The sequence below is a fragment of the Lentilactobacillus raoultii genome, from assembly GCF_900411375.1.
GTDB classification, from domain to species: domain Bacteria; phylum Bacillota; class Bacilli; order Lactobacillales; family Lactobacillaceae; genus Lentilactobacillus; species Lentilactobacillus raoultii.
The window spans coordinates 57,672-115,342 of record NZ_LS423000.1 but is presented as its reverse complement, the minus strand read 5'-3'; the positions used below and the strand labels follow the sequence as shown (position 1 = coordinate 115,342).

Annotated in this window: 63 protein-coding genes and 1 tRNA gene (2 of these 64 cut by a window edge); 58 read left to right on the top strand and 6 right to left on the bottom strand. The window is 39.2% G+C overall.

Annotated features, from left to right (window positions below; genetic code table 11):
• Both mgfK and whiA read left to right on the top strand, forming a co-directional pair.
• Window positions 1-430: the 3' portion of a gluconeogenesis morphogenetic factor MgfK gene (mgfK, locus tag ED605_RS12455; protein WP_121979214.1), read on the top strand. The gene continues 572 nt to the left of window position 1, outside the view; only the last 430 of its 1,002 coding nucleotides appear in the window; its start codon lies off the left edge, out of view; the stop codon is at window positions 428-430.
• 17 nt (window positions 431-447) lie between these two features.
• On the top strand, window positions 448-1,386 hold the full coding sequence (gene whiA / locus ED605_RS12450) for a DNA-binding protein WhiA (RefSeq protein ID WP_121979213.1): 939 nt from the start codon (window positions 448-450) through the stop codon (window positions 1,384-1,386).
• A gap of 70 nt (window positions 1,387-1,456) precedes the next feature.
• On the opposite strand, the gene ED605_RS12445 is transcribed toward whiA, so the two are convergent.
• Together ED605_RS12445 and ED605_RS12440 are read right to left on the bottom strand one after the other, a co-directional pair.
• The gene (locus ED605_RS12445; RefSeq protein ID WP_121979212.1) at window positions 1,457-2,533 is read right to left on the bottom strand and encodes a zinc-dependent alcohol dehydrogenase family protein; all 1,077 of its coding nucleotides are present in this window, start codon (window positions 2,531-2,533) and stop codon (window positions 1,457-1,459) included.
• 248 nt (window positions 2,534-2,781) lie between these two features.
• Window positions 2,782-3,426 carry an ATP-dependent Clp protease proteolytic subunit gene (locus tag ED605_RS12440; RefSeq protein ID WP_121979211.1) on the bottom strand — a complete coding sequence of 215 codons (645 nt, stop codon included), beginning with the start codon at window positions 3,424-3,426 and terminating at the stop codon, window positions 2,782-2,784.
• Window positions 3,427-3,601: 175 nt separating this feature from the next.
• On the opposite strand from ED605_RS12440, the gene ED605_RS12435 reads away from it, so the two are divergent.
• Window positions 3,602-4,513 carry a VOC family protein gene (locus ED605_RS12435; protein WP_121979210.1) on the top strand — a complete coding sequence of 304 codons (912 nt, stop codon included), beginning with the start codon at window positions 3,602-3,604 and terminating at the stop codon, window positions 4,511-4,513.
• Window positions 4,514-4,628: 115 nt separating this feature from the next.
• Here the strand turns inward: ED605_RS12435 and ED605_RS12430 are convergent.
• Window positions 4,629-4,700, bottom strand: a tRNA-Arg gene (locus ED605_RS12430).
• Between the two features lie 419 nt (window positions 4,701-5,119).
• On the opposite strand from ED605_RS12430, the gene gap reads away from it, so the two are divergent.
• The 10 genes from gap (at window position 5,120) to smpB (ending at window position 17,347) form a co-directional block, all read left to right on the top strand.
• Entirely contained in the window at window positions 5,120-6,133 is a 1,014-nt protein-coding gene (gap, locus tag ED605_RS12425; protein ID WP_121979209.1) for a type I glyceraldehyde-3-phosphate dehydrogenase, read from the top strand.
• 106 nt (window positions 6,134-6,239) lie between these two features.
• A complete protein-coding gene (locus tag ED605_RS12420) occupies window positions 6,240-7,454 on the top strand; it encodes a phosphoglycerate kinase (RefSeq protein ID WP_121979208.1) in 1,215 nt (404 codons plus the stop codon).
• Between the two features lie 128 nt (window positions 7,455-7,582).
• Window positions 7,583-8,341 carry a triose-phosphate isomerase gene (gene tpiA / locus ED605_RS12415; RefSeq protein WP_121979207.1) on the top strand — a complete coding sequence of 253 codons (759 nt, stop codon included), beginning with the start codon at window positions 7,583-7,585 and terminating at the stop codon, window positions 8,339-8,341.
• A 101-nt stretch (window positions 8,342-8,442) separates the two neighbouring features.
• Window positions 8,443-9,762, top strand: coding sequence for a phosphopyruvate hydratase (gene eno / locus ED605_RS12410; RefSeq protein ID WP_121979206.1), 1,320 nt, complete (start codon window positions 8,443-8,445; stop codon window positions 9,760-9,762).
• 109 nt (window positions 9,763-9,871) lie between these two features.
• Window positions 9,872-11,680, top strand: coding sequence for a MucBP domain-containing protein (locus ED605_RS12405; RefSeq protein WP_121979205.1), 1,809 nt, complete (start codon window positions 9,872-9,874; stop codon window positions 11,678-11,680).
• 74 nt (window positions 11,681-11,754) lie between these two features.
• Window positions 11,755-13,263 (top strand): ClC family H(+)/Cl(-) exchange transporter, encoded by a 1,509-nt coding sequence (locus tag ED605_RS12400; protein ID WP_121979295.1) that lies wholly within the window; start codon window positions 11,755-11,757, stop codon window positions 13,261-13,263.
• A gap of 83 nt (window positions 13,264-13,346) precedes the next feature.
• On the top strand, window positions 13,347-13,583 hold the full coding sequence (gene secG / locus ED605_RS12395; protein ID WP_121979204.1) for a preprotein translocase subunit SecG: 237 nt from the start codon (window positions 13,347-13,349) through the stop codon (window positions 13,581-13,583).
• Window positions 13,584-13,745: 162 nt separating this feature from the next.
• Window positions 13,746-14,492 (top strand): alpha/beta hydrolase, encoded by a 747-nt coding sequence (locus ED605_RS12390; protein WP_121979203.1) that lies wholly within the window; start codon window positions 13,746-13,748, stop codon window positions 14,490-14,492.
• A 15-nt stretch (window positions 14,493-14,507) separates the two neighbouring features.
• Window positions 14,508-16,844: a ribonuclease R gene (gene rnr, locus ED605_RS12385; RefSeq protein WP_121979202.1), complete on the top strand. Its 2,337-nt coding sequence runs from the start codon at window positions 14,508-14,510 to the stop codon at window positions 16,842-16,844.
• Window positions 16,845-16,873: 29 nt separating this feature from the next.
• Complete coding sequence (gene smpB / locus ED605_RS12380) at window positions 16,874-17,347, top strand: SsrA-binding protein SmpB (RefSeq protein ID WP_121979201.1); 474 nt, start codon at window positions 16,874-16,876, stop codon at window positions 17,345-17,347.
• Window positions 17,348-17,467: 120 nt separating this feature from the next.
• On the opposite strand, the gene ED605_RS12375 is transcribed toward smpB, so the two are convergent.
• Window positions 17,468-18,028, bottom strand: coding sequence for an LURP-one-related/scramblase family protein (locus tag ED605_RS12375; RefSeq protein WP_121979200.1), 561 nt, complete (start codon window positions 18,026-18,028; stop codon window positions 17,468-17,470).
• Window positions 18,029-18,137: 109 nt separating this feature from the next.
• On the opposite strand from ED605_RS12375, the gene ED605_RS12370 reads away from it, so the two are divergent.
• The 3 genes from ED605_RS12370 (at window position 18,138) to ED605_RS12360 (ending at window position 20,859) form a co-directional block, all read left to right on the top strand.
• A complete protein-coding gene (locus ED605_RS12370; RefSeq protein ID WP_121979199.1) occupies window positions 18,138-18,830 on the top strand; it encodes a uracil-DNA glycosylase in 693 nt (230 codons plus the stop codon).
• 35 nt (window positions 18,831-18,865) lie between these two features.
• Window positions 18,866-19,840 (top strand): phosphate acetyltransferase, encoded by a 975-nt coding sequence (gene pta, locus ED605_RS12365; RefSeq protein ID WP_121979198.1) that lies wholly within the window; start codon window positions 18,866-18,868, stop codon window positions 19,838-19,840.
• Window positions 19,841-20,154: 314 nt separating this feature from the next.
• A complete protein-coding gene (locus ED605_RS12360) occupies window positions 20,155-20,859 on the top strand; it encodes an MIP/aquaporin family protein (RefSeq protein WP_121979197.1) in 705 nt (234 codons plus the stop codon).
• Window positions 20,860-20,978: 119 nt separating this feature from the next.
• Here the strand turns inward: ED605_RS12360 and ED605_RS12355 are convergent, their stop codons facing one another.
• The gene (locus ED605_RS12355; RefSeq protein WP_121979196.1) at window positions 20,979-22,055 is read right to left on the bottom strand and encodes a helix-turn-helix domain-containing protein; all 1,077 of its coding nucleotides are present in this window, start codon (window positions 22,053-22,055) and stop codon (window positions 20,979-20,981) included.
• Between the two features lie 291 nt (window positions 22,056-22,346).
• On the opposite strand from ED605_RS12355, the gene ED605_RS12350 reads away from it, so the two are divergent.
• The 22 genes from ED605_RS12350 (at window position 22,347) to ED605_RS12245 (ending at window position 40,237) form a co-directional block, all read left to right on the top strand.
• Complete coding sequence (locus ED605_RS12350; RefSeq protein ID WP_121979195.1) at window positions 22,347-22,640, top strand: BMC domain-containing protein; 294 nt, start codon at window positions 22,347-22,349, stop codon at window positions 22,638-22,640.
• Between the two features lie 17 nt (window positions 22,641-22,657).
• Window positions 22,658-23,485, top strand: coding sequence for a propanediol utilization microcompartment protein PduB (gene pduB, locus ED605_RS12345; protein ID WP_121979194.1), 828 nt, complete (start codon window positions 22,658-22,660; stop codon window positions 23,483-23,485).
• Window positions 23,486-23,503: 18 nt separating this feature from the next.
• Complete coding sequence (locus ED605_RS12340; protein ID WP_121979193.1) at window positions 23,504-25,180, top strand: propanediol/glycerol family dehydratase large subunit; 1,677 nt, start codon at window positions 23,504-23,506, stop codon at window positions 25,178-25,180.
• 21 nt (window positions 25,181-25,201) lie between these two features.
• Window positions 25,202-25,897: a propanediol/glycerol family dehydratase medium subunit gene (locus ED605_RS12335; RefSeq protein WP_121979192.1), complete on the top strand. Its 696-nt coding sequence runs from the start codon at window positions 25,202-25,204 to the stop codon at window positions 25,895-25,897.
• A gap of 24 nt (window positions 25,898-25,921) precedes the next feature.
• The gene (locus ED605_RS12330) at window positions 25,922-26,449 is read left to right on the top strand and encodes a diol dehydratase small subunit (RefSeq protein ID WP_121979191.1); all 528 of its coding nucleotides are present in this window, start codon (window positions 25,922-25,924) and stop codon (window positions 26,447-26,449) included.
• A gap of 18 nt (window positions 26,450-26,467) precedes the next feature.
• Complete coding sequence (locus ED605_RS12325) at window positions 26,468-28,309, top strand: diol dehydratase reactivase subunit alpha (RefSeq protein WP_121979190.1); 1,842 nt, start codon at window positions 26,468-26,470, stop codon at window positions 28,307-28,309.
• Entirely contained in the window at window positions 28,299-28,646 is a 348-nt protein-coding gene (locus ED605_RS12320; protein ID WP_121979189.1) for a glycerol dehydratase reactivase beta/small subunit family protein, read from the top strand. The genes ED605_RS12325 and ED605_RS12320 overlap by 11 nt, the downstream gene beginning before the upstream one ends.
• Window positions 28,647-28,661: 15 nt before the next feature.
• Complete coding sequence (locus tag ED605_RS12315; protein WP_121979188.1) at window positions 28,662-29,195, top strand: BMC domain-containing protein; 534 nt, start codon at window positions 28,662-28,664, stop codon at window positions 29,193-29,195.
• Window positions 29,196-29,208: 13 nt separating this feature from the next.
• On the top strand, window positions 29,209-29,487 hold the full coding sequence (locus ED605_RS12310) for a BMC domain-containing protein (RefSeq protein ID WP_306419376.1): 279 nt from the start codon (window positions 29,209-29,211) through the stop codon (window positions 29,485-29,487).
• A 26-nt stretch (window positions 29,488-29,513) separates the two neighbouring features.
• The gene (gene pduL, locus ED605_RS12305) at window positions 29,514-30,173 is read left to right on the top strand and encodes a phosphate propanoyltransferase (protein WP_121979186.1); all 660 of its coding nucleotides are present in this window, start codon (window positions 29,514-29,516) and stop codon (window positions 30,171-30,173) included.
• Window positions 30,174-30,195: 22 nt separating this feature from the next.
• A complete protein-coding gene (gene pduM / locus ED605_RS12300; RefSeq protein ID WP_121979185.1) occupies window positions 30,196-30,699 on the top strand; it encodes a PduM family microcompartment protein in 504 nt (167 codons plus the stop codon).
• Complete coding sequence (locus ED605_RS12295) at window positions 30,681-30,950, top strand: EutN/CcmL family microcompartment protein (RefSeq protein WP_121979184.1); 270 nt, start codon at window positions 30,681-30,683, stop codon at window positions 30,948-30,950. The genes pduM and ED605_RS12295 overlap by 19 nt, the downstream gene beginning before the upstream one ends.
• 18 nt (window positions 30,951-30,968) lie before the next feature.
• Entirely contained in the window at window positions 30,969-31,559 is a 591-nt protein-coding gene (locus ED605_RS12290; protein ID WP_121979183.1) for a cob(I)yrinic acid a,c-diamide adenosyltransferase, read from the top strand.
• Entirely contained in the window at window positions 31,549-32,022 is a 474-nt protein-coding gene (locus ED605_RS12285) for a GlcG/HbpS family heme-binding protein (protein WP_121979182.1), read from the top strand. The genes ED605_RS12290 and ED605_RS12285 overlap by 11 nt, the downstream gene beginning before the upstream one ends.
• Before the next feature lie 3 nt (window positions 32,023-32,025).
• Window positions 32,026-33,468, top strand: coding sequence for an aldehyde dehydrogenase family protein (locus tag ED605_RS12280; protein WP_121979181.1), 1,443 nt, complete (start codon window positions 32,026-32,028; stop codon window positions 33,466-33,468).
• Window positions 33,469-33,470: 2 nt separating this feature from the next.
• Entirely contained in the window at window positions 33,471-34,592 is a 1,122-nt protein-coding gene (locus ED605_RS12275) for a 1-propanol dehydrogenase PduQ (RefSeq protein ID WP_121979180.1), read from the top strand.
• 29 nt (window positions 34,593-34,621) lie between these two features.
• Entirely contained in the window at window positions 34,622-35,800 is a 1,179-nt protein-coding gene (locus ED605_RS12270; RefSeq protein ID WP_121979179.1) for an acetate/propionate family kinase, read from the top strand.
• Window positions 35,801-35,820: 20 nt separating this feature from the next.
• Window positions 35,821-36,165, top strand: coding sequence for a BMC domain-containing protein (locus ED605_RS12265; RefSeq protein WP_121979178.1), 345 nt, complete (start codon window positions 35,821-35,823; stop codon window positions 36,163-36,165).
• A gap of 28 nt (window positions 36,166-36,193) precedes the next feature.
• Window positions 36,194-36,985: a tyrosine-protein phosphatase gene (locus ED605_RS12260; protein ID WP_121979177.1), complete on the top strand. Its 792-nt coding sequence runs from the start codon at window positions 36,194-36,196 to the stop codon at window positions 36,983-36,985.
• Window positions 36,986-37,063: 78 nt separating this feature from the next.
• Entirely contained in the window at window positions 37,064-37,906 is an 843-nt protein-coding gene (locus tag ED605_RS12255; protein ID WP_121979176.1) for a GNAT family N-acetyltransferase, read from the top strand.
• Between the two features lie 51 nt (window positions 37,907-37,957).
• Window positions 37,958-38,806: an ethanolamine utilization protein EutJ gene (gene eutJ, locus ED605_RS12250; RefSeq protein ID WP_121979175.1), complete on the top strand. Its 849-nt coding sequence runs from the start codon at window positions 37,958-37,960 to the stop codon at window positions 38,804-38,806.
• A 384-nt stretch (window positions 38,807-39,190) separates the two neighbouring features.
• Window positions 39,191-40,237 (top strand): HoxN/HupN/NixA family nickel/cobalt transporter, encoded by a 1,047-nt coding sequence (locus tag ED605_RS12245; protein ID WP_121979294.1) that lies wholly within the window; start codon window positions 39,191-39,193, stop codon window positions 40,235-40,237.
• Window positions 40,238-40,357: 120 nt separating this feature from the next.
• Here ED605_RS12245 and ED605_RS12240 read toward each other — a convergent pair whose 3' ends face one another.
• On the bottom strand, window positions 40,358-40,921 hold the full coding sequence (locus tag ED605_RS12240; protein WP_121979174.1) for a cob(I)yrinic acid a,c-diamide adenosyltransferase: 564 nt from the start codon (window positions 40,919-40,921) through the stop codon (window positions 40,358-40,360).
• A gap of 424 nt (window positions 40,922-41,345) precedes the next feature.
• On the opposite strand from ED605_RS12240, the gene ED605_RS12235 reads away from it, so the two are divergent.
• The 20 genes in view from ED605_RS12235 to ED605_RS12140 are tightly spaced (at most 25 nt apart) and all read left to right on the top strand, a layout consistent with a single transcriptional unit that may run on beyond the window.
• The gene (locus ED605_RS12235) at window positions 41,346-41,855 is read left to right on the top strand and encodes an ECF transporter S component (RefSeq protein WP_370825136.1); all 510 of its coding nucleotides are present in this window, start codon (window positions 41,346-41,348) and stop codon (window positions 41,853-41,855) included.
• A gap of 2 nt (window positions 41,856-41,857) precedes the next feature.
• Window positions 41,858-42,955 (top strand): threonine-phosphate decarboxylase CobD, encoded by a 1,098-nt coding sequence (gene cobD / locus ED605_RS12230; protein WP_121979173.1) that lies wholly within the window; start codon window positions 41,858-41,860, stop codon window positions 42,953-42,955.
• Between the two features lies 1 nt (window position 42,956).
• Window positions 42,957-44,330, top strand: a complete 1,374-nt coding sequence (locus tag ED605_RS12225) for a cobyrinic acid a,c-diamide synthase CobB (RefSeq protein WP_121979172.1) — start codon at window positions 42,957-42,959, stop codon at window positions 44,328-44,330.
• Window positions 44,317-45,291, top strand: coding sequence for an adenosylcobinamide-phosphate synthase CbiB (gene cbiB, locus ED605_RS12220; protein WP_121979171.1), 975 nt, complete (start codon window positions 44,317-44,319; stop codon window positions 45,289-45,291). The genes ED605_RS12225 and cbiB overlap by 14 nt, the downstream gene beginning before the upstream one ends.
• The gene (locus ED605_RS12215; RefSeq protein WP_121979170.1) at window positions 45,285-45,935 is read left to right on the top strand and encodes a cobalt-precorrin-8 methylmutase; all 651 of its coding nucleotides are present in this window, start codon (window positions 45,285-45,287) and stop codon (window positions 45,933-45,935) included. Before cbiB ends, ED605_RS12215 begins: the two co-directional genes overlap by 7 nt.
• Before the next feature lie 9 nt (window positions 45,936-45,944).
• Window positions 45,945-47,072, top strand: a complete 1,128-nt coding sequence (gene cbiD, locus ED605_RS12210) for a cobalt-precorrin-5B (C(1))-methyltransferase CbiD (protein WP_121979169.1) — start codon at window positions 45,945-45,947, stop codon at window positions 47,070-47,072.
• Window positions 47,069-47,668, top strand: a complete 600-nt coding sequence (locus tag ED605_RS12205) for a cobalt-precorrin-7 (C(5))-methyltransferase (RefSeq protein WP_121979168.1) — start codon at window positions 47,069-47,071, stop codon at window positions 47,666-47,668. The genes cbiD and ED605_RS12205 overlap by 4 nt, the downstream gene beginning before the upstream one ends.
• Entirely contained in the window at window positions 47,661-48,221 is a 561-nt protein-coding gene (locus ED605_RS12200) for a decarboxylating cobalt-precorrin-6B (C(15))-methyltransferase (protein WP_121979167.1), read from the top strand. The genes ED605_RS12205 and ED605_RS12200 overlap by 8 nt, the downstream gene beginning before the upstream one ends.
• A gap of 6 nt (window positions 48,222-48,227) precedes the next feature.
• The gene (locus tag ED605_RS12195; RefSeq protein ID WP_121979166.1) at window positions 48,228-49,001 is read left to right on the top strand and encodes a cobalt-precorrin-4 methyltransferase; all 774 of its coding nucleotides are present in this window, start codon (window positions 48,228-48,230) and stop codon (window positions 48,999-49,001) included.
• Window positions 48,988-50,058: a cobalt-precorrin 5A hydrolase gene (locus ED605_RS12190; RefSeq protein WP_121979165.1), complete on the top strand. Its 1,071-nt coding sequence runs from the start codon at window positions 48,988-48,990 to the stop codon at window positions 50,056-50,058. The genes ED605_RS12195 and ED605_RS12190 overlap by 14 nt, the downstream gene beginning before the upstream one ends.
• Entirely contained in the window at window positions 50,058-50,783 is a 726-nt protein-coding gene (gene cobJ / locus ED605_RS12185; RefSeq protein WP_121979164.1) for a precorrin-3B C(17)-methyltransferase, read from the top strand. The genes ED605_RS12190 and cobJ overlap by 1 nt, the downstream gene beginning before the upstream one ends.
• The gene (gene cobK / locus ED605_RS12180; protein WP_121979163.1) at window positions 50,780-51,532 is read left to right on the top strand and encodes a precorrin-6A reductase; all 753 of its coding nucleotides are present in this window, start codon (window positions 50,780-50,782) and stop codon (window positions 51,530-51,532) included. Before cobJ ends, cobK begins: the two co-directional genes overlap by 4 nt.
• Complete coding sequence (gene cobA / locus ED605_RS12175; protein ID WP_225419135.1) at window positions 51,505-52,950, top strand: uroporphyrinogen-III C-methyltransferase; 1,446 nt, start codon at window positions 51,505-51,507, stop codon at window positions 52,948-52,950. Before cobK ends, cobA begins: the two co-directional genes overlap by 28 nt.
• Entirely contained in the window at window positions 52,922-53,698 is a 777-nt protein-coding gene (locus ED605_RS12170; RefSeq protein WP_121979161.1) for a sirohydrochlorin cobaltochelatase, read from the top strand. Before cobA ends, ED605_RS12170 begins: the two co-directional genes overlap by 29 nt.
• Before the next feature lie 6 nt (window positions 53,699-53,704).
• Window positions 53,705-54,412, top strand: a complete 708-nt coding sequence (locus ED605_RS12165) for a cobalt-factor II C(20)-methyltransferase (RefSeq protein WP_121979160.1) — start codon at window positions 53,705-53,707, stop codon at window positions 54,410-54,412.
• Window positions 54,413-54,416: 4 nt separating this feature from the next.
• A complete protein-coding gene (locus ED605_RS12160) occupies window positions 54,417-55,169 on the top strand; it encodes an energy-coupling factor ABC transporter permease (RefSeq protein WP_121979159.1) in 753 nt (250 codons plus the stop codon).
• Complete coding sequence (locus ED605_RS12155) at window positions 55,166-55,480, top strand: energy-coupling factor ABC transporter substrate-binding protein (RefSeq protein WP_121979158.1); 315 nt, start codon at window positions 55,166-55,168, stop codon at window positions 55,478-55,480. Before ED605_RS12160 ends, ED605_RS12155 begins: the two co-directional genes overlap by 4 nt.
• Window positions 55,481-55,505: 25 nt before the next feature.
• A complete protein-coding gene (cbiQ, locus tag ED605_RS12150) occupies window positions 55,506-56,183 on the top strand; it encodes a cobalt ECF transporter T component CbiQ (protein WP_121979157.1) in 678 nt (225 codons plus the stop codon).
• 20 nt (window positions 56,184-56,203) lie between these two features.
• Window positions 56,204-57,043 (top strand): energy-coupling factor ABC transporter ATP-binding protein, encoded by an 840-nt coding sequence (locus ED605_RS12145; protein WP_121979156.1) that lies wholly within the window; start codon window positions 56,204-56,206, stop codon window positions 57,041-57,043.
• Window positions 57,044-57,047: 4 nt separating this feature from the next.
• A protein-coding gene (locus ED605_RS12140; protein WP_121979155.1) for a cobyric acid synthase crosses the window boundary here: on the top strand, window positions 57,048-57,671 show its 5' portion. The gene runs 885 nt beyond the window's last position; the window shows 624 of its 1,509 coding nt (coding positions 1-624); it begins with the start codon at window positions 57,048-57,050; the stop codon falls past the right edge of the window.

The following is a 57,671-nucleotide window of genomic DNA, read 5'->3' as shown; positions in this document are numbered from 1 at the left end:
AATCGTGTTGGGACCAGGAAGCTTATTTACCAGTATCTTACCTAATTTGATGATTGAAAATGTTGGCGATGCGTTAAAACGAACAACGGCTGACATTGTTTATATTTGTAACATCATGACGCAAAAGGGTGAAACCGAGAACTTTACTGAAGCTGATCATGTTCGGGTTTTAAATCAACATCTCGGGATGAACTTTATTAATACGGTTTTAGTTAACATGAAGGAAGTTCCCCCAGCATATATTGATCATAAAAAATGGAATGAAGTTTCCCAACCGGTTAAACATGATTTTGCCGGTTTGCGGGCAATGGGTTGTCGAGTGATTTCAGCTGATTTCTTGGAGTTGAAAGATCGAGGTGCCTTTCACAACGGTCAGGAAGTCGCAGATGAATTATTAAACTTGATTGGTCGTTCACCTGACGAAGAATAACACAAGGAGGGCTGCTCATGTCGTATGCAAGTGAAGTCAAAAAAGAGTTGACTTCTTTAACAGTCCACCGGGATAATGCAAAAGCCGAATTAATGGCTTTAATCCGGATCAATGGTTCGTTGTCAATTTCAAATCGCCATTTTGTCTTGAATGTCTCATCAGAGAATCCGGCGATTGCCAGACGAATGTATCAATTACTTTTAAAGTTTTACGGCATCACTGGTGAATTAAGTGTTCGGCGAAAAATGAAATTGAAAAAAAATAATCTTTACATTTTACGAGTTGAAAATAAGGCAACCGAGGTGTTGGATGATCTGGGGATTTTTGATGGTCTTCAAATTGTGGAACGGGTGCCACAACCATTGTTATCAAATGATGGCCAAATTCGATCGTATTTGCGAGGCGCTTTTTTAGCAAGTGGTTCAGTTAATAATCCTGAAACTTCCCGTTACCATTTGGAAATTTATTCATTATATGAAAATCATAATGAAATGATTGCGGAAATGATGAATAAGTATCATTTGAAAGCCAGGACAACTCAGCGTCGCAGTGGTTACATTACTTATTTGAAAGAAGCAGAAAAGATTGCTGACTTTCTTCAATTAATCGGTGCCACCAGTTCAATGTTGAAGTTTGAGGATATCCGGATTGTCCGCGATATGAGAAATTCGGTTAACCGATTGGTGAATTGTGAAAATGCAAATTTGAATAAGGTTGCAAATGCGGCCAGTAAACAAATTGAAAATATCAGGATGATCGATGAAGTAGTTGGATTGAATAAATTGGATCCAAAATTGGCACAGATTGCCAGAGCTCGATTAAAGCATCCTGAGGTTAGCTTGAAGGAGCTGGGTGAATTGGTGGAGGGCGGTCCGATTTCTAAGTCGGGCGTCAATCATCGACTAAGAAAGATCAATGAATTTGCGACTAAATTGGCCGAAGGTAAAATTGCATAAGCAAAAAATAAAAAACAACGAAGATGATAAAACGTCCTCGTTGTTTTTTATTTTTCAGTTAAATTGTGATTTAACCTTCACTGATTCTTAAAACACAGGCACCTTGAATGTCACCAGCTGCGACGTATTTCAGTGCTTCGTCAGCCTTTTCAAGTGGATACTCGTGAATTTCAGGATGAATATCCAATCGATCAGCCAATGTCAAAAATTCTTCACCGTCACGGCGAGTATTACTTTCAACACTGGTTAAATTCTTTTCATGGAAGATATGATCTGAATAACTGAGTTGTGGAATATCGGTTGAATGGATACCGGCCATCGCCAGTGTGCCACCCGGCTTGAGTGCCTCAAGTGCCTTAGGGACGATATCACCAACTGGTGCGTAAATAATCGCCGAATCAAGTTTGACTGGTGGTAGGTCATAGGCACCGTTTGCTGAGGCTGCGCCAAGCGACAACGCAAATCGACGGGCATCTTTACCACGAGTTAGAACGTGGACCTCAATTCCCTGAGCCATGGCAATTTGAGCAGTTAAGTGAGCCGAACCACCAAATCCATATAGGCCCAGTCGACCGCCAGCGGGCACATTGGCACGTTCAAAAGCCCGGTAACCGATGATACCGGCACAAAGTAGTGGGGCCGCCGTTAATGAATCAAAGCGTTCTGGAATTCGATAGGCAAATCCTTCAGGCACGGTAACATATTCCGCGTAGCCACCATCGTGATCCCAACCAGTATATAACGAGTTTGGACACAAATTCTCTTTGCCGGCACGGCAGTATTCACAAACGCCGCAGGTCCAACGTAACCAAGGAATGCCAATCCGATCACCTAATTGGAACCGACTGGTATCTGGACCGTTTTTGACGACCCGACCGACGATTTCGTGACCCGGTGTGACGTGTTCATGATGAACTGGTAAATCGCCTTCAGTAACATGAAGATCGGTATGGCAAACGCCACAGGCAATGACGTGAACCAGAACTTCTCCACGTTTTGGTTTCGGAACTGGCTTGGTTGTGAACTTTAAGGGCGACGGTGTGGCATCAATTGGCCCTGGTTGAACAACTTCCCAAGCTTTCATTTGGGTTGGAATTTCTGGTGCTTTGGTTAACTTGGTTTGATTGACAGTTGTCGTTGATTTCATTTTAAGGACCTCTATCCATTAATTGAATTCAGTAACCCGAATGTTTCAATGAATCAAGACTAAAGTCGACAAACATTTAGATTACCATGTGACATCATTAACTTTACCATCTTCATTTTAGGTCGTTCAGGTTGATTAATCAATCATCGTCGTTTCGCCATAGAAGTAAACAAAAAGCCGAAACCAGATAAACTGATCTCGACTTTGAATGACTTTAAAATTAAGCCATCCACAAATGATTATTTTAATTATTTTTTCTCAGAACTGTTAGTCATGATACCATCCAACAAGCCATAGTCAACGGCTTCTTGAGCAGTGAGGTAGTTATCACGCTCAGTGTCCCGGTTAACTTTTTCAATTGATTGGCCCGAATTCTTAGCTAAAAGTTCGTTAATCATTTTACGAGCTTTCAAGATTTCTTCAGCCGCAATTTCAATTTCGGTTTGTTGCCCTTGAGCACCACCAGAAGGTTGATGAATCAAGACTTGGGCATGTGGTAAAGCAAATCGTTTGCCCTTCGCACCGGAAGAAGCCAGAACAGAAGCCATTGAGGCAGCCATTCCCATAACGATCGTTTGAACATCTGCTTTAACAAAGTTCATGGTATCGAAAATTGCCATTCCAGATGTGATGACACCACCGGGTGAGTTGATGTAGAGATAAATATCTTTTTCAGAGTCTTGAGCATCCAAGAATAGCAATTGTGCGATGATGGCATTGGCCATGTCGTCTTCGATTGGACCTGACAACATGATGATACGGTCCTTTAACAAACGTGAGTAAATGTCATAAGCACGTTCGCCATTAGCGGATTGTTCAATAACAGTTGGCACTAAATTCATTGAATATGCCTCCTTAGCAGTTTTATGAAAGATGGCATTTGCCAAGTTCATGATTACAGTTTAATTGATTGGTCAAAAAAGGTCAAATGGTTTGCTCGATCATTTAAAAAGAGTGATGGCAGCAAATTTAAATCAGCTGTCTTAAAACGTCATAATTATTAGAAAGCGGATACATTCATGATACAATTAAATCGGAATTATCAACGGGTAACGAGGAGTTGATTACATGCAGACACATCATATTTCACTATTAACAAGAGACGCCGTTCAAAACGTTCATTTCTATACGAAAATATTGGGGATGCGGCTTGTTAAGAATTCAGTTAATCAAGAAAATATTAGGATTCGGCATTTGTTTTATGGCGACTACTTAGGAAGCCCGGGAACGGTAGTCACTTTCTTTGTCTTGCCACTACTGGGAAGAAGAACTGACGGCAAGCACTTCTTTAATAATATAAAGCTGGCAATTCCCTATGGCAGTGCTGATTTTTGGCATCGTCGATTGGAAGACCTGGCAATTCCTGTGACGGCGATTGAAAATGGACTTAGATTTGAAGACCCGGATAAAATTGAAATTAAATTGTTGGAAACAGCAGATCAGCTAACCGATTGGCGGGTGGTTCCTAATAATGGGATTCCACCGGAAAAGCAAATTTCGGGATTCTTAGGGACTGAACTCCATGTGCCTGATCCATCTGCCACCGCAGCGTTTTTTCATGATTGGTTAGGATTGCCAATTCAAGATCACGCAGTTCAATTGGCAGGCAAGTCTTCGATTGAACTGTTTAAAAGTCCGCATCCCGATACGCGAACCCGTTTTGGCCGGGGAAGCATTGATCACATTGCCTTACAAGTCTCAAGTGAAAAAAGGTTATTTGAACTTTGGGATAGAGCTGAAGAACTACAGTTGAATCGTGAAGAATATGCAGATCGTGGTTGGTTTAAGAGTATCTACGTTCGCGATCCCGGCGATAATCGAATTGAGCTGGCAACCACCACACCAGGATTTAGTTTGGAAGAATCCATTCTAACGATGGGGTCGCAATTGTCGTTGCCACCAAAATTCATGGATCAAAAGCAGACGATCATTGACTTTTATGCGAAACAGGGAGTCGATTTTCATGATTTGGATGATTAGGCATTATTAGTGCGGACATTGCCAAGTTGGTGGCTTATCTTCAATAACTAAAAAACAAAAACGGTTACGACAGCTGAATTGCTACCGTAACCGTTTTGCTTTTTAACATTTGCAATGCGCCCGGGGGGAATCGAACCCTCATCTCAAGAACCGGAATCTTACGTGCGATCCATTACACTACGGGCGCATAAAAAATGCTTTTATCGTAACGTACTATATAAATATACTAGAAATCGAAGCTTTTTTCAAGGGTTAGATCAAAAATGTTGACGGCTTTGATAATACTGATTAACTTTTGCTTGCTCGATGATCGTTTAAAATTGGCAGTTATTACTAAATATGGCATTATTCGTCATAAGTTTGCGATCCCTAAAAAATAGTGAAAAAAATCAAGTTAGTGAAAGCGGTTACTAATATAGAACGCATTGCAATTATTCAATCGTCTGCTATACTCGTACTTGGGTAATATTTCAATTTACTCGATGCACTCTAATTGAGAGTTTATTCACAAGGGTGCTGACTTTATCTCCAATTAGTGGTACGATTAACTTTGTACTATTAATCATATTTAATATTTTCTTATTTCCTAAAGGAGGAAAACACAGTATGACTGTAAAGATTGGTATTAATGGTTTTGGCCGAATTGGTCGTTTGGCATTCAAGCGGATTCACGAATTACACTCTGATCAAATTGAAGTGGCCGCAATTAACGATTTAACCACACCGTCGATGTTGGCATACCTTTTGAAGTATGATTCAACTCATGGTCGTTTCCCTGGTGATGTTTCATCAACTGATAAGGGAATCGTTGTTGATGGCAAGGAAATTCCGGTTTACGCTGAAAAAGATGCTTCTAACCTTCCTTGGGTTAAAAACGATGGCGTTGATTTCGTTCTTGAATGTACTGGTTTTTACACATCCGAAGAAAAATCACAAGCTCACATCAAGGCCGGCGCAAAGCGTGTTTTGATTTCAGCACCTGCTGGTCAAATTAAAACCGTTGTTCCAGGTGTTAACTTGGACACTTTGAACGGTAACGATGTGATTGTTTCAGCTGGTTCTTGCACAACCAACTGCTTGGCGCCAATGGCATACTTCTTGGATAAAGACTTTGGTATTAAAGTTGGTACCATGACCACTGTTCATGCTTTCACTGCTTCACAACAAATTCTTGATGGTCCTAAGACTAAGAAGAAGCGTAACAACCGAACTGCTTCAGCAAACACAATTCCTCATTCATCTGGTGCTGCTAAGGCACTTGGTTTGGTTGTTCCTTCCGTTAATGGTAAATTAATGGGTCACGCACAACGGGTTGCCGTTGTTGATGGGTCATTAACTGAGTTGGTAGCTGTTTTGGATAAGAAAGTAACTGCTGACGAAGTCAACGAAACAATGAAGAAACATACTGAGAATAACGAAGCCTTTGGATACAATGATGATGAAATTGTTTCATCAGATATCATCAATGATCCTCATGGTTCAGTATTTGACCCAACTCAAACTGAAGTTACAAATGGTGACGACGGCGCACAATTGGTTAAGACTGTTGCTTGGTATGACAACGAATGGGGCTTCACTTGCAACATGGTACGTACCCTGTTGAAGTTTGCTTCACTTTAATAATTAAGTTAACCAATCGACGGAGAGGGCGTCTTCTCCGTCTTTTGTTATCTAAGTGTATGTTCTAGGAATCACAAACAATTTTTGTGCGTAGGAGGTTTCTAAATTGGCAAAATTAACAGTTTCTGATTTGGATCTTGAAGGTAAAAAAGTTTTGATGCGTGTCGACTTCAATGTGCCAATCAAAGATGGCGTAATTGGTGACGATAACCGAATTCAGGCAGCTTTACCAACGATTAAGTTCGTACTGGATCATAAAGGTAAAGCCATTCTGTTTTCACACTTGGGTCGAATTAAGAAGGAAGAAGATAAAAAAGGCCTTTCCTTACGGCCGGTTGCCGAACGGCTTTCAAACTTATTGAATAAACCGGTAACCTTTGTTCCAGTAACGGAAGGTCAACAGCTTGAAGACGCGATTAACAAGTTGACAGACGGCAGCGTCTTACTAGTTGAAAACACCCGTTATGAAGACGTTGTTAACGGCGAATATGTCAAGCGTGAATCTGGTAATGATCCCAAACTTGGTGAATACTGGGCTTCACTTGGCGATGAATACATTAACGATGCTTTCGGAACGGCTCATCGTCAACACGCATCAAACGTTGGGATTGCTGAAGCGATGCACAAGAGTGGCAAACCGGTTGCTGCTGGATTCTTGATGGAAAAGGAAATCCAATTCCTGGGAGAAGCCGTTAATAATCCACAACGACCATTTGTTGCCATTCTTGGTGGTGCCAAGGTTTCTGACAAGATCGGCGTGATTGATAACCTATTAAGCAAAGCTGACAAGATCATCATTGGTGGCGGAATGACTTATACCTTTTACGCCGCTAAGGGGATCAAAGTCGGTGATTCGTTGGTTGAAAAGGATAAGATTGACGTTGCCAAGAGTATCCTTGAAAAGGGTGGCAATAAGATTGTTTTGCCTTCCGATAATGTTGTTGCTAAGAGCTTCAACAACGATGCAGAACACAAAGTCGTTGAAGGCGACATTGATGATGGCTGGATGGCCCTTGATATCGGTCCTAAGTCAATTGATGAATTTGAAAAAGTACTCAAGGATGCCAAGACCGTCGTTTGGAACGGCCCAATGGGTGTCTTTGAAATGAGTAATTTTGCCCAAGGAACCCTTAAAGTTGGTGAATTCCTGGGTTCATTAACTGATGCAACGACCATTGTTGGTGGTGGCGATTCAACTGCCGCTGTTAAGCAATTAGGTGTTGCTGATAAGTTGACTCATATTTCAACTGGTGGTGGCGCTTCCCTTCAATATCTTGAAGGCAAGACATTACCTGGTATTGCCGCAATCGACAATAAATAGTTAAAAAATCCCGCTTTGTCGGGATTTTTTTATCATGCTTTAAAATGGAATAACCTTCTTAATGGCTTTTAGGGTTTCTTTTGTTACAATTATTTATGAGTAACTAATTGTAAAGGAATGATTTAATGATGAGGATTCCATTTATCGCCGGTAATTGGAAAATGAATTTATCGGTTGATGAGGCGATTAACTTTTTAAACACGATCAACGGAAAGCTTCCGGACCCCAAAGTCACTGAGACTTGCATTGCAGCCTCGCCCTTATTTTTGGAAAGTATGCTTGAACATAATACAAATTCCCCACTGATCATTGCGGCGGAGAACTGTTTTTATGAAGATGAGGGTGCTTATACGGGTGAAACCAGTCCAAAAGCATTGGCTGAAATGGGCGTCACTCACGTTATCATTGGCCATTCAGAGCGTCGTAAGTATTTTAACGAGACCGATGATATTATTAATAAAAAGGTCCATGCAGCCTTTCGAAATCACTTAACACCGATTATTTGCTGTGACGAAACGATGAGTCGTCGACAATCAGCAGATCGGATTTCCTGGGTTGTCAGTCAGGTAACTAATGCACTGAAGTCCGTGACGGCGCAACAAGCCAAAAACATTATCCTGGCCTATGAACCAAGTTGGGCAATTGGCAGCGGTAAGACAGCCAGCACGGATGAAGCTGAAGAGGGCTGCTACCTCATTCGACAAACCATTGCCGATTTATATTCGGACGACATTGCCAACCAAGTTCGAGTTTTATATGGTGGCAGTGTTAACGATGATAATGCTGATGATATTTTAGCTCAGACTGATATTGATGGTGTCTTGGCTGGTGGTGCGAGTTTGAAGCCGGATTCGTTTTTAAAGCTTGCAAACTTTTTACAAAAATAACTAAGATTCACAGTTTTATATTGAAACTTGGTTGCTAAACTAATAAAATTAAAGTGAACCTTGTACAAAAGGTCACAACTTTCGCTAAGGAGAGAAAAAACATGTCAATTATTTCTGATATTTATGCCCGTGAGGTTCTTGACTCTCGTGGTAACCCAACTGTTGAAGTTGAATTATATACTGAAGCAGGTGCAATGGGCCGCGGTATTGTTCCTTCAGGTGCTTCAACCGGTGAACATGAAGCCGTTGAATTACGTGATGGTGACAAGGACCGTTACATGGGTAAAGGCGTTACCAAAGCCGTTGATAATGTTAATAACATCATCGCCAAAGAAATTGTTGGCTACGATGTTACTGACCAATTGGCAATTGATAAGGCTATGATTCAATTAGATGGGACACCAAACAAAGGTAAGTTGGGTGCCAACGCCATTCTTGGTGTTTCATTAGCTGCTGCCCGAGCCGCTGCTGATGAATTGGAAATGCCGTTATATAACTACCTTGGCGGATTCAATGCACACTTGTTGCCAACACCAATGTTGAACGTCATTAACGGTGGTAAGCATGCCAACAACAAGGTTGACTTCCAGGAATTCATGATCATGCCGGTTGGTGCACCAAGCATCAAGGAAGCCATTCGTTGGAGTTCTGAAACATTCCATAACTTGAAGAACTTGTTGAATGAACGCGGCTACTCAACGGCGGTTGGTGACGAAGGTGGCTTTGCTCCTGATTTGAAGAACAATGAAGAGCCATTCGAAATCTTGGTTGAAGCTATTCAACGTGCCGGCTACAAGCCTGGTAAAGATATTGCCATTGCCTTTGATTGCGCAGCTTCAGAATTCTACAATACTGAAACAAAGAAGTACGATTTGAAGGGTGACGGCAAGTCATATACTGCTGATGAATTTGTTTCCTTGCTGGAAGGCATCGTTGACAAATACCCAGTTATTTCAATCGAGGATCCTTTGGATGAAAACGAATGGGCAGATTGGCAAATGGCAACTCAACGTCTTGGCAAGAAAGTTCAGATTGTTGGGGATGACTTGTTTGTTACCAACACTGACTACCTTCGTAAGGGAATCAAGATGGGCGTTGCCAACGCTATCTTGATTAAGCTTAACCAAATTGGTACCTTGACTGAAACGGTTGAAGCTGTTGAAATGGCTCGTGAAGCCGGCTACACAGCAATCATTTCACATCGTTCCGGTGAAACCGAAGATACGACAATTGCTGACTTGGTTGTTGCCTTGAACGCTGGTCAAATTAAGACTGGTTCAATGAGTCGTGGCGAACGAATTGCCAAGTACAATCAATTAATGAGAATTGAAGACCAATTGGGCGATGTTGCTGATTACAAGGGTGTTCACGCATTCTATAACTTATCAGAACAAGCTCGTGAAGACATTCAAAACAAGTAGTTTTAAAAAAATCGCAGAGATGCGATTTTTTTATCTCTCTTTTATCGAGAAAATTCCTCCTATTTTGCGTATTTAAGTTTTAGAAGGCAAAATTAGGAGGAATTTTATTTTGAAAAAAATCGTTTTATTTTCAGTAAGTTTAATGAGTTTAGCCATGCCGACAGTGATCCACGCGGCTGATCAGTCAGAAAAGTCGGTTGATGTAAAAATTTCGCTTCGACAGTGGGTTAAGAACCCGGATGGCAAGGGCTTTAGCACTAGTTCAATGGGGACTTATCAAGGGAAAGCTTATCTGGATAAGGATGGTGATTATGAACCGGTTCTTAAACCAATTGATGGTTATAAGCTGATTAATCCGAAGATCGACAAACCAATTAGGGGGACTGTCAAAAGTGGGTTTACTGTCACTTATGTGGCGTGTAAGCCTGATCCTGGATCATCTGAGATTGCTAAACAAGCTGGTCAGTCGGCGAGTCAATCAACGTCTGATCAATTACTAACATTGCCAAGTTTGACGACTTCTGCGGGAGAGGGAAAAGGCCAAGCTGGTGATCAACAATCAGAAGTAAAAATTATGCCGGCATCGGATAGTAAGCCAGCGTCACTACAACCACCGATTTCCAGGGAACAACCAAGTGACAATAAAAGAACAAATTCACCCAAAGATTCAGTGCTTCAAGAAACTAAGGCTTCTCAACAACCATTGCCGTCTAAACAGTCAAGCGATGTTACCAATCTCACTAATCAGTCAAAGGGCCAATCAATTTCTGACCAAATAACGACTCACGCTAGTTCGACATCTTCTGAAAAATCACGAAAAAATCCAGCTGGTGGACAACAATCAGAAATTAAGCCGATGACTGGCTTAGTTGACAAGGTCACTCTAACTCAATCATCAACCTCCATGAAACGGCCAAGTGATGTTAAAGAAACTGGTTTATCTCAACCATCAGCACTTCTGGAATCGGGGATTTCTTCTCAGCCGTTAAAGCCGATTCAAACAGTCACCAATGAATTGGTGCCAACGATCCCAATTCTTAAAAAAGATGAATCGCAAGGCCAGTCAGAGCTGCCTGGGTCGCATAAAAGATTGGCTGACCGTGAAGCTTCACAACCGGTGTTGACTAAAGTGTGTGGCGTCAACGAAAATGGTGAGCCCTTGTTTGAAAAAACGGTGGACCGTGACCAACTTGCGACGATTTATCGTCAGGGCAGTGAAGTTTATGGCTATGATTGGCAGCGAACGACTTATGACCGGGCTCGTTCGTGTTATCTGTTGCAATACCAACGAAAAACCATTCCAGTGACTATAATCGGGGTCGATCAGGCCGGTAAACGACTTGAAAGCCATCAAGTTTTCGGTAAGTTTGGCAGAGAAGTCACGTGTCAGGCGGTGCCGATTCAAGGATATCAACCAGTGATTGCCTCGAAACAAATTAGCCTATCAACACCTGAGCCCCAAACGGTTGAAATGCTGTATTTTAAAAATGAAGCTCCAAAACCAGTATCGACACGCGCCGTTGATCAAGCGCTTTCCACAACCAATAATGTACCTGCGTCCCTTTCTAACTCAGAAAGTAAGCCAATAGAGCAAGCTACCACTCATCATGTGAAAAAGTCGAAGACACAGTTAAAGAAGTCCAAGCACTCCAAACATGCAAAGAAATCAAAACGGCACGCTGGGAAGAAAAAAGGCATCCACCAGGCAAAGAAGGGTGCTAATTCCGCCACTACCAGCCTCTCAAAGCCAAAAGCCAGCTCAAAGCCAGCCACCTCAGTAAGTAAAAAGCAGTCATCAAATCAGCAGACGAGTCGGCAATTGCCACAAACTGGTGAAAGTGATTCCAAAAAAGGGATGATTGTTGGATTGGGCCTGCTTTTAGGATTGTTATTCCCAATTGTTAAAAAGAAAATCTAGAAATTTGTGATATGATTAAAAGCGAAACTAATTAAGCGGGTGGTGTGATTGTGCAAGTTCATGGCAGTTATAGGATGACCCAATTTAAAACCATTTTAAACGGCATCTTAATCGGCGTATTCGCTGGTGCTGTGGTTTCCTTGTTTAGATGGGCCATTCAACACATGATGACTTTAATGCAGCTGTTATATACCGGTGGGCTTAAGAACCCGCTTTTAATGGTGCTGGGGCTTGGCATTAACTTATTGGTAGTATTAATTGTCGGGATTCTGTTAAAACAACAACCGGATATCAAGGGATCCGGTATCCCACAAGTTGAAGGCCAGTTACTTGGAGAAATTGACTATTCCTGGTGGTCCGTTTTGTGGCGTAAATTTCTTGGCGGCATTTTAGCAATTGGCAGTGGCTTGTATTTGGGACGTGAAGGGCCGTCGATTCAGTTAGGATCGACCCTTGGCCAGGGAATTGCCCATTTAACCAATCAGGTTGGATTTGACCGTCAGGTATTAATTTCAAGTGGTGCAGCTGCCGGACTGAGCGCGGCATTTAACGCACCGATTGCCAGCACCCTCTTTGTGTTGGAAGAAATTTATCACAATTTTTCAACGAACATCTGGGTGATTTCATTAACGTCAGCCGTGACTTCCGACATGGTGGCCACGTACGTCTTTGGATTAAAACCAGTCCTTTATATGAAAAGTAATCCGTTACCGTTAAGATACTTTATTTGGGTGATTATTCTTGGGATTGTTTTGGGGGTCCTGGGCAGAGGTTACCAATTGGTTATTCTTAGAATTGGTCGGTGGTATCAAAAAACAATCAAACTGCCTTGGTATTTCCAGAGCATTTTGCCCTTGGTTTTGATCATCCCACTTGGCGCTTATTTTCCCCAACTCCTGGGTGGTGGCAGCCGGATTATCCTTGGGTTAACTGGCGCTGGTTATTCAACCCTGGCACTCATTATTTTCTTCCTAATTCGCTTTATTTTTTCAATGATTTCATATGGCAGTGGCGTTCCCGGCGGTATTTTTCTGCCAATTCTTTGCCTGGGAGGACTGCTTGGGGCCATTACCGGTAGTTTAGCTATTCAATTTGGCTTTGTTTCGCAAACGTATTTTTCAAGTTTTATTATTATGGGAATGGCGGGTTACTTTGCGGCGATCAGCAAAGCGCCCTTTACAGCGATTCTCCTGATAACTGAGATGGTTGGCACACTCACCCATCTCTTAGGGCTGGCAACCGTTTCTTTAATCGCATACGCCGTTTTAGACGCCTTGAACGGCAAACCGGTCTATTATTCAATGCTGCAGCAATTATTAAAGGTCAAACAACAATTTAATTTGGGAAAAACGGTTCAAATTGTGTCATCAATTTTTGTTGGTTCTTATATGGATGGTAAAACCGTTAGTCAGATTCCTTGGCCAAATGGCTCCCTTTTGACCAAAATTGTCAGAAACGGCATTGAGATTGTGCCGTCTGGTCAGACACTGCTTCGATGGGGTGACACACTGTATATTAATGTCTCAACCAAGAATCAGCATCAAATTACTTCTAAATTAACGCGACTTAGTTCAGAAAGTTAGCGGTTAACTGTGGAATAAACCGTCATTATGTGTTAACTTAGTATGAGTAGTATTGAGCCGAATTTACGGTAGGAGGCTGTAACGTGTACAATTTATTGATAACATTACTATTGATCGACTGTGTCTTAATAACAATCGCAGTATTAATGCAACCATCAAAGACTAATGACGCGATGTCTGCCCTAACCGGTGGTGCGGATGACTTGTTTGCCAAACAAAAGCCACGTGGCTTTGAAGCGTTTATGCAAAAGACAACCCTTGTATTAGGAATTATCTTTTTTGCTTTAGCGCTTGGGTTGGTTTGGCTATCATCCCATTAGTCGTTATTCCTCCTGTTTAAATACAGGAGGATTTTTATTATAATGAAAGTAAAAAGTAATGTAATTGGTTTTAACTCATCTAATCAGCAGAACCGGTTATCAGTTAGTTGGGCAGTTTGATGGTCAGTTGCTTTGCTTGAGTTTAGAAAGGGATGAAAAGTGATGCAGACACCAAACCAGTCGTTTTATTTTGAACATGGTCCCAAAGCAATTATTTTATTGCATGCGTTTGCCAGTGGTCCGGTCGACGTCAGATTGTTAGCGCGTCGGCTTGAGCGAAGTAATTATTCTGTCTATGCACCGTTATTAACGGGACACGGTACGCCGGACTTTAGGGACATTATTCGTCAAGGGTCACCAGAGGTCTGGTTGGCAGATACACAACGGGCCTTGGCGTTTATGGAAAGCAAGGGCTATGAGAAGATCAGTATCTTTGGCATTTCACTGGGTGGGATCTTTGCGGCCAGGGCATTGGAACTGCATCCCGAATTACTTGGCGGCGGGTCATTTGGTTCGCCAATTGTTCGAAAACGTCAATTTAGTGTTCATCAAACTTTTATGCAAATGGCAAAGGCTAATTATCTTCGTTACCGAACTGCTCCTGAAGTGATGGCAACGAATCTTGAATGGTTGGATACGCACATCGATCAGCTTCTCAAAAGAATTTCGGATTTCAGTGCCCAAGTTGCGGCTGACTTACCCAAAATTCACCAACCTTATTTCATTGGTCAGGGGTTGAAAGATGAAATTGTCAATCCTGAAAGTGGGCGTTTGGTCCGAGATCAATTGGTTAACAGTGAGGTTAGTTATCACGAGTATCCCGGTGCCAGTCATATGATTACGGTCAACTCAGCTCACCAGCAGCTTGAAACCGATTTGAATAGCTTTTTAACTAAAATTTATGAATAATACGAGGAATTAAGATTGCAAGATAATGATTTAAAAACAGAAATTGAAAATGTACTTAGAACTTACCCGGATAATCAATTCTCAGTGGAAAAAATTGCTGATGTGTTGAAATATCATGGATCATCCGCTTTTAAACTGATTGTCCAGGGATTAGCCGGTCTTGAACGGGATAAAGTTGTGATTGTCACTTCAGATGGAAAATTTCAGTTAAATCCTGATAAACAAAAGCTGACAGGGACTTTCCATGCCAATGATAAGGGATTCGGATTCGTCGCTTATGATGATGCCGAATCGGATGCCTTCATTGCACCTGATAACACGATGAATGCGTTAAACGGCGATACTGTTGAAATGGAAATCATTAAGCAGGCAGAACCCGGTTCAAGTCAGGGTCCTGAGGGTAAAGTAGTTGCTATTGTTGATCGAAAATATAAGCGGGTAGTTGGCCCGTTTTCTAAAACCGAAAATCGTCATTATTTCGGTGAAGTAAAATTGACAGACAAAAAAATTGCCAAATATAAATTTTATATCAATGACGTTGGATTAAAACCAACACCTGGTGAAGTGATTACTGCTCAAATTACTGAATACCCCAATGAAGCGCATCCCGATTACATGGTTGGAATTGCGGACGAAGTGATTGGCTCGGTTGATGATCCTGGAATCGATATTTTACAAATCGTGTATGCCCATGATATCCCAGCGGAATTCCCAGAAGACGTGCTTCAGGCAGCTGATGCCATTCCAGATCACGTAACCGATGAAGAGAAAGTAGGTCGTGAGGATATTACCGATCAGGACCTGGTGACAATCGATGGCGAATCTTCCAAAGACTTAGATGATGCTGTGACAGCTTGGAAACTGCCAAACGGGCATTACCATTTGGGCGTGCACATTGCGGACGTTAGCCACTATGTCAAAGCAGGCAGCTCGATTGATAAAGAAGCCTATCGTCGCGGAACTTCCGTGTATTTAACGGATCGGGTCATTCCAATGCTGCCACGGCGGTTATCTAACGGCATTTGTTCATTAAACGAGGGCGAATTGCGGCTTTGTATGAGTTGTGAGATGGAAATTGATCAAAATGGTAATGTTATAAAGCATCGGATTCATCCCAGTTTAATGCGTTCTAAGGCCCGCATGACTTATACAGCGGTTAACAAAATTCTGGAATCTCATGATGAAAAGACAATGGCTAAATATCATGATTTAGTGCCAATGTTTGAAACAATGGGCGATCTTCACCGAATTCTGTACAAGCATCGTCACGCACGTGGGGCCATTGATTTTGAAGATAATGAAGCCGAAATCATTGTTGATGAGAAGGGTCATCCGATTGATATTCAGTTACGAGTTCGTGGCTTGGCCGAAAAGATGATTGAATCGTTCATGTTAGCTGCCAATGAAACGGTTGCCAAGAATTACTATGAGGCTCATGTGCCGTTTATTTACCGGGTCCACGAGCAACCGGATGCCGATCGAATTAAATCTTTCTTTGAGACGTTGACGGCTTTTGGCATCACGGTCAAAGGTGATCCCAAGCACATTACGCCCAAGATGCTGCAAAATATTCTAAAGAAGGTCGCTGGTAAACCAGAAGAAATGATGGTTTCTGTGATGCTGCTTAGAAGCTTAAAGCAGGCCCGCTATGCGGATCAGTCACTTGGACATTTTGGCTTGGCAGCACCGTTCTACACACACTTTACTTCTCCAATTCGACGTTATCCGGATACAATGGTTCATCGGATGATTCACTATTATGAAGATAATGGCATTAATGATGAAACCAAGAAGAAGTACGCTAATGTGTTGGATGAAATTGCCACAACCACTTCCGAATATGAACGCCGGGCAGTTGACGCAGAGCGTGATACGGATGCGATGAAGAAGGCTGAGTACATGAATGATCATCTCGGTGAGGAATTTGACGGGGTGGTTAGTTCTGTAATGAAATTTGGTTTATTTATTGAATTGCCAAATACGGTTGAAGGATTAGTTCACATTAGTCGGATGAAAGATGATTATTACCAGTATGTGGAACAATTTATGGCTTTAGTTGGTCGAAAAACACATCGGACCTATAAGATGGGCCAACCGATCCGAGTTAAAGTTGTTAACGTTGATGTGGCTCAAAGCGCGGTTGACTTTGATATTGTTGATCCTCAGGATACCCCAACTAGTAATTATTTACCGAAGGAGTCATCATATCATCATCGGGATAACGAGCGTCGAAATAGTAATAACCGTTACGGTGGTGCCAACATTCATTTCAGCAATGGCAATAACAAGAACGGCCAACATCGCCATAACAATCAAAAATCAAAGAAACGCTATGGCCGTAAAAGACGGTAATTAGTGTTAAAAAAGTAGGTGAGATTTAGATGGCCAAAAGAAAGCATAAGCAAAAAAACGATAATTTGATGGCGCAAAATAAAAAAGCCCGTCATGATTACTCGATTCTTGAAACTTATGAAGCGGGCATTGTCCTCACCGGAACTGAGATTAAGTCGATTCGGGATCGACGAATCAATTTAAAAGATGGATTTGTCCAGATCCGAAACGGTGAGGCGTATATGATGAACGTTCACATTAGTGAGTATGCTCAAGGAAATCAATTTAATCACGATCCGTTGCGTAATCGAAAACTACTGCTGCATAAAAAAGAAATTCGAAAACTTGGTCAGGCAACTCAGGATAAAGGGATTACGATTGTACCGCTAAAGGTTTACCTAAAAAGTGGTTTTGCCAAGGTTTTGATTGGCGTTGCTAAAGGAAAGCGTGAATATGATAAGCGTGAAACGATTAAGCGACGTGATGAGAAGCGGGCAATTGAACGGGTGATGAAGCGTTATTAGCCCATAGATAGCAACCCTTTTGACAATCAAAAATGAACATAACAAAAAAGACCGGGACAAATTTTGTCGCGGCCATTTACATGCGCTGAGATTGATTCTTAACGCGATTATTGTGCGAAACTATTGCTTCTTAAAAAGATGAAACTCACCCCATTGTGGCTTGACGCCCTTAGGATACTTTTCCAGTGAGGGTAGTTTAAGTTTTGAAGCATGGACTAATGATGGGTGATTTAAAATTGCGGCAATTAGTGCTACGATTGGTTCATGATTAATGTTTTCAACAGTCATAATTCGGATAATTTGATCGGCTTGAGCATATGATTTGATTGTCGCAATTTTTTGCCGTCCGTGAGTAATGGTGTAGGATTGTTTTTCCTGATTACCGACAACCAGCCAATTAATGCCATTAATAAATAGCGTGGTGTAATGCAACGAAAAATGCAAGACAGAACTTCCCACAAATTGGTTGAAGCAGAAGAGGTCGAATCTGGGGGTGACCCCAAGGGATTGCTGACGGGCTTCTGCCAAAACGTCCCCCGCAATGGAGTAGACCGAAAAAGTGTCGGAAATCAATCCCCACTTACCCACGATAAGATATTTTGTGTCTTTATATTCATCAATGATTCTGCATGATCTTGTATGATCCAGTTCGGACAAATTGATCTGAATTTTTCGACTCATAGAGACATTTCCTTTTCGTTTGTTATGAACATTTTAACACGGATCGGAAAAATAGTTGCTAATGTTATTTGAAAATGGATATGGTAGAATAAAACGTGAGGTGTTGGGAATGAAACCGTTTATAAAAAATGATTGGTGGGATGTTCTTCAACCGGAATTTGAAAAAGCCTACTATCAACAATTGCGTCAATTTTTGATTTCTGAATATCAGACTCAGTATATTCACCCTGATATGAATCATATTTTTGAAGCATTTCAGTTGACGCCGTTCAGCAAGGTCAAAGTGGTCATCCTTGGACAAGATCCATATCATGAACCACATCAAGCTCACGGCTTAAGTTTTTCAGTGATGCCGGGTGTGAAAATTCCGCCGTCGCTCCAGAATATTTATAAAGAGCTTCAGTCTGATCTGGGAATTAAGCCCGTTCATCATGGGTGTTTAACCAGCTGGGCCAAGCAGGGGGTCTTATTACTGAACTCCGTTTTGACTGTTCGAAATGGCCAAGCTTTCTCACATAAAGGGAAGGGATGGGAACGGTTGACGGATGCGGCTATCCAAAAGTTATCGGCACGAGAAAAGCCGGTGGTCTTTATTTTGTGGGGTCGAGCAGCTCGTGACAAGATTTCGTTAATTGATACGTCGACAAACGTAGTGTTGCAGTCTGCTCACCCAAGTCCGTTATCTGCGAATCGCGGCTTCTTTGGCTCAAAACCCTTCTCCAAAACAAATGAGGCTTTAATTGCAATGGGGGAAGAACCGATTAATTGGCAATTGCCGGAAAAGGTTACCCAAACACCTTAGGATAAATTATTTTGCATGAATTGGAGGATTTAGTCATGGAACTATTTGAAAGTCTCAAGCAAAAAATCAGTGGGAAGAATATCAGCATTGTTTTTCCTGAGGGTGATGATGTTCGTGTACTTGGTGCCGCTAGTCGGTTAGCAAAGGATGGGCTTATCAATCCAGTTGTGCTGGGAACTAAGGATAGCGTTGAAAAAGTTGCCAAGGATGCTGGAATTGATTTAAATGGCGTCCAAGTTTTAGACTATTTAAATCAGCCCCAATCCGAAATCGATGCGATGGTCTCAGCAATCGTTGAGCGGCGAAAAGGTAAGACGGATGAGGCTAAGGCGCGTGAATGGTTAAAGGATCCAAATTATTTTGGTACGACACTGGTTTACATGGACAAAATAGACGGAATGGTTTCAGGGGCTAATCACCCGACGAGTGATACAGTTCGGCCGGCTTTGCAAATTATTAAAACCAAGCCTGGAATTAAATTAATTAGCGGGTCGTTCCTCCTGATTCGTGATGATTTGCGATATCTTTATGCGGATGCAGGAATTAACATGGATTTAGATGCTGAAGGAGTAGCAGACGTTGCGGTTACTAGTGCAGAGTTTGCCAAACTATTTGACATAGACCCTAAAGTTGCACTGCTGAGTTTTTCAACTAAGGGATCTGCAAAAGGTGATATGGTTACAAAAATGCAAACGGCTACCAAATTAGCACAGGAAAAAGCACCAGATATTCCAATTGACGGTGAACTTCAGTTTGATGCGGCAATTGTGCCTTCTGTGGCCGAAAAGAAAGCACCGGGATCAAAAGTTGCCGGACATGCGAATGTCTTTATTTTCCCAGATCTTAACGCTGGAAATATTAGCTATAAAATTACTCAACGATTAGGTGGCTTTCAGGCTTTAGGGCCTTTGTTACAAGGCTTAAATAAGCCGGTTAACGATCTCTCACGAGGTACTAGTGAAGATGATATCTATAAAGTTGCAATAATTACTGCTGTAGAAGCACTCTAAATATTACAAAACGAAAATTGATATTTTCAACTGTTCAATTTTAAAAATAGCCCTCATAAGATCAGCTCTTGCTGGTTTCATGGGGGCTTTTAAGAAGAATATTTTTACCACTTAATTTACTGAATACTGAGGAACTTTCTTTAAATCCAAAATACTAAAAATTCATTTTTATTAAAAATAAATTCTTTTAAATGATAAAATTTCATCACAATTTTTTAAATGAAAAAGGAGAAGTATAAAATTTTGCTTGCTTTCCTTGATAAAATACAGATGATCATTGGTGATTTTATTTTCTTAAAGGGAGGGTGTTGGCATTGAACGGTTTTATTGGTGAGTTTTTTGGAACGATGATTTTAATTCTGTTAGGTGCGGGAACCGGTGCGGGATTGAATTTAAATAAGAGTTATGCAAAGGGATCAAGTTGGCTCTTCGTTTGTACCTCATGGGGATTGGCGGTTACGATGGGGGTGTATGTTGCGGGAGCATTAGGATCTCAAGGGCATTTAAATCCAGCAGTAACAATTCCTTTTGCTATCTTTGGCTTTTTTCCATGGTCTGAAGTGATTCCTTATTTGGCAGGACAGTTTTTAGGCGCTTTTTGTGGAGCAGCATTGGTAATTATACAATTTACACCACATTTTAAAGCAAGTAAGGGTGAAGCAAACGGGAATCAAGTTGGCATTTTTGCAACGCGGCCTGCGATTAAATCTCCCATATTCAATTTTTTATCTGAAGTTATTGCTACTTTTGCGTTTGTATTTATTTTACTTAATCTTGGAGATTTTACACAGGGACTTAAACCCTTTATTGTTGGTACGTTAATTTTGGTTATTGGGACTTCACTTGGAACGACAACTGGTTTTGCGATCAATCCAGCGCGTGACTGGGGACCTCGATTGGCTTACACTATTTTGCCTGTACCTAATGGTGGCAGTGGCGAATGGTGGTATGCTTGGGTTCCAATGTGTGGGCCGCTGGTTGGTGGCGTAATCGCTGCTGCGATTAAATTTTTGTTATAAAATAAATTAAAAGAGCCACTGAGAATTGGATTTTGAGTTTTCATTTCCTTGTTAAAATCCATAATTCCAAGTGGCTCTTTTAGTTTTTATAAACATCATTTGAGTAAACATGTATGAAATTAATTATAAGCGGTATAAATCCATTGAATAACGGAATTGTTTGAGGCGGGAATAGTGCTGGCTGATTTGGTAGGTTGTCGACAATCGATAGTGTAAATCCAGCCACGATCGTTAACTGAATCAGCAAATTCTCCAATTTGGTTGATATAAGGGTAACCATTGACAATCTGAACTGAGTAAGGAATATTATGCCGTTCGAAGAAACGACGTGAGACATCATAAACCGTATCATCGTCGCTCCACGTAATATCATGAGGAATTGTGTAAATCTTTTCAACCGATCGATTGTTTCGCCTGTAAGTTAAAGGTGTTACGCCTGTTAGGCTCTTGAAAACTTTCGAAAAATAACTTGTTTGAGAACAACCAACTTGTTTAGCGATGGTGCTAACTTTTTCTTCAGTAGTAATTAATTTTTTACAAGCTAGGGAGATTTTTAGCATATTGATGTGGTTAATGAAATTAACATGTAACTGTCTTTTGAAAATTTTACTTAAATAAGATGGCGACAGAAAAACGTTTTGGGAAACGGATTCTAGAGAAAGTGGTTGTTTGATGTTTTGATTAATATAATCCAATGCACACTTTATACTGGTTTTATTATCAGCTAATTCAGACACTTGATTTTTGCCATGAGAGGGGCTTTTTTCTTTTTTGATACCAACAAGCGTAGGACGAAAAAGAAGAGATAAAGTTCGTAGCCTTGAAATACTTTGCTCGTTTAAAGGATTCAAGATCTGAATATGAGCATTGTTTTCTTCTGAGATGACCGAATTAAAAATATTTTCAAGATAAGTCCTAGTCAAGTTAATGCGCTCTTGAGAGACACTGGTTGCGTTGCAAATAATGCATCCAAAAATATCATCGTTAACAATAACCGGAAAAATAGAAAGCGTTTCAGTTCTTTTAAAAGATAGATTTTTTTGAATATCATCAGCACTTGTGAAAACACCCCCGCCTTTGAGTAAAACCCCTTCGGAGAGATAGACATATGTTTCAATCTGTGTGATTTTCGAAAAAAGTTCAACTTCGTTAGAGAGTTTAGAGTAATCATATTTCTTGTCAATTTGGGTAAGCAAGGATAGTTACCTCCATTCTTGTGAAAAAATAATCAAGCTAAATAACAAGATATTGTAATTAACTCTAATACTAACGCATGACCCTAGGAAAAACAAGATAGCGCTTACAGAAATTGCAAAATTTAATCTTATTTGCATTTTTTTGTGATGAAAGTTGCTTATATTGTGATAAAAAAAATAATTTTCTCAAGATATTTGATTCATAACATCTTATAATGTAAGTGTTTTCAAGAACAAGCAATTCATTTTTTGATTGAATTGTACTTTCAATATTTATAGGAGGTTTCACTCATGGAACAAGAAGCTTTAGGTATGATCGAAACTCAAGGGTTAGTAGCGTCAATTGAGGCGGCAGATGCAATGGTAAAAGCAGCAAATGTTTCTTTAGTTGGTCAGGAAAAAATTGGTCATGGGCTCGTAACAGTCATGGTTCGTGGTGATGTTGGTGCTGTTAAAGCCTCAGTCGATGCAGGTGTTACAGCAGCAGAAAATATTGGTGAGGTTGTTTCTAATTATGTTATTCCACGTCCTCATACTGATGTTGAAAAATTATTACCAAAACCAGGAACACCAGCTTCAAAGTAAAATAACGGTTAAAGACTATGACAGAAACTAACGAAAAAGCCGTTATTGAAAAAGTTGTTTCCGAATTGTTAAAACGTGGAATAGAAATTGATTCAAAGCAAACCCCAAATTCGTTGGGAGGGCAAAAGATGAACGACTTTTTAAGTTCAACAAGTACGGTTCCCGAATTTGTTGGTACCCGAGAAATTGGAGACACAATTGGAATGGTAATTCCAAGCGTTGATCCATTAATCTTAGATAAGCTACATGTGACTAAAAAGTATCCTGTTTTGGGTATTCTGAGTGCGCGTTCTGGTGCTGGCCCCCATATTATGGCGATGGATGAGGCTGTAAAACAAACCAATATGGAAGTTGTTGATATTGAGCTGCCTCGAGATACAAAAGGTGGTGCAGGTCATGGATCTCTGATTATTGTCGGTGGTGATGATCCTTCAGATGCTCGTCAGGCAATTCGCGTTGCGCTCGATAACTTAAGTCGAACGTTCGGCGATGTTTATAATTCACCTGCCGGTCACTTAGAGTTACAGTTTACTGCTAGAGCTTCAGGTGCGTGTCATTATGCGTTTAATGCCCCTGAAGGAAAGGCATATGGATTGATTTGTGGTGCACCATCTGGAATTGGAATTGTGATGGCGGATACAGCTGTTAAAACAGCTGGTGTTAATGTTCTTTCCATTGCTTCACCTGCTCACGGAACAAGTTTTTCCAATGAAGGAATGGTCCATATCAGTGGAGAATCAGGTGCTGTCCGCCAAGCTGTTATGGCAGGACGAGAAGTTGGATTGAAATTATTGACAGAATTGGGTGAGAAACCAGTTAATGATTTTCCATCATACATTAAATAAACGAGAGGAGGATTTCATTTGAAACGACAAAAAAGATTTGAAAAGCTTGAAAAGCGTCCGGTTCATTTAGATGGATTTGTTAAACAATGGGATGATGAAGGCCTAGTTGCGATGATGGGCAAAAATGATCCTAAGCCTAGCATTAAGATTGAAAATGGTGTTGTTACTGAGCTGGATGGTAAAAAGAAGGAAGATTTTGATCTAATTGATCAGTACATTGCAAAATACGGCATTAATTTAGAAAATGCTGAAAAAGTAATGGGGATGGATTCCATTAAGATCGCAAATATGCTTTGTGATCCCAATGTTCCCCGAAGCAAAATTATTCCTTTAACAACTGCAATGACACCTGCAAAAGCAGAAGAGGTTATCAGTAAGCTGAATTTTGCAGAAATGATCATGGCAACTCAAAAAATGCGTCCTCGCCGAACACCTGCAACGCAATGTCATGTTACAAACACGTTGGATAACCCGGTTGAAATTGCGGCTGATGCTGCTGAAGCAGCCTTAAGAGGCTTCCCTGAGCAAGAGACGACGACAGCCGTTGCCCGATATGCACCAATGAATGCAATTGCAATTATGGTTGGCTCACAAACTGGGCGACCGGGTGTCATTACGCAGTGCTCTGTTGAGGAATCGGAAGAGCTTAGTTTAGGAATGCGTGGTTTCACTGCTTATGCTGAAACAATTTCTGTTTATGGAACAGATCGAGTCTTTACAGATGGTGATGATACACCTTGGTCTAAAGGATTTTTAGCTTCCTGTTATGCCTCACGTGGGCTGAAAATGAGATTTACTTCTGGTGCCGGCTCCGAAGTTATGATGGGGTATACAGAAGGAAAGTCGATGCTTTATTTGGAAGCCCGTTGCATTTTCATTACCAAAGGCTCAGGTGTTCAAGGCTTGCAAAATGGTGGTGTTAGTTGTATTGGAATTCCGGGTGCGGTTCCTGGAGGTATCCGTGAAGTCTTAGGTGAAAATCTGTTATGTATGATGCTTGATGTTGAATGCGCTTCAGGGAATGACCAAGCATTTTCGCATTCTGATATTCGACGAACGGAACGAATGATTGGTCAATTCATTGCTGGGACTGACTATATTTCATCCGGATACGCTGCAGAGGAAAATAAGGATAATACTTTTGCAGGATCAAATATGGATGTTCTTGATTATGATGATTACTGCTCCATGGAGCGAGACCTGGCAGTTAATGGCAGTATTTTACCAATCCACGAAGAAGATGCGATTAAGATTCGAAAAAAGGCTGCTAAGGTAATCCAAGCAGTTTTTGATGGTTTAGGTCTACCAGAAATTACGGATGAAGAAGTTGAGGCTGCTACTTATGCTAGCAATTCTGATGATATGCCAAAACGCGATATGGTCCAGGATATGAAGGCTGCTCAAGATTTAATGTCAAGAGGGGTAACGGTTATTGACATCATTAAAGCATTAAAAGATCACGGCTTCGACGATGTCGCAAATGCAGTTGTTCATCTTGCTCAACAAAAAGTTTGCGGTGACTATCTTCAAACCTCTGCAATTTTTGATAAAGACTGGAATTGTATTTCTGCCATTAATGATGCAAACGATTATGAAGGGCCAGGCACCGGTTACCGAGTTTGGGAAGATAAAGATACTTGGAAGAAGATTACTGATGTGCCTTGGGCAATGGATCCGAAAAAAACAGATTTTTAAACGTTGAAAGGAGGGTTTGCCTTGAGTCAGGAAATTGATGAAACACTATTAAGAAATATTATTAAAGATGTATTAAGTGAAGTGGGTGGTGTTGATCAACCAATTTCATTTGGTAAAAACGATTCTGCGACCGCTACCGCACCTGCTAGTTCTTCATCAGACATCAAACCAGTCGATTGGTTTAAACATGTTGGAATTGCAAAGCCTGGATTTTCAAAGGATGAAGTTGTGATTGCCGTCGCACCAGCGTTTGCTGAAGTTATCACTCGGACAATGACTAAAATTCCACACAAGGACGTTTTACGACAAGTCATTGCAGGAATTGAAGAAGAAGGGCTAAAAGCCAGAGTTGTTAAAATTTACCGAACTTCCGATGTCTCATTTTGTTCAGTTGAAGGGGATAAGCTTTCAGGTTCTGGGATTTCGGTAGCAATCCAGTCAAAGGGAACAACTATCATTCATCAAAAAGATCAAGAACCGTTAAGCAACTTGGAGTTATTTCCGCAAGCTCCTGTTCTCACCCTTGAAACCTATCGAGCTATTGGTAAAAATGCGGCTCAATATGCGAAGGGGATGTCACCTAACCCAGTCCCAACGGTTAATGATCAAATGGCTCGTGTACAGTACCAAGCATTATCTGCCTTGATGCACATTCAAGAAACAAAACAGGTCGTAGTTGGAAAACCAGCTGAAGAAATTGAGGTAAATTTTGATTAAGAGGTTAAAAAGGAGGCATCAATAATGGCTGAAGTAGATGATTTGGTTTCTAAAATTTTATCACAATTACAAAATGGTAAGTCAAGTAATCAGTCAACTCAAAACCCAGATTCAGATTCATCGACGAATTCTACGGAAGAGCTTGGACGCAAAGATTACCCGCTCTACGCTAAACATCCCGATAAAATTAAATCGCCAACAGGAAAGGCGATTAACGACATTACACTAGAAAATATCGAAAATGGAAATATTTCGTCCAAAGATTTACGTATCACTCCTGATACGTTAAGAATGCAAGGCGAGATTGCTAAAAATGCAGGTCGACCTGCAATTCAAAAGAATTTTCAACGAGCTGCTGAATTAACTAAAATTCCTGATGATCGATTACTTGAAATGTACAATTCGTTGCGACCGTATCGGTCTAGTAAACAAGATTTATTAGACACGGCTGATGAATTAAGAAACAAGTATAATGCGCCAGTTTGCGCCGGATGGTTTGAAGAAGCAGCAGCTTACTATGAAAAAAACAAGAAGCTTAAAGGCGACAATTAAAACGATAGGAGTCCTATTATGAAACGTGTAATTGGTGTTGATATTGGTAATTCCTCTACCGAAGTAGCATTAGCAGACGTTTCAGATAATGGGCAGGTAAATTTTTTGGGTTCTGGAATTTCGGAAACGACAGGGATTAAAGGAACTAAGCAAAATTTAATTGGTGTCAAGAAGTCAATTAATCGTGTTTTAAGCGGTACTCACACTGAAATTAGTGATGTTGATATTATCCGAATTAACGAAGCAACGCCTGTTATTGGGGACGTTGCAATGGAAACCATTACTGAGACCATTATTACTGAATCCACAATGATTGGTCATAATCCTGGTACACCTGGTGGTATTGGTACGGGAGTTGGTTACACTGTTAAAATATTGGATTTATTAAAACAGACGGACCGATCGCGTCCTTACGTTCTAGTTGTCCCTAAAAGTATTGATTTTGCCGATGTAGCCAAACTTATTGATGCTTATTTTGAGGCCGGATATAAGATAACAGCAGCAATTCTTCAAAGTGATGATGCAGTGCTGGTTGATAATCGACTAAAGCACAAAATTCCAATTGTTGATGAAGTTGCTGGAATTAATAAGGTTCCCATTAACATGCTGGCAGCAGTAGAAGTAGCAGGAAGTGGGAGAGTAATCTCACAACTCTCAAATCCGTATGGCATCGCCACTTTGTTTGGATTAAATTCTGACGAAACCAAGAACATTGTTCCTGTGGCCCGTGCACTAATTGGTAATCGTTCAGCTGTTGTCATCAAAACACCGGCTGGAGATGTTAAAGCACGAGTGATTCCGGCTGGCTCAATTCAGATCGTTGGCAATGATAAAAAAGGTTCAGTAGATGTTGCTGCAGGTGCTGAAGCTATTATGAACAAGATTAATGAGTTTCCAACGATTCAGGATATTACGGGAGAACCGGGAACTAACGTTGGCGGGATGCTCGAAAAGGTTCGTCAAACAATGGCCAAACTTACTGGTAAACAAAATCAGGATATTGCCATTCAAGATTTGCTGGCAGTTAATACTTCTGTGCCTGTAAAAGTCAAGGGAGGCCTTGCAGGAGAATTTTCAATGGAGCAAGCTGTCGGGATTGCTGCAATGGTTAAGTCCGATCACTTGCAAATGCAAGCAATTGCCGATCTTATCCAAAAGGAGCTTAACGTTCCAGTTGAAATTGGTGGGGCTGAAGCTGAAGCAGCCATTTTAGGTGCCTTAACGACACCCGGAACAAATAAGCCGATGGCGATATTGGATCTTGGAGCTGGTTCAACAGATGCCTCCATTATCAATAAAAAAGATGAGAAGGTTGCAATTCATTTAGCAGGTGCCGGTGATATGGTGACGATGATCATTAATTCTGAGCTTGGTTTAGGTGACATTTACCTTGCTGAAGATATTAAACGTTATCCATTGGCAAAAGTTGAAAATCTATTTCAACTTAGGCATGAAGATGGCTCGGTTCAATTTTTTGAGAATCCATTACCTGCTAATCTCTTTGCACGAGTGGTTGTTATTAAACCAGATGGTTATGAACCAGTTCCTGGAAATTTAAGCATTGAGAAAATTAAAATTGTTCGACAAACTGCAAAAAAACGGGTTTTTGTCACAAATGCAATTCGTGCGCTTCAACATGTAAGTCCAACTGGAAATATTCGAGATATTCCTTTTGTTGTCATTGTTGGAGGCTCTGCATTAGATTTTGAAATTCCTCAGTTGGTAACAGATGCATTATCACATTACAACCTTGTTGCAGGGCGAGGCAATATTCGCTCAATTGAAGGCCCTCGAAACGCGGTTGCAACAGGACTGATCCTCTCATTTGCCAGTGAAAGCGGTGGTACTAATGGCAATTGATCAAAATAAGCCTGCGATTATTATTGGATTGCCTGAAAATATCGCCAAAATCCCTGAACGTCTCATACCAATGCTTTTTGGAATTGAAGAGGAGCAAATACCCTTTCAATTTGAAACGATCAATCTTGATACAGCTGTTGAACGGGCTTACCGTGCGGCAGTTATCTCTCGATTATCCGTTGGAATTTCGTTTGATGATAATAAAATTATCATTCACTATAAAAATTTGCATCCGGAACAACCTCTATTCTCAAAAGAAATTGGTAATCCCTCAGAAATTAGAAAAATGGGTGCTAATGCTGCGAGACTGGTGAAGGGCGTGCCATTCAAATTATAAAGGTAGGTGAAATGAATGCAATCGATTGGATATATTGAGGTGGTAGGTTTATCAAGCGCTATTGTTGTTAGTGATAAAATGCTAAAAACAGCAGCAGTATCAATTAGGAATGTTGAAAATACAAAAGGTGGCGGTTATATCACTGTGTCAATTACAGGTGATGTTTCAGCAGTGCAAGCAGCAATTGACACGGGTCAAAGTATTTCTGATGTTCAAGTTGTAAGCGCTGTTGTGATTGCCAATCCTGCAGAAGGAATTCCTGATTTGGGAAAAACGGATGCGTTTAAAGATCGAGCACCATTTACTGATGATTCACCTATTGTTGATTCAACGCATAGTGACATTGCGGAGACAGCAGCGAATACGGGGAAGGAAAAAGTTGTCAAAAAAGAGTCGACAACTAAGCCAAAAACAGTCACCAGGAAAACACCAAGAAGAACTAATAATTCAAAGACTCCTCGTTCGAATTCTTCAAATACAAATCGAACGAGTAAATCAAATACGGATAAGGGTTCTTCTGACAGTAGCAACTCAAATAATAAAAAATAATTAGGAGGATTTTATTATGAACAACGCATTAGGAATGATTGAAACAAAAGGTTTGGTTGCCTCGATCGAAGCAGCCGATGCAATGGTAAAGGCAGCAAATGTCACAATGATTGGCCAGGAAAAGATTGGTAGCGGACTTGTAACAGTTATGGTCCGTGGTGATGTTGGTGCTGTAAAAGCAGCCGTTGACGCAGGTGTTCAGGCTGGTGAAAATGTTGGCGAAGTTGTTACATCATACGTTATTCCTCGTCCACATTCAGAAGTTGAAGCAATTTTACCAAACGCTAAATAATTTTGATAGAAAGTTGGATGTAATTCATGGAATTAACTGAAGAAAATTTACGAAAAATTATTCATCAAGTAATTCAGGAGCAATTAGGTTCCAACAACGATCCGAATGCTATCCCAATTGGGGTTTCAAATCATCATATTCACTTAACTCAAGAGGATTTCGACAAACTTTTTCCGGGACAGCAAATGGAGAAATTTAAGCAATTAAAGCAACCTGGTGAATTTGCTTCTAAGCAGACATGCGATGTTATTGGCCCTACAGGTACTCTAAAAAACGTTAGAGTATTGGGACCTGTTCGAACGCATTCACAAGTTGAAATTGCACGTTCCGAAACCTTTTTGCTAGGTGTAGATGCACCAATTCGACTATCAGGCCATTTGGAGGGTACCCCTTCAGTTAGATTAAGAACAAAGGACGCTGAAATTGAAGTTCAAGGAGTCATCGTTGCCAAGCGACACATCCATATGAGTTTGGAAGATGCCAAACGATTTGGTGTTAAAATGGGTGATTCTGTGGCTGTTGAAATTAACTCTAAAGATCGACGGACAATTTACGATGATGTTATTGCTCGTCCTCGCAAGGATTTTGTCCTTGAAATGCATTTGGATGGGGATGAAGCGAGTGCAGCAAATGTTCGTGGAAATACGGTAGCTCATATCATTCCAAAACCTAAATCGACGTTTTGATGTTGAAAGTTGGTGAAACAGGGTGGACTGGATTGTTGAAGAAGTTCTAAAAAAAATTGAAGAGCGAAAGCATAACTCTCAAGTAGTTTCATATTCAGAACAGGAACAGGTACCCAATGAAAAGTTGTTCATAGATTTTGGGGAAATCCAGTTGAACGGTATGACAATTAGTTTATTAATTGATTTATATCAGGTTAATAAACATAATCAATGGGTCAGTTGGATATTAAAAGGGATTAGCTATAACGTTAAATTCTTTTTCCAGATTAATGAGAATATGTTGAATTTTGTTCCACTTACAATGCTGCATGATTGGCCTGTAACGTTCATTGTTGGAGACCATTCGCCTGTTTTCACCTTGTATCAGAGAAACATCGGCCGAAGTGATATAGCCAGATTTGCTGATTATTCAATTTTGATAATGACTACAACGCAAAAGTTAACATCAGAGGCTTTAGAAGTGATAGAACAGAAGCACATTATTAAAAAAGTGAGGACTGATGAAGATTGTATATGGCAAAAGTAATGGGTAGCGTTGTTGCAACGCAAAAAGATCGTTCATTAGTCGGCCGCAAATTAATGATTGTGCAGCCAGTTGATGCTTATGGGAAAAATACGAGAGCCGAGGAAGTCGCTGTAGACACAGTTGGAGCTGGAATCGGTGAGTTAGTATTGCTTGTCAGAGGTGCCGGGGCACGAAAAGCAACGGTAGGTGAGTTCCATAACGATGTTAACGATTGTGCAATTGTTGGCATTGTTGACCGAGTAGATTTATAAAGAAAGGCGGCTTGGATCATGTCAATTTACACAAAGGGTGGCGACAAAGGTTCAACGAGCCTTTACGATGGTCAACGGGTTAAAAAAAACTCACTAAGAGTTAATACCTATGGAACTTTTGATGAGTTAAATGCCAATGTTAGTCTGGCTGATAAATTCTGTGTTGATCAACGTAACGTAAAATTATTGCAACACGTTGAGTATCGAATGTTCTTTGTTCAAGGGGAGATTGCTACCCAAAGTTTTTCAAAGTTTAAAAAAAATAGCAAAGTTATAACCGAAGATGATGTCCATTTCCTTGAAAAAGTAATTGATGACTATTCAGCATCTCTACCGAAAGTGACTAGTTTCATTCTTCCGGGTTCAAGTGTAGCAGGTGCTCAGCTTCACGTTTGTCGAACTGTTTGTCGGAGGGCCGAACGTTTGCTGGTGGCTTTTATGCATTCAAACTACGTTAGGCCAGAACTTGAAAAATACGTTAATCGCCTATCCGATTTCTTTTATATTGTTGCTCGTTCGGAGGATTATGCTTATCGAATTAAACAAGTCGAAGACGAAGTGATTAAACGGTATAAAAAAGTAGTGGAGGAGAAAAGCAATGGATGTTGAACAAATCAATCAAATAGTCAAAGAAGTATTGTCAAAGCAGTCAAGCACAGCGCTTTTTAGACGAAAGAAAATGGAAAAAGTAATTGATGTCGCAGTTGCAAAGGCTGATGAGATTGGCGTTGGTGTGACGATTTGCTTTATGGATCTCACTAATACGGTTCAAATGCTTTATCATATGCCAAATGCCAACCTTGTTAGTTCAACACTTGCACCTAAAAAGGCTTGGTCAGCAATCGCAATGAAAGAGCCAACTAAGGATATTAGTAAAGATATTCAACCAGGAGCGCCATTATATCAAATGGAAACGATGCTTGATGGCAAACTGGTTTCTTTTCCTGGAGGCATTCCAATTGAACTAGGAGGTAAAATCGTTGGTGCGATTGGAGTTAGCGGTGGTCTAATTGAAGAGGATCAGGCAATTTGTGAAACCGCTATTCGGGAATTTTTAAAGGAGAGTAACTAAAATATGCAGGTTAATGATTTAGAAAAAACAATTAGACAGATTCTAAAAGAAGAGTTGTCAACCGTGTCACATAACAATGCTTCTGAAAGTGTTTCCCAACCAGAGGGACTTGGCAATGGAATTTTTACAACGGTTGATGATGCGGTTGCGGCTGCAAAACAAGCTCAAGAGATTTATGAAGATAAGCCGCTTGCTTTTCGAAAAAAAGTTGTGAAGGCCATAAAAGATGGCTTCGGCCCTCATATTGAAGAAATTGCTAAAGCAACTAAAGAAGAAACCGGTATGGGAACGGTTGAAGCTAAAGTGGCTAAGCTAAAAAATGCATTGTACAACACGCCAGGGGTTGAAATGTTAGAACCTGAAGTAGAAACCGGCGACGGCGGCATGACGATGTACGAGTATACGCCATTCGGTGTTATTGGCGGAGTGGGTCCAAGTACTAATCCTGGTGAAACGGTCATCAACAATTCAATTATGATGCTTTCGGCAGGGAATGCATTGTTCTTTGGTGCACATCCTGGTGCTAAAAAAATTACTCGTTGGATGATCGAACATTTAAATAAGTTTGTCTATGATGCAACGGGCTTAAAGAATTTGGTTGTTTCACTAGATAAGCCATCGATTGAATCTGTTCAGGAAATGATGCATCATCCGGACATCGCAATGTTAGCGGTTACTGGTGGTCCTGCTGTCGTTCACCAAGCCTTAATTAGTGGCAAAAAAGCAATTGGTGCCGGTGCTGGGAATCCGCCAGCAATGGTTGATAAGACTGCTAATATTGACTTAGCGGCGCATGATATTGTGACATCTTGTGCCTTTGATAATAATATTCTTTGCACAGCTGAAAAAGAAGTTGTTGTTGAGTCGGCTGTCAAAGATGAATTAGTTAAAAAGATGCAGGAAGATGGTGCTTTTCTCATAACTGATCCTAAGCTGGTTGATAAATTGGCTGACATGACGATCGGTAAAAATGGTGCTCCAGATCGAAAGTTTGTTGGTAAGGATGCAACCTTTATCTTGGATGAAGCTGGCATTTCATATACTGGAAATCCAAGCGTTGTTATTTTTGATGCACCAAAAGATCATCCTTTGGTAACTACTGAAATGCTTATGCCGTTGTTACCAATTGTGACCTGCCCTGATTTTAGCAGTGTGTTAAAGACTGCTGTAGAGGTAGAAGGCGGTAATCATCACACTGCTTCGATTCATTCGGAGAATCTACCCCATATTAATAAAGCAGCTCATAGAATGAATACTTCAATTTTTGTTGCTAATGGTCCAACTTTTGCTGCAACTGGTGTTGGTGATAATGGTTACTATACAGGAGCAGCAGCATTAACGATTGCAACGCCAACTGGAGAAGGGACAACAACGACTAAGACGTTTACACGTCGTCGCCGCTTTACAAGTCCAGAAGGATTTTCGTTAAGAAGTTGGGAGGAATAATGATGGAAGAAATTCAAATTCCAACAAAAATTTTTTCAGGAATTGATAGTCTTGATTGGCTAAAAAGTTTGAAAGCCAAAAAGATCTTGATGGTGTGCGATTCGTTTTTACCTAATACGCCAACTTTAGACGGCATCAAGAATCGAATTGATAATTCAAATGAAGTCAATATCTTTTCAGACGTCAAGCCTGATCCACCTTTGGATAATATCATGGAGGGGGTTAAGCAGTTTAACGATGTGAAGCCCAATGTGATGATTGGTATTGGTGGTGGTTCTGCTATTGATACCGGTAAAGCAATTCGCTTCTTCGGTGAGAAAATCAATCATTATGACATTGACCTATTTATTGCTATCCCGACAACTAGTGGGACTGGTTCTGAGGTAACCAATACAAGTGTCGTCTCAGATACCAAGAATCACACTAAGATGCCAATTATTAAAGATCACTTAACACCGGATATTGCATTACTTGATCCAAAACTAGTTATGACAGCACCGAAGAGTGTTACTGCTTTTTCGGGCTTAGATGTTTTGACTCATTCCTTAGAATCATTGGTGGCCCGAGATGCCAATACAATAACGGATGCTTTGGCTGAAAAAGGAATTGACATTATTACGCATAATTTAGTGGATTGTTATCGCCATGGTGATGATGCCGATAAACGTAAGGTTGTTCATGAAGCATCTTGTGCTGCTGGAATTGCTTTTAATAATGCGGGCTTGGGGATCTGTCACTCAATTGCCCATCAACTGGGTGCAAACTTTCATATTCCACATGGTTTAGCTTGTGCAATGACATTGCCCTATGTGATTGATTATAATGCCAAAAACTGCCAAACTGCTATGCATAAATATGGATGCGCTATCAAAAAAGCGGGTTTGGCCTCACAAGGACTGAGTGATCGGATTGCTGTTCAACGTTTAATAGCTAAAATTAAACAAATGATGGTTCAGATGGATTGCCCGCAAAGTTTGAGGTCATTTGGTATTGATGTTAACGAAGCGTTATCAAAGACGCAGGTGGTAGTTGCTGATGCTCGTAAAGATGGAACCTTTCCCGGGAACCCTATTGTACCAACGGATGATGACTTGGCTGATATCTATAAAAAAGTTATCAAGTAACAATTTTTAATATAGAAAGAGGTACATGAATGTCAAAGATTCTTTCAATTAATGCAGGCAGTTCTTCGCTTAAGTTTAAATTGTACTCAATGCCAGCAGAAGTGGTTTTGGTTAGTGGATTGGTTGATCGAATTGGACACGATGACTGTATTTTTAGTTATCATGTTGGCTCTAAGGAGTATAAATCAACACAACCTATTAAAAATCATACTGAAGGTGTCAAACTAGTTATTGATGCGTTACTTGACAGCGGGGTCATTGAAGATAAATCAGAGATCATCGGTGTTGGTCATCGAGTATCGCATGGTGGTCGTTACTATACCAAATCAGTTGAAATTAATCATGATGTTCAACAGAAGATTGCTGATTTGGCTTCTGTATCACCACTTCACAACCCAGTGAATTTACTTGGAATTGAAGCTTTTGAAAAATTACTGCCAAGCGCTAAAGAAGTTGCGGTTTTTGATACGTCGTTTCATAGTACGATCCCTCCTAAAGCATATATGTACGCTTTGCCATACGAATATTATGAAAAATATGGTATCCGACGGTATGGATTTCATGGCCAATCACATCAGTATATTTACAGTGAAGTTAACCGACGTTATGGTAAGGACTACTCTGATAAAGTTATTTCTTGTCATCTTGGGAATGGTGCAAGTATTTGTGCAATTAAGAATGGAAAATCGGTTAATACGTCAATGGGATTCACGCCTTTAGCAGGATTGGTAATGGGCACTCGTTCTGGTGACGTTGATCCGAATATCTTGCCATTCTTAGCTGAAAAAGAACATTTAAGTGCTAATGATATTCGACAAATGTTAAATCATAAATCTGGTTTGTTAGGGATTTCCGGAATTTCCAATGATGTTCGAGACATTCTTAAAGCTGAAAGCGCTGGTAACCAACGAGCTAAGTTAGCATTGGCAGTTTACGTTCATCAAATTCAACATTATATAGCTGCCTATACTGCAGACCTTAACGGGATAGACACATTAGTGTTTACAGCTGGTGTTGGCGAACACTCTGCTCCTATCCGCCACAGGGTTTGCGCAGGATTGACATATCTCGGCGTTAAGATTGATGAGTCGGCTAATAAGGATAACGATATTGATATTTCTGAGGCAGATAGTCGAGTTAAAGTACTCGTTATTCCAACGGATGAAGAATTGATCATTGCGCGTGAGACAGCCAAAATTATTGGATAGTTTTAAAGAGGGTGGACTGAGTGACTAGAAATATAGAACGATCAATTCAAGAATATGTTCCTGGTAAACAGGTTACTTTGGCCCATATTATCGCAAATCCAACCGAAGATGTTTATACAAAGCTGGGAATTCAATCTCACAAAAATGCACTGGGAATTTTGACTATTACCCCAAGCGAAACTTCAATCATTGCAGGTGATATAGCTACGAAGGCGGGTAATGTCGAACTCGGATTTATTGATCGATTTAGCGGCTCAGTTGTTTTGGTTGGTGAAGTTTCTGAGGTTGAGGCGGCTATGAGGGAGGTTGTTAAGACGCTTAGAGATTTATTGGGATTTGATGTTACCAAGATTACTAAAACATAACGTATAATGATGCAACTGAAGGGAGGTCTTGGTCATTAATGTGCGACAAATAAGTTTATCCGGTGCTCTTAACGTACGAGAACTAGGTGGTTATCAAGCCGTTGATGGCAGCCGAACAAAGTGGCATAAATTGATTAGATCTGGGGAACTTTCCAGGTTAACCGATGATGATCAGTACAAACTTCAGGATTACGGTGTCAACTGTGTTATTGATTTGAGATCTGAGGCAGAAATTGATTCTGAACCAGATAATATATCAAATGGGATGGATTATGTTAAATTACCAGTATTTAACGATGATGAAACCGAAAGCCATGAAACTATTCAACAATTAAATAAGTTTTATTCGGATAACTCTCGAAGTGGCTATTTGAGAATGCTTTACGTGTATAGAAGACTGGTTGTAAATCAACAACCCCGAATAGCCTATAAAAAGTTCTTTCAAGCATTGATCAAAAATGGTGAAAAGAAAACAATTTTATTCCATTGTTCTTCTGGGAAAGATAGGACAGGTATGTGTGCGGTATTGTTTCTTGGACTTTTGGGGGTTCTAGATACCCAAATAAAATCTGATTATTTATTGACGAATCAATACTGCATTCCCAGAGTAAAGCAACGGGTAGCTCTTGCTAAACAGCATCATATGAATAAGAACTTCATCAATTCAGTGATCTCTCTTTCGACAGTTTCCACTGATTATTACGACCAAGCCATCACAATTATCAATTTAGGCTTTGGGGGCATTAAACCCTATTTGTTAGACTTTGTGGGATTATCAGAAGGAGATATCTATCAACTCAAAAAGATTTATTTGGAATAAATGATTTGTTATTAAAGATTTCAAACTACCAAGGAATCTTCGTAGTTTGAAATCTTTTGGTGAAAAAGAGGTGTTCTTTTGAAAAAGATTGGAATCATTGTTGGAAGTCTTCGCAAGGCATCCTTTTCGAAACAATTAGCAAAAAACATGGCTTTAATGTTTCAAAATGAATTTATTCCTGAGTTTATTGAAATTGATAAATTGCCCCTATTTAATCAAGACTTGGAAGGCATTCAAATCGAAGCCTGCGAGAAGTTTAAGGAACAATTAAAATTGGTAGATGGTTTTCTATTTGTCACCCCTGAATATAACAGATCTATTCCTGGTTGTTTAAAAAACGCTTTAGATGTTGGTTCTCGTTCAAATAAAGGAAGTTTATGGTTAGGTAAACCCGCCCTCATTATCTCAGATTCTATTGGAAGTTTAGGTGGTTTTGGCGCAAGTCAACATTTGAAGCAAGTTGCCATGTCTGTCGGCTTACAGGTCATCCAACCATCTGAAATATATTTAGGGCACATATCAACCATGCTTGATGATCAGCAACTTCTGACTAATAGGGTAGTTGCCAATAGTCTCGTTAAGGCTGTAAAAAATTTAATGAAGTTTGTTTTATTGAACTCAGAATCTTCAACAGCTGGTTTTGATGTGTCCAAAATGACAAGTCCATTATTTATGATTTGGCAACAGGAATTAAAAGCTGTTGATGGGCAACAAAAAATAGTTGGAAGTGGTAGCTTTTCCATTGAAAATCGGCAACTGGTAATTATTGATATTGCCGTTAATTCAGATTATCGTGGACAGGGGATTGCAGCTCAACTCGTTTTAAAGTTTATTTTGATGGGACAACTATTTGGCTTAAGAGTTGTCCCAAAGTGTCCATATGCTAAATCATTTTTTAGTAAGTATTTAGCCAAGAATTAAGGGTATCAACATTTTGAATAAAGTGAGACGATTAAGGCGGTGATAATCATTATGAAGCAAAAAGATTTGGTAAGTTTAAAAAAAGTCAATAAGCAATTGACTCAGTTTGCAAAAATAGTCAATAAGAATGTTGCAACACGAGCGGTATCTCCTTCTGAAAAAGTTCAAGTTGGAATTGATTTGGGAACATCGTCAATTGTTATGACGGTTTTAGACGAAAATAGCCAAATTTTATATGGCTCATTTGAATATGATACCGCTGTTCGTGACGGCATTGTTGTCAATTTTATGGAATCAGTCAATATTCTGACACGCTTAAAAGAAGATGCTGAGTCGGTATTGGGAGTGACTCTAGAGACTGCTTGCGGTGCTATTCCACCAGGAACAGGTGAAGGAAGTGCGAAAATCGTTGCAAATGTGATTGAGTCGGCAGGATTTGTTTGTCGTAGAGTGGTTGATGAACCGACTGCAGCCGCAAGATTTTTAGGTATTAAAACAGGCACGGTTGTAGATATTGGTGGTGGTACGACTGGGATTAGTATTTTTAAAAATGGCCAATTAATCGATTCTTTGGATGAAGCAACCGGCGGTTTTCATATGACATTGGTTCTTGCTGGTCATAATCATATTGATTCAAAGACTGCCGAAAAATGGAAGCGGGATAAATCGAAAGAAAAAGAAGTCTTTTCAACGATCAGACCAGTCGTTGAAAAAATGGCCATAATTACCCAAAAAATGACTGCTTCAAAAATTCAAAAACCAGTTGTAGTCGTCGGTGGCGCAATTAATTTTGAAGAATTTATTGAAACTTTTAGTAAAGTATTAGGGATTTCAGCCGAAAAGCCGGATTTCCCTCAGTTTGTAACTCCTTTAGGAATTGCAATGTACGATCATGATTAAGGCCCCAAAAGGTTACTTTTGATTAACCTGAGTCGAGATAGATAAATGAAAAATAATAAATGAATGGCACATCTAAGTTCTAAACCAATTTGGATGTGTCAATTTTTAATCCATACTATATAGGTCAAAGATTTTTGAAACACTGTTTTTAAATTGACAAGATAATTCTATTTGCTAAATGAATGGCAAAGAACCTAATGATACTGTTCAGTTAAGCTGCTATCATCATGATAATATAATCACAATGTATCGTGGTACTATTTCATCGTTCGAACAAATGGTGGCTAGAAAAGATTAATGAAAATGCTTTTTACGGTGAATTTATCAGGTAATCATATCGACGTTGGATCGGTGCACGATTCTTACAAATTTATGGTTGAAAAAATGGAGGCAATTCTTTTGGAAACTGATCTGCAGCATCATTATGCGCTTCAACCTGACATTTTTAAATTTGGCAGTTACATTATTATCTTATTAATTATTGGTTGGACGTTGGTTTTGTCTTATTTGACACGTTACCCATCATTATTGGCAATGGCATTTTTATCTTTTACATTTGGGTTACAACATGCTTTTGATGTAGATCATATTACTGCAATTGATAATATGACTCGAAAGTTGGTAAACGATGGTAAAAATACACATGGTATCGGTTTTTATTTTTCTTTTGGGCATTCACTAGTGGTTTTCATAATGGCAATTATCACCGTCTCCTTTGTTGAATGGTCAAAGAATCAATTACCAAAGCTTCAAGACTTGGGTGGCATTTTTGGAACTTTGTTTGCCGGATTAATGCTGTTGCTGCTCGGATTAATTAATTTGCTAATTTTAATCAGTATTTGGCAATCTTTTAGGGCAATAAATAAGGGTGATTTTTCAGAAACCGATCAATCAACTGATTCTAAAATCTTTAGATTTTTTAAAAGAAGCCTGAATTTGATAAATCACAATTGGCAAGTCGTTTGTGTTGGCTTTTTATTTGGCTTGGGATTTGACACGGCGACTCAAATTGCTGTTTTAGCAACTTCAGCAGTTGCAACAAGTAAGGGCGTGCCGTGGTTTGCTGTTCTTTCATTTCCGATTTTATTTACAGCAGGAATGTGTTTAATGGATACAAGTGATGGTTTATTTATGAGCACAGCATATAGCTGGGTCTTCTCGTCCCCGTTCCGAAAGGTTTATTATAATTTGGCTTTAACCGGTTTATCTGTTACGGCTGCTTTTTTTGTTGGAATTGTAGATGTTCTCCAAGCACTGGGTACTGAATTGCATTGGCATGCAACAGTTGTGAGATGGGCTCAAGCACTTAATTTTAATGTTTTGGGAATGCTACTAGTTGGTTTATTTATCTTGACTTGGACAATTGCCCTTATTTGCTGGTATGCATTCAACTTAAACGATAAGGATAAAAGGTTAAAAGACAGGCAGTAGTTAAAAGGGTGATTTGGCCTCTTTAATTCATTACTTTTCAAATAAAAAACGTCAATTAGTAAATCTAGCTTCATAATTTACAAATTGGCGCTTTTTCATTTGAATTGTCAAGGTCCTGGATCATCTAAAAATTGTGTGACTGTTTCGATATACCACGTCACTTTGATGATCCAAAAAATTAGCGTATCGAGCGCAGGCGAAGAAGTAATCGGATAATCGATTAATAAAAACTAAAACATCTGGATTTATTTTTGAGTGAGACTGTAATGCTACAATCCGACGTTCGACTCGTCTAGTAACTGTTCTTGCAATGTGAAGTGTTGAGGCTAGACGGGTACCTCCAGGGAGAATAAATTTTTTAATTGGCGGGACAACTTTCATGTACTGGTCGATTTTTTTCTCGAGCCATGTAATCGAAGCAGGATCAAAAATAAATGGATGATTTTGATCATCTGCAAGCATTGCTAAGTCATGCCCGGCATCGAAAAGCAATTGCTGAATCTCTTCTAATTCATCATGTAGAGAATTGGTTTTCTCTCCCAATAATGAGATTGCCAATCCAACATCAGAATTTAGTTCGTCAACTGATCCATACGCTTCAATTCGATCATCGTCCTTAGCTAGAACCTTTTTCCCAATAATTCGAGTTTTCCCTTTATCGCCAGTTTTGGTATAGATATTCACTTAGCTGCCTCCTCAGTTTAAATTAAAAGTTCTCGATAGGTTTTATTGTACCCGTTTTTACTAAACATTTCTTTACGAAATTGAGAAGAAATCGATGGTGTGGTATTTTTAATTCAAGATCACAAAATTTTGCTATTTCATCTAAATTAAGCACAAAATATGATAAATTCAAATAAATATTTTTAATAGGAATTGCAATTTACTGTATAAATAATTTATAAACCGAATAAAGAATGGCTTCGAATTGATTTAACAAGGCTTAAAAATGAAAATATAAACTAAATCGTTACTATATTGTGTTTTTAGGATTTTTTATCAATAAAATTGTCTAATGATTCACAAACTATTGTAACCACTCTGGATTTTGCGATAAGCTTGCTCATGATGAGAATAAGCAGTTGTGAAGAGAACGGAGGGAAAATTTTTGATTAATTCAATTAAATTAAAAAGACTGACATTAGCGTCAATCTTCTTAGCTCTTTGTGTTGTAGGAGCAAATATTAAAATTATGGGATCTGTTGCGTTTGATTCAGCACCGGCATTTTTAGGAGCGGTCATGCTTGGACCATTATATGGTGCTTTTTTAGGTTTCTTTGGACATATGGTTTCTGCAGCTTTGGCAGGATTCCCACTGACTCTACCCATTCATTTAATTATCGGCTTCTTTATGGGAATCTGTATGGCAGTTTTTGGATGGATTAGACTAAAGTTCGGCACGAGTCGTTGGGGAACTGTGATTATTTCCGATATTGTTGGCTATGCCATTAACGTCCCTCTGGAAATGCTATTTTTATATCCCTTGATGAAGGCAGCAATTTTAGCTTTTTTTGTTCCTTTAACGATTGCAACAATCTTAAATATTATTGTGTGTGAAGGAGTCTATGCTTTTTTGCCGAGGGCAATCAAATCAGAGTCATATTTGAGAGGTCACTAAAGATGAAAATTATTCATGGCGGAAATCGGGAAGCCGTTTCTCAACTAACAGGTGTTGATTCAAGAAAACTAATTGATTTTAGTGCCAATATTAATCCTTTAGGGTTGGATGATAAATTACGAAATTATTTAGTAGAGGCGCTTAAAGATATTATTTATTATCCTAATCCTCAGTACCCTAAATTAAAACATTCCATTAGCACTCACTTTAGTGTAAATGATACCGACATTTTTGTAGGAAATGGTGCAGTTCAAATGATTTTTGATACTGCATCCGCATTAAAATCCCAAGTTGCGTTAGTTTTAGCACCAACTTTTGGAGAATATGAACGCTCCCTCAAGCGTGCTGGTGCACAAGTTGCCAGATATTTATTAACTAATCAAGATAACTTTCAGATCAAGATAGACCATTTATTACTTTATTTAAAAAAGCATCCAAAAATTGATTTAATTTGTCTTTGTAATCCTAATAATCCGACTGGTCAAGTATTGCCGCCTGAGCCGGTTAAGAAGTTAGTGAGGTATTGCAGACAGAATGACATTTGGTTGATTTTAGATGAAGCATTTATGGATTTTGTTCAACAGGATAACTTGAGTTATGTTGGGCATCTTTCAGATAAAGATCCGGTCATCATTATTCGCTCGGCTACAAAATTTTTTGCAATCCCCGGGTTAAGATTGGGGTTTGCAATTACTAAAAATTTACAACTTAAGGAAAAGTTGTCAGAGCAATCTGAACCGTGGTCGGTTAATACTTTGGCTCAAGCTTTTGGAGAGCATATGTATGAAGCAAACCATTATATTAAGAACACGTATGAATGGCTAGACCAGGAAAAGACTTATCTATATCAAGAGTTAAAAACGCTTTCATTATTGACTGTTTATCCCTCCGAAGTTAACTATTATTTGTTTAAGAGCCGATTACCCAAGCTTCGAGAAAAATTGTGGTCCTTTGGAATTATGATTCGCGATTGTTCTGACTATTATGGCTTAGATGAGAATTACTATCGGGTGGCGGTTAGAACGCATAGTGAAAATGTTCGGCTTATTGATGCCCTTCGTCAACTTGAAACATCTTTTTTATTGAAAGAAGGCAGTTGAAATGAAGAAAATTTTGATTGCTGGTGTAACTAGTGGTTCCGGTAAAACCACCGTGACATTGGGAATTCTGTCGGCACTTAGTAAACAGGTTAACATTCAGCCTTACAAGGTTGGGCCTGATTATGTTGATACAAAGTTTCACTCTAGAATTACCGGCAGAAAGTCCCGAAATATTGACAGCTTTCTGGTTCCAAGTGATTCGGTGCTTCGCTATCTTTTTTCAAAAGAAACTGAGCGTATCGACTTAGGGATTATTGAAGGTGCAATGGGGCTTTATGACGGATTAGGGACAGATAAGGATGCTTATTCGACATCAAGTATCGCAAAGAAACTTCAGACGCCAGTCATTTTGGTGGTAAATGGCAAATCTGCATCAACGTCTATTGCTGCAATTGTTAAAGGGATGGTTGAATTTGATTCACAAGTTGAAATTGTAGGAGTCATTATCAATAATGTGATGAGTCTTGGCCATTACCAATTAATAAAGGGTGCCATTGACCGATATGTACATCTTCCGGTTTTAGGATATCTACCTTACAAGAAGGAAATTTCACTGCCTTCCAGACAGTTAGGTCTCGTGCCGGATGATGAATTGCCAAAAGTTGATCAGCAGATTTCTGAAATCGGTGAATTAGTTAAAGAACATATAGATTTAGGAACAATTATGAAGTTAGCTGTGACAGATCAACCTGCAAAAAAAGTGTACTTTAAAGTACCACATATTCGACTAAAGTTGGGAATCGCTTTAGATAATGCTTTTAATTTTTATTACCAAGATAACCTTAAACTTCTTGAGGAAGCAGGAGTCGCCCTCAGCTATTTTAGTCCAATTCACGACGATCACTTACCAAACGTTGATGCTTTATACATTGGTGGCGGGTATCCAGAAGAGTTTGCCAAATCCCTTTCTAAAAATTTGGCAATGAAGTCTGAGGTTAAAAAATTTTCTAAATCTCAGAAATCAATTTATGCGGAATGCGGGGGTCTTATGTACTTGGGAAAGGCATTGATAACCGATCATCATCGCTATTCAATGGTTAATTGCTTTGATGGTGACAGTAAAATGACGCCAAGATTAAAAAAGTTCGGTTATTGTTCGGCAGTCTCAACTCGGGATACGATATTAGGAAGTCACAACACTAGAATTGTTGGTCATGAATTTCATCATTCGATTTTTTTACCAAACGATGATAAATTGCAGCCAGTTTTGTCCTTAACAAAAGTTAGAGATGGCAAGGTTGTTGATAGGTGGCAGGGTGGATACCAAATCAGGCAAACGTTTGCCAGTTATCTACACGTTAATTTTTATCAGGACCAGAATTTCTTTAAAAGATTTCTAGAAAAATTAGGAGCACAAGACAATGCAACTGATTAGCATAATTACTGGTAGCTTTCTTCTAGATCTTGTCTTAGGGGATCCACCAAGTTGGCCGCATCCTGTTAAGTTGATTGGAAAGCTGATTGCTTTTTTAACAGTTCATTTTAATTATCCCACTTTTAGACCATTTACGAGAAAAGTATGTGGGATGGTAATGTGGCTAATTGTGGTAGTCGGAAGTTGGAGCACAGTTTTTTTGATTCTTAGGGTAACTGCAACGTATATGTGGCTGCAATTTATTATTGGCTTATATTTTAGTTACACGTGTCTTTCAATTAAGGGGTTGTCCTTTGAAGGTAAAAAAATTATTAAAAGTTTAAATGATGGAAAATTAGAGCTTGCTAGAAATCAAGTTGGGATGATTGTTGGTCGAGACACTGAAAAGCTTTCAACTGAATCTATTTGTAAGGCAACAATAGAAACGATTGCAGAAAACACCAGTGATGGTGTCATCGCGCCTTTGATGTATTTAGCAATTGGTGGACCAGCGTTGGGGATTGCTTATAAGGCTGTAAATACATTAGATTCAATGGTTGGTTATAAAAATGAACAGTTTGGCGACATTGGCTATTTTCCTGCTAAACTTGATGATTTGTTTAATTATATACCGGCAAGATTAACTTGGATATTTCTGATGTTAGCAAGTATTTTTCTAAAGTATGACATTCGCCAAGCGTTCAAAGTTGGTAAACGGGATCGTGAACATCATCGAAGTCCTAACAGCGGCTTTTCAGAGTCAGTTGTTGCGGGTGCGCTTGATTTACAATTAGGCGGTCCTCATTATTATTTTGGCCAATTAGTTATGAAACCTTACATTGGGGACGCTAAAACGATTGCGACAACTAATGAAATCACTAAAACAATTCGAATGTTGTACCTCGCTTCATTATTAGGTCTGGTTATGTTTCTGACGATTCGTATTTTATGGTTAAATTATGGAGGCCAAATGCAATGGTAAGTAGACGTTATATTACGATTCCAAATCAAATAACGGATAAAAGTTTTGAAATGATTCAAGAAGAGATCGATAAAATTGATCCAACCTATCAATTTAACTCACCAATTGAAGAAGCCATTATTAAGCGAGCTATTCACACAACGGCTGATTTTGACTATTTGAATACCCTTCGGTTTACTCATAATGTGATTAAAAAAGCACAACACGTATTAACTCATCATGGCACAATTTTGACAGATACCACAATGGCCTTAGCAGGAATTAATAAACGTAAGCTTGATCGTCTTGGTTGTCATTATCATTGCTATATAGCTGATCCTGAAACATATCAAGTAGCAAAAGCACAACAAATCACCCGATCAATGGCTGCCATCGAAGTTGCAGCTAAGATCCCAACTGAAAAATTATTTGTTGTTGGAAACGCGCCTACAGCCATCTATAAAATTCTTGAAATGACCAGAATGGGTCAATTAAACCCTGAAGCAGTAATTGGCGTTCCAGTTGGGTTTGTTGAGGCAAAGGAGAGCAAAGATGAGCTGTTTCAAAGTGACATCCCCGCAGTTGTTGCGTTGGGAAGAAAAGGTGGTAGTAATTTAGCCGCTGCTTTAGTGAATGCAATTTTATATAACTTGGATTTAAAGTAGGTGAAGTAAATGTCTGAAGAGGATTATGTTTATTATAATGGTCGAAAGTTGCGTAAGGGCTTTACGACTGGAACCACGGCAACAGCTGCCTCAATTGCAGCTGTAAACGCGATATTAACTCAAAAGTCTCAGAATAAGGTAACGGTCCGGGCTGCTAATGGACAAGAAGTTCAATTTGAAGTTCATCACTGTCAATTTGATCAGAATAAGGCCAGTGCCGCGGTGGTTAAAGATGGTGGTGATGATCAAGATGCAACGGATGGTATGCTGATCTACGCTGAAGTTATCTTGCAAAGTGATCCTCATATTAGTTTGAATGGTGGTAAAGGTATTGGGCGGGTAACAAAAAAAGGATTGGCTAATGATCCAGGAATGCCGGCGATTAATCCGACTCCTCGGAAGATGATTAAACAAAGCGTACGAAAACTAATTGGACCAAATAGAGGAGCCAAGATTATTATTTCAGCACCGGAAGGCGAACGGGTTGCCAAACTAACATACAATCCTAAATTGGGAATTGTTGGCGGCATTTCAATTTTGGGGACTAGTGGAATCGTGACACCGATGTCTGAGGAAAGTTGGAAACAATCAATTTCTATTGAGATGAATATCCATCGTCAACGTGGGGATAATGAAATTATTTTAACACCTGGTCAATATGGTGAAGACTTTTTAAAGAACGAGATGGCGATTCCGGTTACTAAGCAGGTTCAAATGAGCAATTTTGTTGGTTATGTATTAAAGGAAACACAACGTTTAGGATTTCAACATGTATTGATAGTTGGTGACTTAGGCAAATTAATTAAAGTTTCGGCAGGGATCTTTTCAACTCATAGTAAAGATGCTGACGCGAGAGCTGAGATTATGGTTGCAAATTTAGCATTACTTGGAGCTCCTACGGAATTAGTTCAAAAAGTTTATAAGTGTTTAACAACAATTGACATGGTTCGTATCGTCAATGAAGCGGGATATGAAAGCGTTTACCAGAAAATTGTTGATAAAATCAAATATCGATCTGAAAGGTTGTTGGCACATAAAAAGCCTAAAGTGACGATTGATGCAGTTATTTTTTCAAGTCAGACTGGACTATTAGCTGCCACTAAACCGATTAAAGAAATCGAGGATCATTGGCAATGATAATAGTTTTAGGCATTGGACCTGGCAGCGATGACTTAATGATAAATGGTAGTAGTCAGTATTTGGAAGAAGCAGAAACTTTGATTGGATCCAGTCGCCAACTTGCACTTTTTCCAACTTTTAAGTCAAAAGCTGTTGTTTTACCAAAATTGAAAGATCTGGAAATATTTTTGAAAGCCCATATTGATAAAAAAATTGTCATTTTAGCTTCTGGTGATCCGTTACTTTATGGAATTGGCAATTGGGTTATAAAAAAATTTCCTGGAGAAAAAATTCAAATTGTCCCAGGAATAAGTGCTATTCAATATTTTTTTCATCGATTAAAGTTTCCAATGAATGATGTGTATTTAACCAGTAGCCATGGTCAAGTTCCTGATTTTGATTTTTTGTTACAACATACAACGATTGGAATGGTGACAGATCAGGTAACGGGGCCGTACGAAATTGCTCAAGAAATAAAAAAACGGGGACAGCACCGGCAAGTCTTTATTGGAGAAATGTTGAGTTACCCTGATGAAAAAATTTCAGTTGCAACTGAATTAACTGTTAAAAAAAGAAACTATCAAATGAACGTGGTGATTATTACAAATGCGTGATGAACTTTTTCTTAGAAATAAAGTTCCGATGACGAAGTCGGAAATTCGAGCAATCAGCTTAAATAAATTGGATTTAACAAAGAAAGATAAACTTCTTGATATTGGTGCTGGCACAGGGAGTATTAGTTTAGAAGCGGCATTAACCTTTCCTCAAATTGAAGTGACTTCGATTGAGCAAAAAAGTGAAGCTGTTGAAATTATGAATCAGAACATTCAGAAGTTTGAGGTTAATAACATTCATTTGATTCAGGGAAGTGCGCCTGAGGGTATTCCGGACAAAGAGTATGATGCAATTTTCATCGGAGGAAGTGGTGCTAAATTAAATTCAATTATCGATTTTTCACTAAATCATTTAAAATTGCAAGGTTCTTTAGTTTTAAATTTTATTTTATATGAAAATGCCATGAGCGCAATCTCATACTTAGAAAAAGCTGATTTGGCAAACTTTGAGGTTGTTCAGGTATCAGTTGCAAAGTGGCATGCCTTGGGTAAGGGACACTTCTTTAAACCCAGAAATCCAACCTTTGTTATTAGTGCAGAGAAGAAAGGATGATTGTTAATGACAGTTGTTAGTTTTGTAGGTGCGGGTCCTGGCGATAAGGATTTAATTACATTGAAGGGTTATCGCCGATTGAAAGATGCGGATGTGGTTGTTTATGCGGGATCTTTAGTTAACCCGGAATTATTAGGATATTGTCGACAAGATGCCAGGAAATTCGATAGTGCCTCAATGACCTTAAAAGAAATTATCGATGTGATGACGAATGCAGTTAAAAAAAGACAAAAGGTTGTTAGGTTACAAACTGGAGATTTTTCGATTTATGGATCAATCCGTGAGCAAATTGAAGAGTTAAGGAAGCGTGGGGTTGATTTTGAGTGTATTCCAGGTGTGAGTTCGTTCTTAGGAGCCGCTTCTCAAATGGGCGTCGAATATACAGTTCCCGAGGTAGCCCAAAGCGTTATTATTACAAGAATGTCTGGGAGAACGCGGGTCCCTGAAGCGGAATCATTAAAATCTTTAGCTTCTCATCATACGTCGATGGTCATTTTTCTATCTACTCAAAGTATTAGAAAAGTTGTTCGTCAGTTGCTGATGGGGGGGTATTCGCAGGAAACGCCTGCAGCGGTAATTTACAAAGCAACTTGGCCGGATGAAAAGGTAGTTCGAGGAACTTTAATGGATATTGCCGATAAGACTAGTGAAGCTAACATTTCTCGAACGGCCTTAATCATGGTTGGTGCGTTCCTTGGCAAAGATTATACGTATTCAAAATTATATGATGCTGCTTTCACTCATACTTACCGGAAAGGAATTAAGAATGTCGAAGAATAATTCTGGTCAGATTGCAATCATTGCTTTAACTCAAATTGGTGCCAAGTTAGCAAATCATCTTCATACACGGATTGCCAATAGTGAGCTATATTTACCAGAAAAGTACGCTAATAATAATGATTATAAATTTGGCAAGGGAGAGTTCAAATCGACTTGCCAAGAATTATTCGGTCGGTATGACGGGATTGTTTGTATTATGGCTACTGGCATTGTGGTCAGAACGATTTCTCCCTTGATTAAAGATAAATTAGTTGACCCGGCTGTGATTGTTATTGATGAATTAGGCAATCATGTGATTAGTCTTCTTTCGGGTCACGTTGGTCACGCCAATGAATGGACTAAAAAAATTGCAAAAATTTTGGAGTCGGATCCGGTGATTACAACGGCGACAGATACCGAACAAGTTCAAGCACTTGATACACTTGCTGGATTATTCGATGGATGGTATCCGGATTTCAAGTACTATACAAAATTAATCAATGCACGATTAGCTGAAAAGAAGCCAGTGGAAATTTACGTTGAGTCAGAGTTTAAAGATGACTCAATAAATTTAAGTGGTTTTACAGAGATTTCATCTGTTACGGAAAGAAATAGGGAGGTTCCACTGGTTATTATTTCAGATAAAGATTTTTACAAGAAGGAGTTCAATTGCGTCCAGCTGGTTCCTCGGATCAATATATTAGGAATCGGCGCTCGCAAAGCTGTTAGTTACAGCATGATTCAAGACGCATTTATTAAATTTTGTGACCAGTATCACCTGCTATGGCATTCCTTTTGTGAGGTGGCATCAATTGAAAAAAAACAACATGAAAATGCCATCCATTATTTGGCAGATACATTGAATATTCCGGCAAAATTTTATATGACGGCTCAGCTAAAAAAGATTGCGACCGACTATCCCCAATCGGCATTTGTTGAAAGGACGGTCGGCATTGGTAATGTTTCACAGGCTGCAGCTGATTTTGCAGCAGGGAGACCTACTTTTACAAAAAAATTTAGTTCCAATGAAATTACCTTAGCAGCAAGTCGAAAAAACCTAAAAAGGGGTGGATGCTAGTGTTATATATTGTGGGGCTGGGGCCCGGATCAAAAAACTTGATGACGCAGGAAGCACTTGATGTCATCAAAAAAGTCCATACCATTGTTGGCTATATTACTTACATTCATTTGGTGGAAAGCATGCTGAATGGTAAAGAAGTCATTACAACCGGAATGCGTGGTGAGATTAAGCGTTCGCAAAAAGCGCTTGAAATTGCAGCTACAGGAAAAGATGTTGCGATTATTTCAAGTGGAGATGCCGGAATATATGGGATGGCTGGGTTGGTTTTGGAAGTGGCTTCAAAGATGGATCAACAGATTGATATTCGCGTCGTTCCAGGTATCACTGCGAGTATTGGTGCGGCTGCTTCTTTAGGAGCACCACTTATGAATGATTTTTGTCATATTAGTTTAAGTGATTTGATGACTCCTTGGGAAGTGATTAAAAAACGAGTGGATGCTGCTGCAAAGGCTGATTTTGTAATCTGTTTATATAATCCCAGAAGTAAAGGCCGACCGAATAATTTACGGGAAGCATTGGACATTATCCTTCAGTCAAAGTCTGAAAATACGATTGTTGGTATTGGAAAAGATGTTGCTAGAAAACACGAAATAGAGAAAATTACCACAATTAGAGATCTGGATGTGACAGAAGTTAATATGACGACCATTGTTATTATTGGCAATAAAAACACTTATGTTTCTAACGGCAGAATGATCACGCCAAGAGGTTATACATTATGATATTACTTTTGGGTGGAACGAGTGAAAGCCTTCAAATTGCTGATGAGCTAACAAAGCGTCGCTTGTCATTTATCCTGTCAGTTACAACTGATTATGGTGAAGCGCTTGCTAAAAAACATACTCAACAAGTTTCTAAGCAGACGTTAACATCGGATACATTCAACAAGTTTCTTAATAACCATCATATCCAGTTAATTATTGATGCAACCCATCCGTTTGCTCGGGTGATTTCAATAACCGCCATGGAAATGGCAAAAAAGAGTAATGTCAAGTATATTCGATTTGAGCGTTCGAATTTGTTTAAAACGAGCCCTTATTTAAAGCTGGTGGCGAACCTTAAAGCAGCGTGCGACTACTTAAAGTCATTAAGTGGCACTGTTTATTTATCCACTGGAAGTAAAACTGCTGAAGAATATGCTAAGAGTCTAGGTATTCAAAGGTTGCATATTCGAGTTTTACCTACTGAGCGAGTTTTAACTCAGCTAACAACTATCGGATTTGAAGCTGACCAAATTGATGCAATCGAAGGCCCTTTTGGTACTAACTTAAATTTTGAACTTTTTAAAAAAGCCGATGCAGTTGCAGTTGTAACCAAAGAAAGTGGTCGTCGTGGTGGTGTACAGGAAAAGATAACTGCTTGTGAGCAATTAAAGATTCCTTGCATTATTATTAAACGACCAACGATTCAATATCCAAATCAGGTTGGAACTTTTGACGAATTATGGCAAGAAATGAAGGTGTTATGTTGAACGGATTTGTTTCTTTAGTTGGTGCCGGTCCGGGGAACCCGGAACTATTAACGGTTTTAGGTAAAAGAAGATTGGAAGAGGCCGACGTGGTTGTTTACGATCGATTAGTGAATCCCGCTATTTTATCTGCTATTCAGGCTGAAAAGATTGATGTTGGTAAATTACCTCATCATCATAAAGTTAGTCAATTTCAAATTAATCAACTACTAACTAACCTTGCACGTGAAGGAAAGCGGGTGGTTCGACTGAAGGCAGGTGACCCTTACGTTTTTGGTCGTGGTGGAGAAGAGGGCAGTTACTTAAAAAAACATCATGTGGCTTTCGAAGTGGTTCCTGGTATCACCAGTGCAATTGCCGGACTAAGTGCCGCTGGAATTCCGATCACAGATCGAAATTTGGCTTCAAGTTTTCATGTAATTACGGGCCATCGAAAAGTGGAAGGAAAATCTCTCAACTGGGACAATATTGCTCATCAAGAAGGGACCCTTGTTTTTTTGATGGGAATGGAGGAATTAGCCCAAATTACGGCAGAATTAATTACGCATGGTAAAACCCCAAAGACGCCAGTTGCAATTATTCAGTGGGCAACGCATTGGAATCAAAGATCTGTTAAGGCTGATTTGGCTCACATAAATGATGTGGTTAGAAAATATGGGATTGGTTCCCCCGCATTAATTGTGGTGGGCAAGGTAGTTGATTTAATGCCTGAATTGGTTTCAAATTTGCCACTTCAAGGGATGCACTTATTAATTCCATTTAAGCGCTCTTCTAAATTGTTTGAGAAACTTCAGGATGACGGTGCTTCAGTAAACTTTTTCAAGCGTCGGAAAGTCCATTCTATGAAATTTGACCTGCCAAATTTGGAGTTGCCAGGGACTCTTCTGATAACTAGCATGGTAGTATTTAATCTATTTATGACTAAATTACTCAGTAGAGGTTACGATTATCGAAATTTGCGTGAATGGCACCTAATCGCAATGAATCACGCCATTGAAAGAAAAATGAAGAGTAGTGGGATTATTGCTGACGGCGTTTATGATAAAAATAATATTTATCCTCAGCCGGCTATTGCGTTGGGAGTTCAAGACACTCAAGATTTTATAAAATTAACGAATAATCAGTTTAGTTTTTTAGCTGTTGGGAAGAAACAAAGTTTACATCAATCCGTCGATTTTAAAACATTCCATGCAATTATTATCCCAAGTACGTCGGCATTACAAGACTTGGTAATCGGCTGCGATAAAGATCAGTTTGTTCTCTTGAAACAGGCCAAAATAGTTGCAATGGGAAAATTGGTTAAAAATGCTTGCCAACAATTGGGGCTTGAAAATGTCAGTGAAGTTCAGCCATCAGTAAGAGCAGTTTTAAGCAGTGTAAGGAGGGTTAAAAATGAAATTAATTGCCATTTTAGTAGTTAGTTTTGGCACAACTTACCCAAAAACTCGGCGAAAAACGATTGGTGCGATTGAAAATAAATTCAAAGAAAGATTCCCTCAGGCAGAAATATTTCGTGCTTTTACATCAACCGTTGTTATTTCAAAAATTGCCCAAAAAGAAAGCCTTCAAATTGATACGCCAATTGAAGCCTTAAGGAAAATAAAGAAACATCAATTCAGAAAAGTTTATATCCAACCTCTTCATATTATTCCTGGGATTGAATTTCATCGTTTGCTTCAACAAGCGAGACAATTTGAAGGCAATTTTGAGCAAATGGTAATTGGTCAACCGCTTTTATCTTCGTATGAGGATTATGTTCATATAATAAAATTTCTAAAGAATATAAAGTCTTTTAGCGATCCGAATGAAGCAATTTTATTTATGGGACATGGAACATCGAGTCAATCATTTACTGCTTATGCTTGTTTAGATCATATGTTAACGGGATCCAGACACTATTTGGGTGCTGTGGAAAGCTTTCCAAACATTGGTTTTGAAATTAACCGATTAAAGAAAGATCATGTTTCTAAAGTAACTATTCAGCCGTTTATGATTGTTGCAGGTAATCACGCGCACCATGATATGGCCTCTGAAGAATCTAAATCATGGCGGCATTTATTAGAAAAAGAGGGGATCCAAGTTAAAACACAACTTAAAGGGCTTGGGGAATATCCGTTTATTCAAAAGATGTTTATTAATCATTTAATAAACAAACTGAAAGAGGGCTGAGGCTTTATGTCAATTTTTTATGGAATTGGAGTTGGACCAGGAGATAGTGAATTAATGACTGTTAAGGCAATTAAGGCTATTCAAAGATTAGATATTGTATATACACCCAAGGCTCATCGAGATGGGATAAGCTTAGCAGAGAAAATTGCTTCTAGCTATTTTCCAAAAAAATTAATTGTTAAACGTCGTCATTTTCCGATGACTAAAAATCTTAAGGAGAAGCAAACCAATTGGCGTACAATTGCTCAAGAAATTGTCGAAGATGTTCAAAAGGGTTATGATGTTGGTTTTGTTACCTTGGGAGATCCTTCCGTGTATAGCACTTATAGTTATTTGCTAAATTTAGTTCGTAAAAGAATCACTGTTAAAACAATTGCCGGTATTTCGTCATTTTCTCAGATTGCTGCGTCAGTTTCGATTCCATTGGCTTTAGACAATGAGTTGCTAGAGGTTATTCCAGCAACTGCTAAAAAAGCGCAAATTGAAAAAGCTCTTGATGATAATGACAATGTTGTGATTATGAAAATCGCGGTTAATTTCCCAATGATTTACCAACTATTGGTTGAACGTCACCTATTAAATCAAGCAATCGTTGTTGCTGATTCATCTATGTCGGAAGAGAAGATCTATGATTTGAGAGATGTCAGTTCCTCAGAGAAATTGCCATATTTTTCGACACTATTATTAAAAAAATCAGAAATAGTGGAGGATTGATAAAATGAAAACAATATTTTCCAAATATTTTTCACGAAGTAGTTTAGTCCTTTGCTTAATCGCACTATTTTATGGCATTTTATATCCAGTGCCAGCTCATGCCATGCATATTATGGAAGGCATGTTGCCGCCAGTGTGGTGCATCTTTTGGTTTGCAGTTAGTGCGCCTTTCTTTATTTATGGTTTATATCGAATGCAAAAAATTGTTCACTCAACGAAGCAAAATGCCAAAATCATGTTGGCACTGTGCGGTGCATTTGTTTTTGTTCTATCGTCGCTAAAAATGCCATCGGTGACAGGATCAAGTTCTCATCCAACAGGTGTTGGGTTGGGAACGGTCATGTTTGGTCCTTCAGTCATGGCTGTTTTAGGAGTGATTGTTTTGCTATTCCAAGCGCTGTTATTGGCTCACGGCGGATTGACAACACTGGGTGCAAATTGCTTTTCCATGACAATTGTTGGTCCATTAATCGGGTTCGGCGTTTATAAATTATGTCGAGCTTTGAAAGTTAGTCGATCAATCTCTCTCTTTTTATGTGCGATGTTAGCTGATTGGTCAACGTATGTGACAACCTCATTTCAGTTGGCTGTTGTTTTCCCAGATCCAAATTCTGGAGTAGTGGGTGCCGCGGTTAAATTTTTGGGGATCTACGCAGTGACTCAAATTCCGTTGGCAATTGCCGAAGGCTTCTTGACGGTAATTGTCTATAATTTGGTAATTAGCAATAATCTTTGGAAGGAGTCGGCATTACTGTGAAATCTAAAAGGAGACAAAATTTGATTCTGTTAATTTCAGTTATTATATTATTGATTTTGCCGTTCTTTGTTGCTAAAAATGGTGCATTTTCCGGAAGCGATGACCAAGGAACCGAACAAATTAAGAAAAATGATCCAAATTATAAAGTTTGGGCGCACCCTCTTTGGACACCGCCTTCTGGAGAGATAGAAAATCTCTTGTTTACTGTTCAAGGTAGTATTGGTACTGGAATCATTGCTTACGTGATTGGTAATGCTCATGGAAAGAAAAAGGAACGGGAGCGCCAACTACGTACTCAGAATCATCGCTGAAAAATGACTAAAATCTGGTGGGAATATGTTAAACATTGATAAATACGCATATAATAATCGAATTTTGCGTTGGTCACCAAAATTAAAGGGAATGATTTGGCTATTAGGTATACTAATTGCATTTCAGCCAATGTCATGGCTGAAACTACTGCTAATCTTAGCCTTTGTGACCCACACGTTGTATGTTGATCGGTTAACTTTAAAACAATATATGAAGTGGTTTTATGCAGTGGTACCCTTTATTATCTTGAGTGTATTTGGCATCATATTAACGATATCTCCTCAAAGACAGACAATTTATTTTCCAATTCGAATATTTAATGATTATTTTGGAATTTCAAAATCTATGTGGCCGATTGGCTTGCACGTTGGGTTGCAAGTGACAGCGGCGATTGTTTGTACGTATTGGTTTGCATTAACAACGCCGTTTCAGCAAATTATTATTATTTTAAAAGCATTACGATTACCAAGTATTTTAATTGAAGAAACTTTGTTAATGTATCGTTTCATTTTTATTTTCATTGAAGCTTTTGAACAAATCTATCAGGCTCAAAAATTAAGATTTGGTTATCAAAACTTTAGATTATCGATTCATTCCGCGGGTATTCTTTTAAAAATGTTATTTGAACAAGTGATGATTAATTATCGTGATATGGAGTACGCGTTAGAAGCAAAACTTTTTAATGGTGATTTTAAAATTTAAAAAGCTAGGAGGTTGCCAAAATGATCGAAATTCAGCATATTAACTTTTCTTACGAAACCTCGAAGCCGATTTTAAAAAACATTTCAATGAATTTGGGAAAAACAAACGAGAATGTAATTGGCATAATTGGTCCAAACGGTTCTGGGAAATCGACTTTATTTTTAAATTTAGTTGGAATGCTAAAGCCGACGTCTGGGAGGATTTTGGTCGATGGGCAAGAAATTAAGTACCGTAAACAGGATTTGAATCGTCTTAGGAAAAAAATTGGGATTGTTTTTCAAAATTCTGATCAACAAATTTTTTATTCCATTGTAAAAGACGATGTGGCCTTTGCACTTCATAATTTAAGATTGCCACAAGAAGAAATTAATCTTCGTGTTAATGATGCGTTGAAAAAATTAGATATTCTCCAGATTAGAGATAAGCCAATTCAGTATTTGAGTGGTGGTCAGAAAAAAAGGGTCGCGATCGCTGGAATTCTAGTTCTTCATTCCGAATGGCTCCTATTGGATGAGCCGACAGCAGGACTTGATCCAGATGGTCAGCGACGGATGGCAGCTTTGATTTGCCAATTAACTAAGAACGGCCAAAAAATCATTATTTCAAGTCACAATATGGATTTTATGTACGAAGTCTGTGATTACTTTTATATTCTAAAAAAAGGTCAATTAATTAAATCGGGTAGAAAAGAGTCTGTATTTCTTGATGAGCAAACTTTATGGGATTGTAAGCTAAATCAGCCTTGGCTCGTAAAGTTACATGAAAAACTTAATTTACCACTTTATCCGTCTGAATCAGCACTTTTGACAGATTTAAAGGTAAAGGAGCAATTAGCAAAAATATCAAGGGAGAAGGAATGAAATTATGGGAACTAAATCAATTATGTTTCAAGGAACGACATCGGATGCCGGGAAAAGTTGGACCGCAGCAGCGCTCTGCCGACTGTTAAAAAATCGTGGTCTTCGAGTAGCTCCCTTTAAATCACAAAATATGGCACTAAATTCATTTATTACTAAAAACGGTGATGAAATGGGACGCGCCCAAGTATTTCAGGCAGAGGCTGCTGGCAAGCAACCAGACGTTCGCATGAATCCAGTATTATTAAAACCCTCAACTGACAAGGATGCCCAAGTTATTTTTATGGGAAAAGTATTATCGGATATGAGTGCGGTTGCTTACCATCAATATAAGTTTGAGATAAAGGATAAAGTACGTACTGTCTACCAGTCACTGGCGAAAGAAAATGATGTGATGGTTTTGGAAGGAGCCGGCAGTCCCGCTGAAATTAATTTGAATGATCGGGATATTGTTAATATGGGGATGGCACGAATGGCGGATTGTCCGGTTATCCTGGTTGCTGATATTGACAAAGGCGGTGTTTATGCGGCAATCTATGGGACCATTAAATTAATGCCAAAAGAAGATCAACGGCGAATTAAAGGAATTATCATTAATAAGTTTCGTGGAGATCGATCGTTGCTGACGTCT

Coding starts and splice junctions, on each gene's coding strand:
- ED605_RS12375 (WP_121979200.1), bottom strand. CDS start 18,028: ATGAGTCGAAAAATTCAGATCAATTTGTCCGAACTGGATCATACAAGA.
- cobK (WP_121979163.1), top strand. CDS start 50,780: ATGATATTACTTTTGGGTGGAACGAGTGAAAGCCTTCAAATTGCTGAT.
- ED605_RS12445 (WP_121979212.1), bottom strand. CDS start 2,533: ATGAAATCAACGACAACTGTCAATCAAACCAAGTTAACCAAAGCACCA.
- ED605_RS12400 (WP_121979295.1), top strand. CDS start 11,755: ATGACCCAATTTAAAACCATTTTAAACGGCATCTTAATCGGCGTATTC.
- cbiQ (WP_121979157.1), top strand. CDS start 55,506: ATGTTAAACATTGATAAATACGCATATAATAATCGAATTTTGCGTTGG.
- ED605_RS12170 (WP_121979161.1), top strand. CDS start 52,922: ATGAAATTAATTGCCATTTTAGTAGTTAGTTTTGGCACAACTTACCCA.
- ED605_RS12330 (WP_121979191.1), top strand. CDS start 25,922: ATGGCTGAAGTAGATGATTTGGTTTCTAAAATTTTATCACAATTACAA.
- ED605_RS12215 (WP_121979170.1), top strand. CDS start 45,285: ATGGTAAGTAGACGTTATATTACGATTCCAAATCAAATAACGGATAAA.
- ED605_RS12320 (WP_121979189.1), top strand. CDS start 28,299: ATGGCAATTGATCAAAATAAGCCTGCGATTATTATTGGATTGCCTGAA.
- cbiD (WP_121979169.1), top strand. CDS start 45,945: ATGTCTGAAGAGGATTATGTTTATTATAATGGTCGAAAGTTGCGTAAG.
- smpB (WP_121979201.1), top strand. CDS start 16,874: ATGGCCAAAAGAAAGCATAAGCAAAAAAACGATAATTTGATGGCGCAA.
- eutJ (WP_121979175.1), top strand. CDS start 37,958: ATGAAGCAAAAAGATTTGGTAAGTTTAAAAAAAGTCAATAAGCAATTG.
- ED605_RS12290 (WP_121979183.1), top strand. CDS start 30,969: ATGTCAATTTACACAAAGGGTGGCGACAAAGGTTCAACGAGCCTTTAC.
- ED605_RS12390 (WP_121979203.1), top strand. CDS start 13,746: ATGCAGACACCAAACCAGTCGTTTTATTTTGAACATGGTCCCAAAGCA.
- tpiA (WP_121979207.1), top strand. CDS start 7,583: ATGAGGATTCCATTTATCGCCGGTAATTGGAAAATGAATTTATCGGTT.
- pta (WP_121979198.1), top strand. CDS start 18,866: ATGGAACTATTTGAAAGTCTCAAGCAAAAAATCAGTGGGAAGAATATC.
- ED605_RS12285 (WP_121979182.1), top strand. CDS start 31,549: ATGGATGTTGAACAAATCAATCAAATAGTCAAAGAAGTATTGTCAAAG.
- pduB (WP_121979194.1), top strand. CDS start 22,658: ATGACAGAAACTAACGAAAAAGCCGTTATTGAAAAAGTTGTTTCCGAA.
- ED605_RS12275 (WP_121979180.1), top strand. CDS start 33,471: ATGGAAGAAATTCAAATTCCAACAAAAATTTTTTCAGGAATTGATAGT.
- cbiB (WP_121979171.1), top strand. CDS start 44,317: ATGCAACTGATTAGCATAATTACTGGTAGCTTTCTTCTAGATCTTGTC.
- eno (WP_121979206.1), top strand. CDS start 8,443: ATGTCAATTATTTCTGATATTTATGCCCGTGAGGTTCTTGACTCTCGT.
- ED605_RS12350 (WP_121979195.1), top strand. CDS start 22,347: ATGGAACAAGAAGCTTTAGGTATGATCGAAACTCAAGGGTTAGTAGCG.
- gap (WP_121979209.1), top strand. CDS start 5,120: ATGACTGTAAAGATTGGTATTAATGGTTTTGGCCGAATTGGTCGTTTG.
- ED605_RS12315 (WP_121979188.1), top strand. CDS start 28,662: ATGCAATCGATTGGATATATTGAGGTGGTAGGTTTATCAAGCGCTATT.
- ED605_RS12160 (WP_121979159.1), top strand. CDS start 54,417: ATGAAAACAATATTTTCCAAATATTTTTCACGAAGTAGTTTAGTCCTT.
- ED605_RS12270 (WP_121979179.1), top strand. CDS start 34,622: ATGTCAAAGATTCTTTCAATTAATGCAGGCAGTTCTTCGCTTAAGTTT.
- whiA (WP_121979213.1), top strand. CDS start 448: ATGTCGTATGCAAGTGAAGTCAAAAAAGAGTTGACTTCTTTAACAGTC.
- cobD (WP_121979173.1), top strand. CDS start 41,858: ATGAAAATTATTCATGGCGGAAATCGGGAAGCCGTTTCTCAACTAACA.
- pduL (WP_121979186.1), top strand. CDS start 29,514: ATGGAATTAACTGAAGAAAATTTACGAAAAATTATTCATCAAGTAATT.
- ED605_RS12370 (WP_121979199.1), top strand. CDS start 18,138: ATGAAACCGTTTATAAAAAATGATTGGTGGGATGTTCTTCAACCGGAA.
- ED605_RS12165 (WP_121979160.1), top strand. CDS start 53,705: ATGTCAATTTTTTATGGAATTGGAGTTGGACCAGGAGATAGTGAATTA.
- ED605_RS12225 (WP_121979172.1), top strand. CDS start 42,957: ATGAAGAAAATTTTGATTGCTGGTGTAACTAGTGGTTCCGGTAAAACC.
- ED605_RS12325 (WP_121979190.1), top strand. CDS start 26,468: ATGAAACGTGTAATTGGTGTTGATATTGGTAATTCCTCTACCGAAGTA.
- ED605_RS12435 (WP_121979210.1), top strand. CDS start 3,602: ATGCAGACACATCATATTTCACTATTAACAAGAGACGCCGTTCAAAAC.
- cobA (WP_225419135.1), top strand. CDS start 51,505: ATGGCAAGAAATGAAGGTGTTATGTTGAACGGATTTGTTTCTTTAGTT.
- ED605_RS12205 (WP_121979168.1), top strand. CDS start 47,069: ATGATAATAGTTTTAGGCATTGGACCTGGCAGCGATGACTTAATGATA.
- ED605_RS12195 (WP_121979166.1), top strand. CDS start 48,228: ATGACAGTTGTTAGTTTTGTAGGTGCGGGTCCTGGCGATAAGGATTTA.
- ED605_RS12200 (WP_121979167.1), top strand. CDS start 47,661: ATGCGTGATGAACTTTTTCTTAGAAATAAAGTTCCGATGACGAAGTCG.
- ED605_RS12440 (WP_121979211.1), bottom strand. CDS start 3,426: ATGAACTTGGCAAATGCCATCTTTCATAAAACTGCTAAGGAGGCATAT.
- ED605_RS12245 (WP_121979294.1), top strand. CDS start 39,191: ATGGAGGCAATTCTTTTGGAAACTGATCTGCAGCATCATTATGCGCTT.
- ED605_RS12280 (WP_121979181.1), top strand. CDS start 32,026: ATGCAGGTTAATGATTTAGAAAAAACAATTAGACAGATTCTAAAAGAA.
- ED605_RS12190 (WP_121979165.1), top strand. CDS start 48,988: ATGTCGAAGAATAATTCTGGTCAGATTGCAATCATTGCTTTAACTCAA.
- ED605_RS12145 (WP_121979156.1), top strand. CDS start 56,204: ATGATCGAAATTCAGCATATTAACTTTTCTTACGAAACCTCGAAGCCG.